Origin of the sequence: Pseudomonas sp. MH9.3, from assembly GCF_034354675.1 — a bacterium.
Taxonomy (GTDB): Bacteria; Pseudomonadota; Gammaproteobacteria; order Pseudomonadales; family Pseudomonadaceae; genus Aquipseudomonas.
In genome coordinates, this window is sequence record NZ_CP133785.1 from 4183531 (window position 1) to 4241201 (window position 57671).

The 57671-nt window shown below is 62.3% G+C and carries 48 protein-coding genes and 2 pseudogenes (2 of these 50 only partly in view); 16 read left to right on the plus strand and 34 right to left on the minus strand.

Going from position 1 to position 57671, the window contains the following annotated elements:
* The 5 genes from aroB to hemE form a co-directional block, all read left to right on the plus strand.
* Window positions 1-77, plus strand: partial view of a 3-dehydroquinate synthase gene (gene aroB / locus RHM60_RS18590; protein ID WP_003237313.1) — the final stretch only. It extends 1024 nt beyond the left edge of the window; only the last 77 of its 1101 coding nucleotides appear in the window; the start codon falls outside the window, past its left edge; the stop codon is at window positions 75-77.
* Between the two features lie 10 nt (window positions 78-87).
* A complete protein-coding gene (locus RHM60_RS18595; RefSeq protein ID WP_322212437.1) occupies window positions 88-1656 on the plus strand; it encodes an SPOR domain-containing protein in 1569 nt (522 codons plus the stop codon).
* Between the two features lie 350 nt (window positions 1657-2006).
* Complete coding sequence (gene gltB / locus RHM60_RS18600; protein ID WP_322212438.1) at window positions 2007-6452, plus strand: glutamate synthase large subunit; 4446 nt, start codon at window positions 2007-2009, stop codon at window positions 6450-6452.
* A 32-nt stretch (window positions 6453-6484) separates the two neighbouring features.
* Window positions 6485-7903, plus strand: a complete 1419-nt coding sequence (locus tag RHM60_RS18605) for an FAD-dependent oxidoreductase (protein WP_209987626.1) — start codon at window positions 6485-6487, stop codon at window positions 7901-7903.
* Window positions 7904-8147: 244 nt separating this feature from the next.
* The gene (gene hemE / locus RHM60_RS18610; RefSeq protein WP_322212439.1) at window positions 8148-9215 is read left to right on the plus strand and encodes a uroporphyrinogen decarboxylase; all 1068 of its coding nucleotides are present in this window, start codon (window positions 8148-8150) and stop codon (window positions 9213-9215) included.
* 51 nt (window positions 9216-9266) lie between these two features.
* Here hemE and RHM60_RS18615 read toward each other — a convergent pair whose 3' ends face one another.
* The 3 genes from RHM60_RS18615 to RHM60_RS18625 form a co-directional block, all read right to left on the minus strand.
* Complete coding sequence (locus RHM60_RS18615) at window positions 9267-9908, minus strand: retron system putative HNH endonuclease (RefSeq protein ID WP_322212440.1); 642 nt, start codon at window positions 9906-9908, stop codon at window positions 9267-9269.
* Window positions 9905-11173: an AAA family ATPase gene (locus RHM60_RS18620; protein ID WP_322212441.1), complete on the minus strand. Its 1269-nt coding sequence runs from the start codon at window positions 11171-11173 to the stop codon at window positions 9905-9907. The genes RHM60_RS18615 and RHM60_RS18620 overlap by 4 nt, the downstream gene beginning before the upstream one ends.
* Window positions 11174-11248: 75 nt before the next feature.
* The gene (locus RHM60_RS18625) at window positions 11249-12469 is read right to left on the minus strand and encodes an MFS transporter (RefSeq protein ID WP_416195187.1); all 1221 of its coding nucleotides are present in this window, start codon (window positions 12467-12469) and stop codon (window positions 11249-11251) included.
* A 180-nt stretch (window positions 12470-12649) separates the two neighbouring features.
* Between RHM60_RS18625 and RHM60_RS18630 the strand changes: the two genes are divergently transcribed.
* Together RHM60_RS18630 and RHM60_RS18635 are read left to right on the plus strand one after the other, a co-directional pair.
* Entirely contained in the window at window positions 12650-13543 is an 894-nt protein-coding gene (locus RHM60_RS18630) for a LysR family transcriptional regulator (protein ID WP_322212443.1), read from the plus strand.
* Between the two features lie 87 nt (window positions 13544-13630).
* Window positions 13631-14017, plus strand: coding sequence for a type II toxin-antitoxin system PemK/MazF family toxin (locus RHM60_RS18635; RefSeq protein WP_322212444.1), 387 nt, complete (start codon window positions 13631-13633; stop codon window positions 14015-14017).
* 201 nt (window positions 14018-14218) lie between these two features.
* Here the strand turns inward: RHM60_RS18635 and RHM60_RS18640 are convergent, their stop codons facing one another.
* From RHM60_RS18640 to RHM60_RS18735, 20 genes are all read right to left on the minus strand, one after another.
* Window positions 14219-14614, minus strand: a complete 396-nt coding sequence (locus RHM60_RS18640; protein ID WP_322212445.1) for a hypothetical protein — start codon at window positions 14612-14614, stop codon at window positions 14219-14221.
* Window positions 14615-14640: 26 nt separating this feature from the next.
* On the minus strand, window positions 14641-15867 hold the full coding sequence (locus tag RHM60_RS18645) for a beta-ketoacyl-ACP synthase (RefSeq protein WP_322212446.1): 1227 nt from the start codon (window positions 15865-15867) through the stop codon (window positions 14641-14643).
* Window positions 15867-16595, minus strand: a complete 729-nt coding sequence (locus RHM60_RS18650; RefSeq protein ID WP_209987641.1) for a 3-ketoacyl-ACP reductase FabG2 — start codon at window positions 16593-16595, stop codon at window positions 15867-15869. The genes RHM60_RS18645 and RHM60_RS18650 overlap by 1 nt, the downstream gene beginning before the upstream one ends.
* Window positions 16592-17053: a hotdog family protein gene (locus RHM60_RS18655; RefSeq protein WP_209987644.1), complete on the minus strand. Its 462-nt coding sequence runs from the start codon at window positions 17051-17053 to the stop codon at window positions 16592-16594. The genes RHM60_RS18650 and RHM60_RS18655 overlap by 4 nt, the downstream gene beginning before the upstream one ends.
* On the minus strand, window positions 17050-18216 hold the full coding sequence (locus RHM60_RS18660) for a beta-ketoacyl-[acyl-carrier-protein] synthase family protein (RefSeq protein WP_209987647.1): 1167 nt from the start codon (window positions 18214-18216) through the stop codon (window positions 17050-17052). Before RHM60_RS18660 ends, RHM60_RS18655 begins: the two co-directional genes overlap by 4 nt.
* Entirely contained in the window at window positions 18213-18695 is a 483-nt protein-coding gene (locus tag RHM60_RS18665) for a hypothetical protein (RefSeq protein ID WP_322212448.1), read from the minus strand. The genes RHM60_RS18660 and RHM60_RS18665 overlap by 4 nt, the downstream gene beginning before the upstream one ends.
* Window positions 18692-19426 (minus strand): class I SAM-dependent methyltransferase, encoded by a 735-nt coding sequence (locus tag RHM60_RS18670; protein WP_209987652.1) that lies wholly within the window; start codon window positions 19424-19426, stop codon window positions 18692-18694. Before RHM60_RS18670 ends, RHM60_RS18665 begins: the two co-directional genes overlap by 4 nt.
* On the minus strand, window positions 19423-20670 hold the full coding sequence (locus tag RHM60_RS18675; RefSeq protein WP_209987655.1) for an NAD(P)/FAD-dependent oxidoreductase: 1248 nt from the start codon (window positions 20668-20670) through the stop codon (window positions 19423-19425). Before RHM60_RS18675 ends, RHM60_RS18670 begins: the two co-directional genes overlap by 4 nt.
* A gap of 33 nt (window positions 20671-20703) precedes the next feature.
* Entirely contained in the window at window positions 20704-23022 is a 2319-nt protein-coding gene (locus tag RHM60_RS18680) for an MMPL family transporter (RefSeq protein ID WP_322212449.1), read from the minus strand.
* Window positions 23006-23689: an outer membrane lipoprotein carrier protein LolA gene (locus RHM60_RS18685; RefSeq protein WP_209987659.1), complete on the minus strand. Its 684-nt coding sequence runs from the start codon at window positions 23687-23689 to the stop codon at window positions 23006-23008. The genes RHM60_RS18680 and RHM60_RS18685 overlap by 17 nt, the downstream gene beginning before the upstream one ends.
* Entirely contained in the window at window positions 23686-24111 is a 426-nt protein-coding gene (locus RHM60_RS18690; protein WP_209987661.1) for an acyl-CoA thioesterase, read from the minus strand. Before RHM60_RS18690 ends, RHM60_RS18685 begins: the two co-directional genes overlap by 4 nt.
* The gene (locus tag RHM60_RS18695; RefSeq protein WP_322212450.1) at window positions 24104-25645 is read right to left on the minus strand and encodes an aromatic amino acid ammonia-lyase; all 1542 of its coding nucleotides are present in this window, start codon (window positions 25643-25645) and stop codon (window positions 24104-24106) included. Before RHM60_RS18695 ends, RHM60_RS18690 begins: the two co-directional genes overlap by 8 nt.
* Window positions 25629-26564, minus strand: a complete 936-nt coding sequence (locus tag RHM60_RS18700; RefSeq protein WP_322212451.1) for a glycosyl transferase — start codon at window positions 26562-26564, stop codon at window positions 25629-25631. Before RHM60_RS18700 ends, RHM60_RS18695 begins: the two co-directional genes overlap by 17 nt.
* Window positions 26561-27295: a glycosyltransferase family 2 protein gene (locus RHM60_RS18705; protein WP_322212452.1), complete on the minus strand. Its 735-nt coding sequence runs from the start codon at window positions 27293-27295 to the stop codon at window positions 26561-26563. Before RHM60_RS18705 ends, RHM60_RS18700 begins: the two co-directional genes overlap by 4 nt.
* A 194-nt stretch (window positions 27296-27489) precedes the next feature.
* The gene (locus RHM60_RS18710) at window positions 27490-29160 is read right to left on the minus strand and encodes an AMP-binding protein (RefSeq protein ID WP_322212453.1); all 1671 of its coding nucleotides are present in this window, start codon (window positions 29158-29160) and stop codon (window positions 27490-27492) included.
* Window positions 29157-29702 (minus strand): hypothetical protein, encoded by a 546-nt coding sequence (locus RHM60_RS18715; RefSeq protein ID WP_322212454.1) that lies wholly within the window; start codon window positions 29700-29702, stop codon window positions 29157-29159. The genes RHM60_RS18710 and RHM60_RS18715 overlap by 4 nt, the downstream gene beginning before the upstream one ends.
* Window positions 29699-29953: an acyl carrier protein gene (locus tag RHM60_RS18720; RefSeq protein ID WP_209987676.1), complete on the minus strand. Its 255-nt coding sequence runs from the start codon at window positions 29951-29953 to the stop codon at window positions 29699-29701. Before RHM60_RS18720 ends, RHM60_RS18715 begins: the two co-directional genes overlap by 4 nt.
* A gap of 9 nt (window positions 29954-29962) precedes the next feature.
* Window positions 29963-30232: a phosphopantetheine-binding protein gene (locus RHM60_RS18725; RefSeq protein WP_057008480.1), complete on the minus strand. Its 270-nt coding sequence runs from the start codon at window positions 30230-30232 to the stop codon at window positions 29963-29965.
* On the minus strand, window positions 30210-31022 hold the full coding sequence (locus tag RHM60_RS18730) for a lysophospholipid acyltransferase family protein (protein ID WP_231422345.1): 813 nt from the start codon (window positions 31020-31022) through the stop codon (window positions 30210-30212). Before RHM60_RS18730 ends, RHM60_RS18725 begins: the two co-directional genes overlap by 23 nt.
* A complete protein-coding gene (locus RHM60_RS18735) occupies window positions 30998-31720 on the minus strand; it encodes a beta-ketoacyl synthase chain length factor (protein WP_209987682.1) in 723 nt (240 codons plus the stop codon). Before RHM60_RS18735 ends, RHM60_RS18730 begins: the two co-directional genes overlap by 25 nt.
* A 316-nt stretch (window positions 31721-32036) precedes the next feature.
* Here RHM60_RS18735 and RHM60_RS18740 point away from each other — a divergent pair, with 316 nt between their 5' ends.
* Window positions 32037-32807 (plus strand): ParA family protein, encoded by a 771-nt coding sequence (locus RHM60_RS18740; RefSeq protein WP_003237260.1) that lies wholly within the window; start codon window positions 32037-32039, stop codon window positions 32805-32807.
* Between the two features lie 143 nt (window positions 32808-32950).
* Here the strand turns inward: RHM60_RS18740 and trxC are convergent, their stop codons facing one another.
* Window positions 32951-33385: a thioredoxin TrxC gene (gene trxC / locus RHM60_RS18745; protein WP_015373594.1), complete on the minus strand. Its 435-nt coding sequence runs from the start codon at window positions 33383-33385 to the stop codon at window positions 32951-32953.
* A 234-nt stretch (window positions 33386-33619) separates the two neighbouring features.
* On the opposite strand from trxC, the pseudogene RHM60_RS18750 reads away from it, so the two are divergent.
* Window positions 33620-33915, plus strand: a pseudogene (locus RHM60_RS18750) (type II toxin-antitoxin system HigB family toxin).
* Window positions 33912-34313 (plus strand): helix-turn-helix domain-containing protein, encoded by a 402-nt coding sequence (locus tag RHM60_RS18755; RefSeq protein ID WP_209987689.1) that lies wholly within the window; start codon window positions 33912-33914, stop codon window positions 34311-34313. The pseudogene RHM60_RS18750 and the gene RHM60_RS18755 overlap by 4 nt, the downstream one beginning before the upstream one ends.
* Here the strand turns inward: RHM60_RS18755 and RHM60_RS18760 are convergent.
* The 6 genes and pseudogenes from RHM60_RS18760 to RHM60_RS25730 form a co-directional block, all read right to left on the minus strand.
* The gene (locus RHM60_RS18760; protein ID WP_322212456.1) at window positions 34306-34551 is read right to left on the minus strand and encodes a GNAT family protein; all 246 of its coding nucleotides are present in this window, start codon (window positions 34549-34551) and stop codon (window positions 34306-34308) included. The two genes, RHM60_RS18755 and RHM60_RS18760, sit on opposite strands and share 8 nt — an antisense overlap.
* 8 nt (window positions 34552-34559) lie before the next feature.
* Window positions 34560-36023, minus strand: coding sequence for a protein adenylyltransferase SelO (gene selO, locus RHM60_RS18765; RefSeq protein ID WP_322212457.1), 1464 nt, complete (start codon window positions 36021-36023; stop codon window positions 34560-34562).
* A gap of 48 nt (window positions 36024-36071) precedes the next feature.
* A complete protein-coding gene (gene mscK / locus RHM60_RS18770) occupies window positions 36072-39455 on the minus strand; it encodes a mechanosensitive channel MscK (RefSeq protein WP_209987698.1) in 3384 nt (1127 codons plus the stop codon).
* A 51-nt stretch (window positions 39456-39506) separates the two neighbouring features.
* The gene (locus RHM60_RS18775; protein ID WP_322212458.1) at window positions 39507-41249 is read right to left on the minus strand and encodes a potassium/proton antiporter; all 1743 of its coding nucleotides are present in this window, start codon (window positions 41247-41249) and stop codon (window positions 39507-39509) included.
* A gap of 432 nt (window positions 41250-41681) precedes the next feature.
* A complete protein-coding gene (locus RHM60_RS25725; protein ID WP_373460638.1) occupies window positions 41682-42554 on the minus strand; it encodes a methyl-accepting chemotaxis protein in 873 nt (290 codons plus the stop codon).
* Window positions 42555-42584: 30 nt separating this feature from the next.
* Window positions 42585-43361, minus strand: a pseudogene (locus RHM60_RS25730) (MCP four helix bundle domain-containing protein); the annotation flags it as partial.
* 224 nt (window positions 43362-43585) lie between these two features.
* Between RHM60_RS25730 and RHM60_RS18785 the strand changes: the two are divergent.
* The gene (locus tag RHM60_RS18785; RefSeq protein WP_209987708.1) at window positions 43586-43816 is read left to right on the plus strand and encodes a hypothetical protein; all 231 of its coding nucleotides are present in this window, start codon (window positions 43586-43588) and stop codon (window positions 43814-43816) included.
* A complete protein-coding gene (locus RHM60_RS18790; RefSeq protein WP_057008469.1) occupies window positions 43813-44103 on the plus strand; it encodes a cell division protein ZapA in 291 nt (96 codons plus the stop codon). Before RHM60_RS18785 ends, RHM60_RS18790 begins: the two co-directional genes overlap by 4 nt.
* On the opposite strand, the gene RHM60_RS18795 is transcribed toward RHM60_RS18790, so the two are convergent.
* A complete protein-coding gene (locus RHM60_RS18795; RefSeq protein ID WP_322212463.1) occupies window positions 44100-45902 on the minus strand; it encodes an acyl-CoA dehydrogenase in 1803 nt (600 codons plus the stop codon). The genes RHM60_RS18790 and RHM60_RS18795 overlap by 4 nt on opposite strands.
* Window positions 45903-46110: 208 nt before the next feature.
* Window positions 46111-50064: a trifunctional transcriptional regulator/proline dehydrogenase/L-glutamate gamma-semialdehyde dehydrogenase gene (gene putA / locus RHM60_RS18800; RefSeq protein ID WP_322212464.1), complete on the minus strand. Its 3954-nt coding sequence runs from the start codon at window positions 50062-50064 to the stop codon at window positions 46111-46113.
* A gap of 450 nt (window positions 50065-50514) precedes the next feature.
* Here putA and putP point away from each other — a divergent pair, with 450 nt between their 5' ends.
* From putP to RHM60_RS18820, 4 genes are all read left to right on the plus strand, one after another.
* Entirely contained in the window at window positions 50515-51999 is a 1485-nt protein-coding gene (gene putP / locus RHM60_RS18805; protein ID WP_322212465.1) for a sodium/proline symporter PutP, read from the plus strand.
* A gap of 203 nt (window positions 52000-52202) precedes the next feature.
* Complete coding sequence (locus RHM60_RS18810) at window positions 52203-54230, plus strand: type VI secretion system tip protein VgrG (RefSeq protein ID WP_322212466.1); 2028 nt, start codon at window positions 52203-52205, stop codon at window positions 54228-54230.
* The gene (locus RHM60_RS18815; protein ID WP_322212467.1) at window positions 54230-54958 is read left to right on the plus strand and encodes a DUF4123 domain-containing protein; all 729 of its coding nucleotides are present in this window, start codon (window positions 54230-54232) and stop codon (window positions 54956-54958) included. Before RHM60_RS18810 ends, RHM60_RS18815 begins: the two co-directional genes overlap by 1 nt.
* 73 nt (window positions 54959-55031) lie before the next feature.
* A complete protein-coding gene (locus RHM60_RS18820; protein WP_322212468.1) occupies window positions 55032-55868 on the plus strand; it encodes a 23S rRNA (adenine(2030)-N(6))-methyltransferase RlmJ in 837 nt (278 codons plus the stop codon).
* A 937-nt stretch (window positions 55869-56805) separates the two neighbouring features.
* On the opposite strand, the gene msrA is transcribed toward RHM60_RS18820, so the two are convergent.
* Complete coding sequence (gene msrA, locus RHM60_RS18825; protein ID WP_322212469.1) at window positions 56806-57453, minus strand: peptide-methionine (S)-S-oxide reductase MsrA; 648 nt, start codon at window positions 57451-57453, stop codon at window positions 56806-56808.
* Window positions 57454-57524: 71 nt separating this feature from the next.
* Window positions 57525-57671 carry the final stretch of a putative bifunctional diguanylate cyclase/phosphodiesterase gene (locus RHM60_RS18830; RefSeq protein WP_231422356.1) on the minus strand. 2547 nt of this gene lie beyond the right edge of the window, so the window shows 147 of its 2694 coding nt (coding positions 2548-2694); its start codon lies beyond the right edge, outside the window; the stop codon is at window positions 57525-57527.

A 57671-nucleotide genomic window follows, 5' to 3' on the forward strand; every position in this document is an offset into this window, starting at 1 on the left:
CCGACGATTATCCGAAAGAGATTTTACAGGCCACGCTGGGAGCGGATTACCGCGCCCTGGCCCAGCTTAAAGGTTAATAAGATCGCGATGACTAGTTTGCATGCCGACGAGGCGTTCCTCGGCCACTACCAGTTGAGCCACGACCCCTTCGCTCCACGGGTGCCTGGTTTCAAATTCTTCCCGGCCCAGCGCAAGCCGGTGCTGGGTCAGTTGCATCACCTTGCGCGCTACAGCCAGCTACTGCTGGTGGTGACGGGCCCGCTGGGCAGCGGCAAGACCTTGCTGCGCCAGGCGCTGGTTGCCAGCACCAACAAACAGTCGGTGCAGAGTGTGGTGGTGTCGGCCCGTGGTGCCGGCGATGCGGCGGGTGTGTTGCGTCAGGTCGCCCAGGCGCTGGACGTGGCAAACGCCGAGCCCAATGCCATTCTCAAGCAGGTGGTGCAGTTGGGCCTGACCGGTCAGGAAGTCTACCTGCTGGTGGACGACGCCGAGCAGCTCGACGAATCCGCCCTTGAGGCGCTGCTGGCGCTGGCCGCCGGTACGCCGGAAGGCCGCCCGCATGTGTTCCTGTTTGGTGAGTCGTCGTTGATCGCCGATCTGGAGCAGATCAGCGGCGAACAGGAGCTGTTCCACGTTATCGAGTTGCAGCCCTACGAAGAAGAAGAAACCCGCGAATACCTGGCCCAGCGCCTCGAAGGCGCCGGGGCGGGTATCGAACTTTTCACGGCAAATCAGATCTCTGATATTCACGAAAGCTCCGATGGCTGGCCTGGAAACATCAATCAGGTTGCCCGCGATGCGATGATCGAAGCCATGATTGCCAGCCGCTCCGCGGTCAAGCGTCCAAAGATGGGGTTCACTATGCCTAAGAAGCACGTATTGGCCATTTCCGCTGTTGTCGTGGTCGCCGTTGCCGCCGCCTGGTTGATCCCGGGCCGCAGCAAGGCGCCGACCACGGCCGGCGCGCCAACGGAACAGGCGCAGTTGCCACTGGGCAAGCCCACACCGAACGTCGAGTTCGCCAACTCCGGTCAACCGACCAACCTGCCGATGGTCGGCCAGCCGGTGATGCGCGGTCCGCTCGCCGAAGAAGCCGGTGGCATCTCAGAAGGTGACGACGGCGTGCCGGTGGAAGGCTCCAGCGCCACTCCGCCGACCGTCACCACCACCGCACCGCCAGCCGGCGTACCGGCGGGCAAGCCTGCACCGGCACCTGCCGCAACCCCGACTCCGGCACCGACGGTCGCCACCGCCAAGCCCGCGCCGGTGACCAAGCCGGTCACGCCTGCACCTGCCGCCAAGCCCGCGCCGACCACCGCCGCCAAGCCGGCCGAGAAGCCAGCCACTGTCGCCAAGGCCAGCGCCGCCGGCAGCGGCTGGTACGCCAGCCAGCCTACCGGCAATTTCGTGGTGCAGATCCTGGGCACCAGCTCCGAAGCCAATGCCCAGGCGTTCGTGAAAGAGCAGGGCGGCGAGTACCGTTATTTCAAGAAAGTGCTCAACGGCAAGCCTCTCTACGTGATCACTTACGGCAACTTCACCAGCCGTGCCGCGGCTGATTCCGCGATCAAAACCTTGCCAGCGAAGGTTCAGGCTGGTAAACCTTGGCCTCGCACCGTTGCCAGCGTTCAACAAGAACTGGCAACTGCTCGCTGAAGATCCGGCGGCCTTACCCAGGCCGCCCTCCCGGCACCTCAAAAAAACTACAACAGCGTGCAGCCCTGAAGGCCGCGCGCTTTGTGGTGTCTGCGTCACGGTAGCTTTTGAGTCGTGGCAGTCAAAATTAAAAAAGTTTTGACTAGCACAGCATATCGCTTTAAACCTTTCATAAATGCGACATAGATTTGCGACATTTCGTCGCTAAATTTGTGAGCGTTCGTGTCGGTGTGTACAATGACCTCCCTTTTGCCCCCGCTAAGCCGGCGTACGTTCGGCGTGGAAGGTAACCGGTTGAATTGAAAAGAAATTTGCCTCGGTATAAGAGGCAGCCTGGTGAGAAAGTGTCTATGAAAGCAGGTCTGTACCAACCCGATGAATTCAAGGATAACTGCGGTTTCGGCCTGATAGCCCACATGCAGGGCGAGCCCAGTCATACCCTTTTGCAAACGGCCATCGAGGCCCTGACCTGCATGACCCACCGCGGTGGGATCAACGCCGACGGCAAGACCGGTGACGGTTGCGGCTTGCTGATTCAAAAGCCCGACCTGTTCCTGCGCGCTGTGGCCAAACAGCATTTTTCGGTCGACCTGCCCAAGCAATACGCGGTGGGCATGGTGTTTTTCAACCAGGACCCGGTCAAAGCCGAAGCCGCTCGCGAAAACATGAACCGCGAGATCGTCGCCGCCGGCCTGCAACTGATCGGCTGGCGCAAAGTGCCGATCGACACCAGCGTGCTCGGCCGCCTGGCCAACGAGCGCCTGCCGCAGATCGAACAGGTGTTCATCGCAGGCGACGGTCTGAGCGACCAGGACATGGCGATCAAGCTGTTCACCTCGCGTCGTCGTTCGTCGGTGCTCAACGCCGCCGACACTGATCACTACATCTGCAGCTTTTCCCACAAGACCATCATTTACAAAGGCCTGATGATGCCGGCGGACCTCGCCGCCTTCTATCCGGACCTGAGCGATGAGCGCCTGCAAACCGCAATCTGCGTGTTCCACCAGCGCTTCTCCACCAACACCCTGCCGAAATGGCCGCTGGCTCAGCCATTCCGCTTCCTCGCCCACAACGGCGAGATCAACACCATCACCGGCAACCGCAACTGGGCCGTGGCCCGTCGCACCAAGTTCGCCAACGATCTGATGGACCTCGAAGAGCTCGGCCCGCTGGTCAACCGCGTGGGTTCCGACTCTTCCAGCATGGACAACATGCTCGAACTGATGGTCACCGGCGGCATCGACCTGTTCCGTGGCGTGCGCATGATCATTCCGCCTGCGTGGCAGAACGTCGAAACCATGGACCCGGACCTTCGTGCATTCTACGAGTACAACTCGATGCACATGGAACCGTGGGACGGCCCGGCCGGCGTGGTCATGACCGACGGCCGCTACGCGGTGTGCCTGCTCGACCGTAACGGTCTGCGCCCGGCGCGTTGGGTCACCACCACCAACGGCTTTATCACCCTGGCCTCGGAAATCGGCGTGTGGGACTACAAGCCTGAAGACGTCATCGCCAAAGGCCGCGTGGGCCCTGGCCAGATCCTGGCCGTGGACACCGAAACCGGGCAGATCCTCGACACTGACGCCATCGACAACCGCTTGAAGTCGCGTCACCCCTACAAGCAATGGCTGCGCAAGAACGCCCTGCGCATCCAGGCGACCATGGAAGACAACGACCACGGCTCGGCTTTCTACGACGTAGACCAACTCAAGCAATACATGAAGATGTATCAGGTCACGTTCGAGGAGCGCGATCAGGTGCTGCGCCCGCTCGGCGAGCAAGGCTATGAGGCAGTCGGTTCCATGGGCGATGACACGCCAATGGCCGTGCTGTCCCAGCGCGTGCGCACGCCGTACGACTATTTCCGTCAGCAGTTCGCCCAGGTGACCAACCCGCCGATCGACCCGCTGCGCGAAGCCATCGTGATGTCCCTGGAAGTGTGCCTCGGTGCCGAGCGCAACATCTTCCAGGAATCGCCTGAGCACGCCTCCCGCGTGATCCTCAGCTCGCCGGTGATTTCCCCGGCCAAGTGGCGCTCGCTGATGACCCTGGAGCGTCCGGGCTTCGACCGCCAGATCATCGACCTGAACTACGACGAGAGTGTTGGCCTGGAAGCCGCCGTGCGCAACGTCGCCGATCAGGCCGAAGAAGCCGTGCGTGCCGGACGTACCCAGATCGTGCTGACCGACCGTCATATCGCGCCGGGCAAGCTGCCGATCCACGCCTCGCTCGCCACCGGCGCTGTGCATCACCGCCTGACCGAAAAAGGCCTGCGTTGCGACTCCAACATCCTCGTCGAAACCGCCACCGCCCGTGACCCGCATCACTTTGCGGTGCTGATCGGCTTCGGCGCTTCGGCGGTGTACCCGTTCCTGGCCTACGAAGTGCTGGGCGACCTGATCCGTACCGGTGAAGTGCTGGGCGACCTCTATGAGGTGTTCAAGAACTACCGTAAAGGCATCACCAAAGGCCTGCTGAAGATCCTGTCGAAGATGGGCATCTCCACCGTCACGTCCTATCGCGGCGCGCAGTTGTTCGAAGCCATTGGCCTGTCCGAAGAAGTCTGCGAGTTGAGCTTCCGTGGTGTGCCGAGCCGCATCAAGGGTGCACGCTTCGTCGACATCGAAGCTGAACAGAAAGCCCTGGCAGCTGAAGCCTGGAGCGCGCGCAAGCCGATCCAGCAAGGCGGCCTGCTCAAGTTCGTGCACGGTGGTGAATACCACGCCTACAACCCGGACGTGGTCAGCACCCTGCAAGCCGCCGTGCAGCAGGGCGACTACGCCAAGTTCAAGCAGTACACGAGCCTGGTTGATAACCGCCCGGTGTCGATGATCCGCGACCTGTTCAAGGTGAAGACCCTGGACACGCCGATGGACATCAGTGAAGTCGAACCGCTGGAATCGATCCTCAAGCGCTTCGACTCCGCCGGTATTTCCCTGGGCGCCCTGTCGCCCGAGGCCCACGAAGCCCTGGCCGAAGCCATGAACCGCCTGGGTGCGCGTTCCAACTCCGGCGAAGGCGGCGAAGACCCGGCGCGCTACGGCACGCTGAAAAGCTCGAAGATCAAGCAGGTGGCGACCGGCCGATTCGGCGTTACCCCGGAATACCTGGTCAACGCCGAAGTGCTGCAGATCAAGGTGGCCCAGGGCGCCAAGCCGGGTGAGGGCGGGCAACTGCCGGGCGGCAAGGTCAACGGCCTGATCGCCAAGCTGCGCTACGCAGTGCCCGGCGTGACGCTGATTTCGCCGCCGCCGCACCACGACATCTATTCGATCGAAGACTTGTCGCAGCTGATTTTCGACCTCAAGCAAGTCAACCCGCAGGCGCTGGTCTCGGTGAAACTGGTGGCGGAAGCCGGCGTGGGTACCATTGCCGCCGGCGTGGCCAAGGCCTATGCCGACCTGATCACCATCTCCGGCTACGACGGCGGCACTGGCGCATCGCCGCTGACCTCCATCAAGTACGCCGGTGCACCGTGGGAGCTGGGCCTGGCTGAAACCCACCAGACCCTGCGCGGCAACGACCTGCGCGGCAAGGTGCGGGTACAGACCGACGGCGGCCTGAAAACCGGCCTCGACGTGATCAAGGCCGCGATCCTCGGCGCCGAGAGCTTCGGCTTCGGCACCGCGCCGATGATCGCCCTGGGCTGCAAATACCTGCGCATCTGCCACCTGAACAACTGCGCCACCGGCGTCGCCACGCAGAACGAAAAACTGCGCAAGGACCACTACATCGGCACCGTCGACATGGTGGTGAATTTCTTCACCTACGTCGCCGAAGAGACCCGTGAGTGGCTGGCCAAGCTGGGCGTGCGCTCGCTGGAAGAACTGATCGGGCGCACCGATCTGCTGGAAATCCTTCAGGGTCAGACCGCCAAGCAACAGCACCTGGACCTCACGCCGCTGTTGGGCAGCGATCACATCCCGGCCGACAAACCGCAGTTCTGCGGCGTGGAGCGTAACCCGCCGTTCGACAAGGGCCTGTTGGCCGAGAAGATGGTCGATATGGCCGGCTCCTCGATCAATGACGCCAGCGGTGGCGAATTCGCTCTGGACATTTGTAACTGCGACCGTTCCATCGGCGCCCGCGTCTCCGGCGAAATCGCGCGCAGGCACGGCAATCAGGGCATGGCGAAAGCGCCGATCACCTTCCGCTTCAAGGGCACCGCAGGCCAGAGCTTCGGCGTGTGGAATGCCGGCGGTTTGCACATGTACCTCGAAGGCGACGCCAACGATTACGTGGGCAAGGGCATGACCGGCGGCAAGCTGGTGATCGTTCCGCCTGCGGGCAGCGTGTACAAGAGCCAGGACAGTGCAATCATCGGCAACACCTGCCTGTACGGCGCTACCGGTGGCAAGCTGTTCGCCGCCGGTACTGCGGGTGAGCGTTTCGCCGTGCGTAACTCCGGTGCCCACACCGTGGTGGAAGGCACTGGCGATCACTGCTGCGAATACATGACCGGGGGCTTTGTCGCGGTACTGGGCAAGACCGGTTACAACTTCGGTTCGGGCATGACCGGCGGTTTCGCCTACGTGCTCGACCAGGACAACACCTTCGTTGACAAGGTCAACCACGAGTTGGTCGAGATCCAGCGCATCAGCGGCGAAGCCATGGAGTCCTACCGTAACCACTTGCAGCATGTGCTGGACGAGTACGTCGAAGAGACCGGCAGCGAATGGGGGCGTAACCTCGCCGAAAACCTCGATGATTTCCTGCGTCGTTTCTGGCTGGTCAAGCCCAAGGCTGCCAACTTGAAATCGTTGCTTTCCAGCATCCGTGCCAACCCGCAGTGATATGCGCCTGAAGAGTTTGATGAGGTTTTAACATGGCTGAACGTCTGAATAACGACTTCCAGTTCATCGATGTCGGGCGCAAGGATCCGAAGAAGAAACTGTTGCGTCAACGCAAGAAAGAGTTCGTGGAAATCTACGAACCCTTCAAGCCCCAGCACTCGGCCGACCAGGCCCACCGCTGCCTGGGCTGCGGTAACCCGTATTGCGAATGGAAGTGCCCGGTGCACAACTTCATTCCCAACTGGCTGAAATTGGTGGCCGAGGGCAACATCCTTGCCGCCGCCGAGCTGTCGCACCAGACCAACACCCTGCCGGAAGTCTGCGGCCGGGTGTGCCCGCAGGACCGTCTGTGTGAAGGTGCCTGCACCCTCAACGACGGCTTCGGTGCGGTGACCATCGGTTCTGTCGAGAAGTACATCACCGACACCGCGTTCGCCATGGGCTGGCGCCCGGACATGTCCAAGGTCAAGCCCACCGGCAAGCGCGTTGCGATCATCGGTGCAGGCCCAGCTGGCCTGGGCTGTGCCGACGTGCTGGTGCGTGGTGGCGTGACCCCGGTGGTGTTCGACAAGAACCCGGAAATCGGCGGGCTGCTGACGTTCGGCATTCCCGAATTCAAGCTGGAAAAGACCGTACTGAGCCACCGTCGTGAAGTGTTCACCGGCATGGGTATCGAGTTCCGTCTCAATACCGAGATCGGCAAGGACATCACCATGGAGCAGTTGCTCGCCGAATACGACGCTGTGTTCATGGGCATGGGCACCTACACCTACATGAAGGGCGGTTTTGCCGGTGAGGACCTGCCGGGCGTGTATGACGCGCTCGACTTCCTGATCGCCAACGTCAACCGCAACCTGGGCTTTGAAAAGGCGCCGGAAGATTTCGTCGACATGAAGGGCAAGAAGGTCGTGGTACTCGGCGGTGGCGACACCGCGATGGACTGCAACCGCACCTCGATCCGCCAGGGCGCCAAGTCGGTGACCTGCGCCTATCGCCGTGACGAAGCCAACATGCCGGGCTCGCGCAAAGAGGTGAAGAACGCCAAGGAAGAAGGCGTGAAATTCCTCTACAACCGCCAGCCGATTGCCATCGTCGGTGAAGACCGTGTCGAAGGCGTGAAGGTGGTCGAGACCCGTCTCGGCGAACCGGACGCCCGTGGCCGTCGCAGCCCCGAGCCGATCCCGGGTTCCGAAGAGATCATCCCGGCCGACGCCGTGGTCATCGCCTTCGGTTTCCGCCCAAGCCCGGCGCCGTGGTTCGAGCAGTTCACCATCCAGACCGACAGCCAGGGCCGCGTGGTGGCCCCGGAACAAGGTCAATACAAGCACCAGACCAGCAACCCGAAAATCTTTGCCGGTGGTGACATGGTGCGCGGCTCTGACCTGGTGGTGACGGCGATCTTCGAAGGTCGCAACGCCGCCGAAGGGATCCTGGACTACCTGCAGGTCTGACTCCTGATCCCAAATTGAAACGGGATCAAAATGTGGGAGGGGCTTGCTCCCGATGACAGTGTGTCAGCCAATGAGTTTGGTGACTGATACACCGCAATCGGGAGCAAGCCCCCTCCCACATTTGTCTTGCGGTGTATTCAAGCTACCGCGACAAATTGACCCGATAGACAAAAGGCACGGTGCATTCCGTGCCTTTTGCGTCGTGCTCTGAGAAAATGCCCGCACTTTTTTTGCGGATGCCGACATGACTGCCCTCAAGAACGACCGTTTCCTTCGTGCCCTGCTCAAGCAGCCCGTAGACGTCACGCCTGTGTGGATGATGCGTCAAGCCGGTCGTTACCTGCCGGAATACCGGGCCAGTCGCGCCCATGCCGGCGACTTCATGAGCCTGTGCATGAACCCGCAATTCGCCTGCGAAGTCACGATGCAGCCGCTGGATCGCTACCCGCAACTGGACGCGGCCATCCTTTTCTCCGACATCCTCACCATCCCCGACGCCATGGGCCAGGGCCTGTATTTCGAGACCGGCGAAGGCCCGCGCTTCAGGAAAGTCGTCAGCACCCTGGCCGACATCGAGGCCCTGCCGATTCCCGATCCGCACAAGGATCTCGGCTATGTGATGGATGCCGTCAGCACCATCCGCCGCGAACTCAATGGTCGCGTGCCGCTGATCGGCTTCTCCGGCAGCCCTTGGACCCTGGCTACCTACATGGTCGAAGGTGGTTCGTCGAAAGACTTCCGCAAGACCAAGGCCATGCTCTACGACAATCCGCAGGCCATGCACCTGCTGCTGGACAAGCTGGCGCAGTCGGTCACGGCGTACCTCAACGGCCAGATCATGGCCGGTGCCCAGGCCGTACAGATTTTCGACACCTGGGGCGGCAACCTGTCGGCGGCGGCGTACCAGGAATTCTCCCTGGCCTACATGCGCAAGATCGTCAGCGGCCTGATTCGCGAACACGAAGGCCGCAAAGTGCCGGTCATCCTGTTCACCAAGGGCGGCGGCCTGTGGCTGGAAAGCATCGCCGACGCGGGTGCCGACGCCCTGGGCCTGGACTGGACCTGCGATATCGGCGAAGCGCGCCAGCGCGTGGGTAACCGCGTGGCGCTGCAAGGCAACATGGACCCGACCGTGCTGTACGCCAAGCCGGAAGCGATCCGCACCGAAGTCGGCCGCATCCTTGCCAGCTACGGCAAGGGCACCGGCCACGTATTCAACCTCGGCCATGGCATCACCCCGGAAGTGAACCCGGAGCACGCGGGTGCCTTCCTGCGCGCGGTGCATGAACTGTCGGCACAATACCACGATTGATTGTTGCTCAATAAAAAACGCCCGGCTTATGCCGGGCGTTTTTGTTGGTCATTAATGTCCGAGTAACTGCTCTGCGTAGCGGGCAACGACATGATCGAAAGCTTCGTGTTGACCGCTGAGGGGCTGACGGGATCGCTGGATGATTTTCTGAAGTTCATCAGTCGTGAAATCAGCTAGAAAGTCGTTGTCGAAAACACCTTCCAGCTTTTCCTTGCGGCGGCTATTCAAGAACTCAATGTCGAGTGCGAGCAGTTCGATCATAGCTCCGGCAGGAGCATCGTCGTTACTGCCTTTGATTTCACCCAGTAAGGTAAATCTGAAACGGCTTTCGCAGTTCTCCTCTAGCGGAGATACATGAGAATCTTCGCAGAAGTCACTCCCCTTGCTATGGCCGCAATGGGCCGGCTTGGGCGTTTCTGTTTCACCTTGGCAGGATGCGTGGAGATTGGTGTATTCCAAGTCCAAATGACCATAGTTTTTCTGGGGGCGAAAGTGTTCGATATGGCTAGAGTCCAGAGTGATTTTGTCTCCGCAATAACAACAGGCATAACCTTGTTCGTTCAGCAGGCTGGCGTGTAGCTCTTGTTTTTGTGGATGTCGTAGCTCTGAGTAGGTCGGGGACCACTCTTCATTCGCCATCGCCTTCCACTCAGTAAATGATGCGGGTTCAGTTCGTTTGATAACTCGCTTCATCGACCAATCATCTCCTTACGCTTGAGAAGGGCCTCAGCTCTTAAAAACTCGGGAAGGCCGGGAGCTTTTTTCTTGAGCGCTTGGAGCTGAGCTTTAGCTTTTTGAAAGTCATTGTCTTCGAGGGTACTGAAGAGTTCGCTGAGGAGCGTCTCAATTTCTGGTTCGCGTTCGGATACTCCCATGATTTCCTCCAGAACTCTGCTGGAGTCAAGCCCGTAGGAAACGCGGGGATGTGATGCATCCCTTTTATTCAGGAGCATGATTTCACCCGGCTTCAAACCACCGATTATTTGCGGTGAGTGACTGGCAGCAATAAATTGGATCTTCGGGAATGCGTTTTTCAGTGCTGAAACAATACTGCGCTGCCATCCGGGATGCAGGTGGATGTCGAGTTCATCAATAATAACGATGCCATAGGTGTTTTCTAAAACTTGACTCCCCATATGAGGGTTTAGAAGGCACATGCGTCTGGCAATATCTGAAACCAGAGCGATCATGCCGCGTTGCCCATCGCTTAAGCTGCTAAAAGGCAAACTAATTTGTTCGTCGAAGTGCACCAACAATGTACGAAGCGCCAAGTCGTACTCAATGCCTTTCGAGTCAGGTAATGCAAATTTTAGCGCTGTATTTACCCAATGAAGTTCGTCGTCAAAATCCCGTGAAGAGTCTGATCGGGAAATACGTTGTAGGCGCTCCAAAGTTTTTCCTATGAACCAACTTTCAAAATTTTGTAAATTTACAGCCGCATCAAACCAATCTACATAAGCATCGAGTCTTGAAGATTTCTGCGTTGCTGCAAATTCAGGAGACACCTGAGCAGAGGTCCATCGGCGGTTCGCCCGGTAAAAAGTAAACAATGGAAGATCGAAGATGTGCTCTGAATCCAAGTGGTCGATTTTTTTGGAAACGGTCGTATGAATTTCATAGCTTTGGCTTTGTGACTGATCTTTACGATCTTTGGAAATCTTCCAATCGGTGAGGCCAAATGCAGAACCTGTAGCACTCAATACCAGTGGGTAGATGTGCTCATACCTGAAACGTTCATTGAATTGGTGAACGGTAAACCGTACATCTTGATCCGATATTTGGGCCTCGTGTCTGCCCATGGCATTTGAGAAGTTGCAAAGGCTTGATGCCACCGCTTGCAACAACGAAGTCTTGCCGCTCCCGTTAACCCCCACGACCAGATTAAACCCGGGCTGGAAGTCAAAAGTAGCCTCATCGTAGCAACGAAAATTCTGAATATGGAGCTGGTCCAGGCGCATCTGGCTTTCCTTTACCAAGACTGACGAATGCCGTCAGTGTACCTTGGCTCGGCAGAACCGCTAGAGGCGCAGGTGTTACGCGCTTTTAGCTCCATGCAACGGCGGCAACTTCGCCAGCTTCAACGCCACCAGCAACGCGCCAATCAGCAGCGCGACGATAAACCCGCCAATCCCGTTCCATCCGCCCAAGTGCCAGAAGAACCCGCCCGCCGTCCCGGCAATGCTTGACCCTGCGTAATAGCAAAACAGATACAGCGACGACGCCTGTCCCTTGGCCTTCACCGCACGCCGCCCGATCCAGCTGCTGGCCACCGAATGTGCGCCGAAGAAGCCGAAGGTAAAGATCAGCATGCCCGGCACCACCAGCCATAGCGGGGTGAACAGCGTCAGGGCCATGCCGGCGAGCATCAGCACAATGGTGGCCCACAGCACGCGTCGGCGGCCCAGGCGGTCGGCCAGAGAGCCGATTTTCGCCGAGCTGTAGATGCCTGACAGATACACCAGCGACAGCAGGCCGACCACGGCCTGGCTGAGGTCATACGGGTCGGCCAGCAGGCGATAGCCGATGTAGTTGAACAGCGTCACAAACGCGCCCATCAGCAGGAACGCTACTAGGAACAACCACGGCAGGCCCGCGTCCTTGAAGTGCATCACGAAGCCATCGAGCAGGTTGCGCGGCTTGAGGCTGCTGGCGCGGAAGTTGCGCGATGGCGGGAGTATCTTCCAGAACACCGTCGCGGCGATCAGCGCCAGGCCGCCGATGATCAGCATGGCGGTGTGCCAACTGACGAAGTCAATCAATACCCCGATGATCAACCGCCCGCTCATGCCACCAATCGCATTGCCACCGATGTACAGGCCCATTGCCAGGCCGATGTGCTGCGGGTGGATCTCTTCGCTCAGGTAGGTCATGGCCACGGCGGCCAGGCCACTTAAGGACAAGCCCACCAGCGCACGCATGAGCAGGATGCCCTCCCAGCTCGGCATCAAGCCGCTGGCGATGGTAGCCAGCGCTGCACAGAATAGCGCGGCGACCATCACCGGTTTGCGCCCCAGCCTGTCGGAAATCGGCCCGGTGATCAGCAGGCCGAAGGCAAGCATCGCCGTGGCGACCGACAGGATCAGACTGCTTTGCGCGGCATTGATGGAAAATTCGTGGGACAGCGCCGGCATCATCGGCTGTACGCAATACAACAGGGCAAAGGTGGCAAACCCGCCGGAGAACAGCGCCAGCACCGTGCGCATGAACATCGGCGTGCCTTTTTCGATGTACTCGTCATTGAGCTGCGCCACCACGTCATCGAGGGCTGAAGGCGGGGTGTGTTGGGCAAGCGGAGCAACAGCAGGATTCACGGGGACCTCGGGGAGGAAAATCTGCCAGGACTGACAATACGAAAAAGAATATAGCTGACTAATGATTCTTTCCAATATATTGTTCGACCTGTTTGATAGGTTCTACGACCTAATGAGGTGTGCATGGAATTACGTCATCTGCGGTACTTCATCGCCGTCGCCGAAGAACTGCATTTTGGCCGCGCCGCGCAGGTGCTGGGCATTTCGCAACCGCCACTGAGCCAACAGATCCAGGCATTGGAGCAAGAGGTGGGGGCGCGGTTGTTTGAGCGGACCAATCGTCGGGTCGAGCTGAGCGAAGCGGGACGCCTGTTTCTGCACGAGGCGCGCCTGGTGCTGGCGCAAGTGGATAAAGCGGCGGACGTCGCGCGGCGGGCGCAGATGGGAGAGCTGGGAGAGCTGAAAATCGGATTCACCTCGTCGGCGCCATTCAACGCCAGCATCCCGCAGGCGATCTTTGCGTTTCGCCAAGCCTTTCCAGCCGTGCACTTGAGCCTGCAGGAAATGAGCAGCACCGAGGTGGCCGAGTCGCTGGTGGATGAGTCGATCCAGGTCGGGCTGATGCGGCCTTTGCCGTTGCCCGACTCACTGTGTGTGGTCGAGTTGATGCGCGAGCCCCTGGTGGCGGTAATGAACTCCGGGCACCCGTTGGCGCAGGGCAGCGAGCGCGGCTTGCACCTGGCGCAATTGGCAGAAGAACCGTTCGTGTTTTTCCCGCGCACCTACGGCAGCGGTCTCTATGCGCAACTGCTCAGCCTGTGCCGTGACGCCGGCTTCAGCCCGCATTTCGCCCAGGAGGCTGGGGAGGCGATGACCATCATCGGTCTGGTGGCGGCGGGATTGGGCGTATCGGTGCTGCCGGCGTCCTATCAACGGATACGGATCGACGGCGTGGTGTATCGCACGGTGCTGGACCCGGAAGCGGTGACGGCGGTATGGCTGGTGCAGCGCAAGGGCGCGCAGACGCCGATGGCGAGGGCGTTTGTGGAATTGTTGACGCGTAGGGCGGTGGCGTAGGTATGTTCACATATCAGGTAACGCAACCAGCTTAGTGATTGGCCGGAAATGTGCGCAGAATCACTTTTTCTCAACCGAGTGATATGGATGGCACTTCTCTACCAGCCCAAGGAGGGCAGCGTGTTGATTTGTGATTTTCGCGGTTATGAGGTTCCGGAAATCATCAAGATTCGGCCCGTTATTGTGATACGCAAACACCGAACCAATAAGCTGCTCGTAACGGTGGTGCCGCTAAGCACTACGGCTCCACAGCAGGTGTTGGAGCATCATTTGCAGCTTGATAGTCACCTTCAAGGCGCGAGTCCGACATGCTGGGCTAAATGCGACATTGTCGCGACAGTGAGCCTGGGTCGATTGGATCGAATAAAAACTAAAGATCGTCATGGCAAACGAACTTACAAAATTGCAGAGCTTACCCATGACCAGTTTGTGGCGATAAAAGCGGCGGTGCGCAATGCGCTCGGCTTGCGATAAAGCAGCATCTGGATGGACGGCGTTTTGCCACTGATTGCAGGCAACCTGTTTTCAGGCATACTGGCCGAGTTCCCGAAAGGGGCTTGTGAGACTCTGAGGATCCTGGGCAACTGGCCATCGCAGAGCCAGGCAGGAAGCGGCGATGACAAGCCAACCTGTTTGTGAAGAGGGCGCCGAAAGGCGCCCTTTGTCGTTTCTGGCTTACTGCATCCCCGCCGCGCGCAACCCCGCCAGAATATCCCGATCCAGCATGCTCACCCAACGGTTGTAGTTGCGATGGATCTTGCCGTCCTTGTAGCCCAGTTCGCGGCTGTCGCGGTAGCTGATGGCGTAGCTGTTGCGGGTGTAGCGGATGTCGATGGCGGCATAGAACTTGCCGCGCACGGTGATGTCGGCCTGCACCAACTGCGGGCTCAGGCGTTGTACCGTCCACTCGCGTTTTTGCAGGGCGGCGACGATTACCTGTTTCATTTTTTCTTCGCTGAGCTGGGGCGTGGCCGGCAGCTCGTGCTGGGTGTTGAGCACCGGTTTGCTGGTGCAACCGGCGGTGGTCAACAGGGCCAGGGCGATCAGGGTGGCGCGTAGCAGGGAGGACATTCCGTTTTCTCCAATCGATTAAAAAGTCAGCACCAGCGCCGAAAGATCAGCGAGGTGTTCACCCCGCCGAAGGCAAAGTTGTTGTTCATCACGTAGTCGTGGTGCATCTCGCGAAAGCCTCCTTGCAGGTAATCCAACTCGCCGCATTGCGGGTCGACGGTGTCCAGGTTGAAGGTGTGCACGTACTGGTCGCGGTTCATCATCTCGATGCTGAACCATGATTCCAGCGCGCCGCACGCGCCCAGGGTATGGCCGAGGAAACTCTTCTGTGAGCTGATGGGCATGCGGCTGCCGAACAGGCTGCTGGTGGCCAGGGTTTCGGCGATGTCGCCCTGGTCGGTGGCGGTGCCGTGACCATTCACGTAGCCGATGGCGGACGGCGCGAGCCCTGCGTCTTCCAGGGCCAGTTCCATGGCGCGGCGCATGGTTTTCTGCTCCGGGCGGGTGGTGTGCTGACCGTCGGCATTGCTGCCGAAGCCGACCAGTTCGGCATGGATATGCGCACCGCGCGCCAGGGCGTGTTCCAGCTCCTCCAGCACCAGCATGCCGCCGCCTTCGCCGATCACCAGGCCGTCACGGCTGCTGTCGTAGGGGCGTGGGCTGGTCTGTGGGGCGTCATTCTTCAAGCTGGTGGCGTAGAGGGCGTCGAACACCATGGCCTCGGTGGGGCACAGCTCTTCGGCGCCCCCGGCGAGCATCAACGGCAGGCGGCCGAACTTGATTGCCTCGTAGGCATACCCGATGCCCTGGCTGCCGCTGGTGCAGGCGCTGGAGGTGGGGATCAGCCGCCCGGTGAGGCCAAAGAAGATGCTGATATTCGCCGCCGTGGTGTGCGGCATCATGCGCACGTAGGAGTTGGCGTTGAGCCCCTCGGCCACCGAGTTCAGCAGCATATTGCCGAACGCCTTGATCTCATCGGTGCTGCCGGTGGACGAGCCGCAGGCCACGCCCATGCGCCCGTCCTTGATGGAGGGATCGCCCAGCAGCCCGGCGTCCTGCAGCGCCTGCTCCGCCGCCCACACCGCCAGGCGCGAGACGCGGCCCATGCTGCGCAATTGCTTGCGCGTCCAGTGCGCGGGCACTACGAAATCATCGATCGGCCCGGCCAGGCGCGTGTTCAGCTCTATAAAACGGTCCCACTCATCCATGCGCCGGATGCCGCTGCGGTTGGCGCGAAAGTTGGCCGCGATGGTCTCCCAGTCGCAACCCAGGGAGGTCATGCCAGCCATGCCGGTGACAACGACGCGCTTCATCAGCACAGGCCTCCGTTCACGGCCAATACCTGGCGCGTGATGTAGCCGGCTTCGGCCGACATCAGAAAGTTCACGGCGCCGGCGACTTCCTCCGGGGTGCCCATGCGCTGCGCCGGGATCATCTTCATCAGTTCTTCCACCGGCACGTTTTCATCGAGCATGGCGGTGTCGATCAAACCGGGGGCGACGCAGTTGACGGTGATCTTGCGCTTGCCCAGCTCGATGGCCAGCGCCTTGGCCGCACCGATCAGCCCGGCCTTGGACGCGCTGTAATTAACCTGCCCACGGTTGCCGATCAGTCCTGAAACGGAAGTGATGCAGACGATACGCCCGGGCGCGCGACGACGAATCATCGGCATCATCACCGGGTGCAGCACGTTGTAGAAACCGTCGAGGTTGGTGCGCAGCACCACGTCCCAATCGTCTTCCGAGAGGGCCGGGAACGCACCGTCGCGGGTCAGTCCGGCGTTGAGCACCACGCCGTAATAGGCGCCGTGTTGCTCTACGTCGGCTTCGAGTATTTCGCGGCACGCGGCGCGGTCGGCGACGTCGAATTGCAGCACGCGGGCACTGCGTCCCAACGCCTGGATTTCGACCTGCACCGCATCGGCTTCGGCGCGCCCGCTGCGGCAGTGCAGCACGATGTCATGCCCGGCCTGGGCCAGGCGCAGGGCGATGGCGCGGCCGATGCCTCGGCTGGAGCCGGTGACCAGTACGGATTGAGTCATGACGTTGCGTCCTTCGATTCAGCTAAATAATTGGCCGCCTGGGGCGGTCGAAATACGTTCAGGCGCGCGCTGGCCTGGATGCCGTCGCCGGTCAGGTGGCATTCGAACACGCCCATGCCGTTGTCGTCTTCCAGCGAGCGCCGGCCGTGGATGGTCAGCTCGGCGCCGGCCGGGAAGCCATCCACGTTGCACTCGAACTTGCGTGTGCCGAGCAGGAAGCCCAGTTCCACCGCTTCGCCGTTCTTGCGTGCGCGGCAACCGGCATAGGCGGCGACGCTCTGCGCCATCAGTTCGATGCCTACCCACGCCGGCAGGCTGCCGTCCGCGCGGTTGAACAGGCCGCCGGGCTTTACGGTGAGACAGGTATGAATCTGCTCTTCATCGAACGACAGCACCTGGTCGATCAGGATCATGTCGCCCGCGTGGGGCAGCAGTTCGGCGAGTGGCCAATCAATCATGGGGCCTCTCCGATAATCAGGCTGACATTGTTGCCGCCGAAGGCAAACGAGTTGCTCATCAGGCGGGGGTGTTGCAGGGCGTCACCGCCGCGTGCCCACTGCAACGCGGGCAGTGCCGGGTCGGCCTGGCCGTCCCACACGTGCGGCGGCACCACACCGTGAGCCAGGCTCAGCCAGCAGAACGCCGCCTCCAATGCACCGGCTGCACCGAGGGTGTGACCGCTCATGGGCTTGGTCGACGAACACGCCACGCCGTGCGGGAACAGTTGAGCGACGGCCAGGCTTTCCATGGCATCGTTATGCTGGGTGGCGGTGCCGTGCAGGTTCAGGTAACCGATCTGTTCGGGGTTCAATGCGGCACTGCTCAAGGCCTTGCGCATGGCTTGCAACGCGCCTTTGCCGGTGGGTTCCGGCGCGGAAATATGGTGCGCGTCGCTGCTCGCGCCGCTGCCCAGCAGGGCAATGGGCCCTCGCTCGCGCGTCATCAGGAACAGCACCGCCGCTTCGCCGATATTGATGCCGTTGCGGTTCACCGAAAACGGATTGCAGCGCTCGCCCGACACCGCTTCCAGCGAGGTAAAGCCATTGAGGGTCAGCTTGCACAGGCTGTCGACGCCACCGCAGATCACCGCATCGCACACGCCCAGGTCGAGCAGGCGCCGGGCGCTCATCAGCGCCCGGGCACTCGAGGTGCACGCGGTGGAAATCACATAGGCGGGGCCGCTCAGGTGCAGCCAGTCGGCGAGAAAGTTGGCCGGCGCGCTGAGTTCCTGTTGCTGGTAGTCGTAATTGCCGGGGAACTGCCGGTCGCGCAGGTACTGGGCAATGCCACGGCTGGCTTCGTCGATGCCCGAGGTGCTGGTGCCCAGCACAACCCCCACCCGCGAGGCGCCATAGGTCTGGATCGCCTGGCGCATCTCGTTCTCTATTTGCAGTGCAGCCTCCAGCAGCAGCTGATTGTTACGGCTGCTTTGCTGGCCCAGTTGCAGCGGGATCGGCGCCAGTTCACCGTGCACGGCGCCCACCGGCAGTACACGCTCCGGCACCCAGCCGCTCTCGGCGCGCATGCCGGCGCAGTCGCCTGCAAACAGGCTGCGCGCGACCTCGGCCTGCCCACGGCCGAGGGCACAGATCACGCCCAGGGCATTGAGATAGGCGGTCATCGCTCAACCCCAAGCGGCGTGATGCGATAGCTCAGCGGCTGGCCCGTCATGTTCACGCTGAACACCTCGGAGGACTGATAAACGATTTGCCAATGCCCTGGCAGGGTGCGCGTCAGGTCCCTGGCCTGGGCGCCCGGGTACAGGGCGCGCAGGTCGTCCGCCGAGGCCAGCGCAAACAGCAGGGCGGCGAACAGCTCGCGTGCCTGCGGATTGGGCGGCAGCAAGCCGTCGGCCTGCCACGCGCCATCGAGCAACTTTTGCCGCGCCTGGGGAATGCCCAGCGGGTCCATCATCGACCAGCGAATGGCAGCGCCCTCGCGCTGAATCACCAGCAGCCAGTCCTGGCGCTGATTGCCTTCCATGCGCTGCACATGCAATTGCAGCGGCAAATTCAGGGCCGGGATTTTTTCCGGCAACGGCGCCTGGCTGGCGCACGCGCTCAGCAGCAACAGACAGCCGATCAGCAGCAGGCGCATCATGGTGCACTGCTCGCCAGCGGCTTGCGCGCCACGCAGTTGACCAGGGTTTCTTCACGCTGGCCCACCGGCGGCGCCTTGCGCAGGCCCAGACGCTCCAGCAGGCCGAAATCCGTGGCACGGCTCCACCACAGATAGGGGTAGGAAACGTTCTGCGGGCCAAATTCAAAGCCCTGCTCGCGGATCATCGCCAGGTACGCCTCGGCGCTTTTCTGCACTTGCATGGGGTGGCGGAACAGCCAGCGAATCACCCAGGTGTCGATATAGGCTTCGGTGGACTCGGCAAACAGCAGATAGCCGCCGGGCTTGAGCACGCGATAGAACTCTGCAAGGGCGCGATGCTGCTCCACCAGATGGTGGAACGTCTGGTGGCAGAACAGAATATCGACACTGTCGTCCGGCACTTGCAGGGTGGCGCAGTCGCTGCCGATCAGCTCGATGGCCAGGCCCTGGCGCGCCGCTTCGGCCTGGCTCTGGTCGAGGCTGTGGGGGTCGGCATCCAGGCCGATCAGCCGTTCCGGGGCGAACACCTGTTGCAGGTACGCAAAGGATTTGCCCTGGCCGCAGCCGGCGTCCAGCAACACCGGCGCGTGCGGCACAGGCTCGCTGAACAGGCTGCGCAGGTCGTCGATGGCCACGCGCAACACATAGTGTTGCCAGGTGCGGCTGCGCAGAAACCAAAGGCCGAAGCGGGTTTCTTCGACGTAATGTTTACTCAGGTACTGGCTGCTCATACCGGATCACTCGCACAGATTTCCGACAACATCCGCAAGCGTCGCTTGGGCTCGCTGACAAACGGGTTGCGCTCGTCCCAGGCATAACCGGCGAGGATCGCGCTGATCATGCGGCGAATCTCCGGCGAACTGCCCGGGTGGAAAATGACATCCTGGAAGGTCCCGGCGTACCAGCCCTCCACGTAGCAGCGAAAGGTGTCGACGCCGCGCTTGAGCGGTTCGGCGAATTCGGTTTGCCAGTCGACGGGTTCGCCCGTGAGCTGACGATGCAGCACGCCGGCGGCCATGCTCGCCGAACGCATGGCGATGGTCACGCCGGACGAAAACACCGGGTCGAGAAATTCCGCCGCATTGCCCAGCAATGCAAAACCGGGGCCGTGCAGGGTTTTGACGTTGGCCGAGTAGCCGCCGATGCTGCGCGCCGGGGTATCCCACACCGCGTTTTGCAGCACGCCGGACAGGCTTGGGGTTTCAGCGATAAAACCGCGCAGGCAGGCATCGAGGTCGCTGTCGCGGCCGTCGAAATGCGTCTGCGCCGCCACCACGCCCACCGAACAGCGGCCGTTGCTGAACGGGATGGTCCAGAACCAGATGTCGCGCTTTACAGGGTGGGTGGTAATGAGGATTTTGCTACGGTCGAAACCTGGGTGTTCGATGCGATCTTCAACATGGGTGAACACCGCCCGGCGCAGCGGGAAATTCGACGGCGCCTCCAGGTCGAGCAGGCGCGACAGCACGCGGCCGTAACCGCTGGCGTCGAGCACGAATCTGGCCTTGAGGTGATACTCGCTGCCGTTTTGCCGGCGCACATGCAGGTAACGGCATTCGCCGCTGAAATCCGCGCCGACGATGGTTTGGCCATAGCGAATGTCTACGCCCTGCAGCGCCGCCTGATCGGCCAGCAGCTTGTCGAACTCGCCGCGCTGCACCTGGTAGGTGGTCGGCTTGCCGTTGCTGAACGTGTCGCCAAAATCGAACGCGCTGTAGCGCTCGCCCCAGGCGAACGCGGCGCCGGTCTTCACCTGGAAGCCGGCTGCCTGCACCGCCTCGAGCATGCCCGCTTCTTCGATAAAATCGATGCAGTGCGACAGCAGGCTTTCGCCAATCGAGAAGCGCGGGAAATGCTCGCGCTCGATGATCACGACGTCATGGCCCTTGCGCTTGAGCAACGCGGCGGCGATGGCACCGGACGGACCGGCACCGATCACCACCACCTGGCGACGTTCCATTTCAACTGTGGGCACTGAGGCTCCTTGCCGCATGGGCGATAATCACATTCATAGGGCGGGTTTGCGCGGCCCGGCCCAGGGCGCCAGCATAAAGCTGAATGCCAGGCCGAGGCTGACCGACAGGCCGAAATTACTCACCGCTGGCGTACTCGATACCGCCAGCAGACCGAACGACAGCCAGGTCGTCAACGCCGCCAGCAACGTGCCCAGCAGGCTGACCGCCGGCCCGCCGATCTGCTCGCGCATCAGGATCGCATAGTCGACGCTGATGGCCGTGACCAGCAGCAGGCCGAACAGGCTGAACAGGGTCAGCGGCTGGCCCAGCCAGCCCAGGCTGGCCAGGCTGCACAGCGCGGCCAGCAACGGCAGGGCGACGATGCGCAAGGCCCCGCCGAAGCCGAACGGCACCATCAGCAGCAACACGATCAGCACACACGACAGTAACTTGAGTTCGGCGGCGCTGATCTGTGTGGCGGCGAACACGCGGTTCAGGTCGCCCAGGCGATCCACCAGTTGCACACCAGGCAAGTCCACGGCCTGCACCCGCAGCAGCGCCGGATTGTTCAGGCCCTGCAGGCTGACCATTGCCGCCACGCCGCCGTTGACCGGGCCCAGCCACAGCGTGCGCCAGGGTTCGGCCAGCGGACCTTTGAGGGCGGCGTCGATATCTTCGGTGGGCAGCGCCTGCAACTGCGCCACTTCGGCTTGCAGGGCGCTGGCCGGCACACCGAGGTCCACCAGCGGCTGCCAGTGTTGCGCCAGGTTGCCCAGCGCATCGCGCAGTTGCTGTTGCGCGGCCGGCAAGCTGACCAGTTGGTTGAGCGCCAGGTAACCCTGCAGCTTGTCCATATTCACCAGTTGCTCCAGGCGCTGGCCCAGCGCGGCCTGACGCTCCAGCAACTGTTGCTGGTTGTCTGCGCGCACCAGGAAGAACTGGCTGGTGGGCTGAAAGCCGGTAATCCGCGCCACGGCCTGGGCTTCCAGCAGCAAGTGGGGCGGTGCGCCGATCCACTGGCGAATGTCGTTTTTGCTGTTCAGGTGCCATACACCGCCGGCGCAGAACAGCAGCACCAGCGCCAGCAACAGCGGGCTCGGTACGCGCTGCAGCAACGATTCGCGCAGCCGCCACAGGCCCTCGGCAATCCGCAGCGGCCACTGCGCCGGGCGCAATTCAATGCCCTTGAGCAGCGCCGGCAGCAGGCACACGGCGCACAGGTAGGCGCCCACCAGCCCAGCGGCGGAAAACACGGCAATCTGCGTCAGCGCCGGAAACGGTGTCCAGGCCAGCGCCAGATAACCGATGCAACTGGTCGCCAGGCTCAGGCTCAGCCCCGGCAAGGTCAGGCGCAACGCCGGCCAGCTTTGCCACGGCTTCAGGCTCCAGCTTTTGGACAGGTAATGCAGCGGGTAATCCACCGCCACGCCGATCAGGCTGGAGCCCAGCACCAGGGTCATCACATGCACATGGCCGAACAGCGCCACACAAGCCACCGCACCGAACAGCATGCCTGTGACCACCGGCACGAAGGCGAGCAATACGCGCCAGCGGCGGAAGGCCAGAAGCAGCAACAGCAGAATGCCGACGGTCGCGCCGCCGCCGACCCAGGTGATTTCCCGCGTGGCTTGCTGCTGCCCATTGGCCGCGTAGAGCAGGCCGCTGGCCGCGAGCAGTTGCGCGCCGTGCTCGGCGGCCTCTGCGCGGCTGGCCTGGAGCAGGTCCGCCACTTGCAGCGGCAGGTGCATATCAAAGGCATTGCCGGTGGTGCGCGCGCGCAGCAGCACCCAGCTTTTGCCGTCGGCATCGGCGATCAGCGCGCCGCTGCCGATATCCAGTTGCACCGAGCCATGCTGTGGCTGGCTGTTCTGAATGCGCCCGGTGAGGCCCAGCCAGTCATCCTGGCTCGGCACCAGACTGAAGCCGGTAAAGGGGTCGAACAGCGATTGCACGCGCTGCTGGATAAACGCCTCGGGATGCTCGATGAGTTGCTCGCGGTCCTTGGCCGCGAGCATCGCCAGTCGCCCGCGCAGCAGTTGCTCGCGCAGTGCCGGCAGGTCGGCCTGCAGGTTCCACTGCACCGTTTCAAACAGCCCGCTGGCCTGCCAGCGCGCGCCCAGCTGTTGCGCCACGGCCACCGCCTGCTGGCGGTCGGCATGCCCCACCAGCACCAGCATCTCGCGGTTGAGCGGCTCCTGCATGCGTTGTTCGGCTTGCTGTTCCAGCGCATCCGGCGCACTGCCCGGCACCAGCTCCATCAGGTTGGCCGACAGCGGCGCACCCTGGCGCCATTGCCAGCCGGCCAAGGCCAGCACGGCCACCAGCAGGATCAGGAACAGGCGCGGCAGCAGGCGCTCACTGGGCAAAGTCATGTTGCTCCGCGTCGGTCAGGGGCAGGCTCGCGGTGCTGTCCTGCATGCGCAGCACGGTGCTGTCGCCCTGGGTCTCCTGCAGTTCGATGGTGTGCACCAGCGCGCCGCCGTCGATGTTGATTTGGTTGAACACCTGCTTGAGCAGCAGCGAACGCGGAATCAGGGTCAGCTTCCACTGCGTGGACTCACCTTGCAGGTGCAGCTCGAAATCACGCTGCAAGCCGCTGCTGTCGCCCTGCAGCACGGCGAGAAACAGACGGTTCTGCTCAGCTCCGGCACTCTTGTTCGGCAGCCATTGCCAGCCATTGCCTTCACGCCGGGCGATGCCCTGGGCGCTGATGCGGTAGTCCTGTTGCAACGGGGTTTTCAGCAACCAGAGCAGGCCGTGGTCCTTGGCAAGCACGAAGGTGCCCTTGCTGACCAGGGGCTGGGGCAGGGCGCGCAGGTGTTTTTCCTGGGTGAAGCTGCCGTGGATCACGGAGGGTTTGGCCAGTTGATCGCTGAGTTGTTGCAGGTCGAAAGCGTGGGCGCTGAAGCTCAGCAACAGCCCGATCAATGTGGGAGCGGGTTTGCCCACGAAAAACCTGAGGACGCTGCGCAGTGCATGGCGGATCGCATTAACGTTGGCGATTTTCGCGGGCAGGCCCGCTCCCACAGGACATCTCATTTCAAGGCCCTCTCGACGGCGTCGGTGAAGATTGTGGGGGAGGCCAGTTGCATCTCGCGGCTGGCGATTTCCACCGCCACCTGCACGGTGCTGGCGCGGGTCAGGCGCTCGCCGCTGGCGAGGTCGGTGATCAGGTAGTTGATCTTCAAGCGGTTCTCCCACTCCACCAGGCTGGCGCGCACGTTGATCGTCTGGCCGAACACCGCGCCGCGCACGTAGCGCAATTGCATGTCGATCACCGGCCAGGCGTAGCCCGCCTCGCGCATGGCGCTGTAGTTGTGGCCGATCCTGTCGAGCAAGGCGCAGCGTGCGACTTCCAGGTATTTGACGTAATGGCCGTGCCACACCACATGCATAGTGTCGACGTCGAAAAACGGCACGAGGATTTCAGTGTTGCAGTGCAACACGCCGGGGCTACGCATGCAGCCTCCAGTGCTGCGCGGCGATGCGTTGCAGGCACAGGCGCAATTCGCCTTCCAGGGCACGGTCTTCGATCACGGGCGGAAAGTCTTTGCCCAGCTCGACGTGCATGGCGGCCAGGGCCGGTGGCAGCGGGCGCGCATCCTCGGCCCGGGCGCGCAGCCACACCCCTTGATTGGCGGCCAGCAGGGCGGCGGCGGCCACTTGTTCGGTCAGCTCCAGCACGCGGATCGCATCGCGGGCGGCGATGGTGCCCATGCTCACCTTGTCCTGGTTATGGCACTCGGTGGAACGTGAGAACACGCTGGCCGGCATGGTGTTTTTCAGGGCTTCGGCGGTCCAGGCACTGGTGCCGATCTGCACGGCCTTGAAGCCATGGTTGATCATCGCGCGGTCGGCCGGTGCGCCGGACAGGTTGCTCGGCAGGCCGTGGTTGTAACGCACGTCCACCAGCAACGCGAGCTGCCGGTCGAGCAGGTCGGCGACGTTGGCCACCAGGGTCTTGAGGCTGTCCATGGCGAAGGCGATATGCCCGCCGTAGAAGTGCCCGCCGTGCAGCACGCGTTCCTGCTCGGCGTCGATGATCGGGTTGTCGTTGGCGCTGTTCAGCTCGATCTCGATGAATGAGCGCAGCCAGTTCAGGCTGTCGGCCAATACGCCGAGAACGTGGGGCGCGCAGCGCAGCGAGTAACGGTCCTGCAGGCGGTGCAGCGGCGCGGTGGGCGCGTCGATCGCCAAATCCTTGCGCAGCCACGCGGCGACCTGCATCTGCCCCGGGTGTGGCTTGGCGGCAAACAGGCGTTCGTCGAAGTGTTCCGGGTTGCCTTGCAGGGCCACCACATTGAGTGCGGTGATGCGCGTGGCCAGTTGCAGCAGGTAATCGGCGCGGGCGAAGGCCAGGCAGGCGAGGCCGGTCATCACCGCAGTGCCGTTCATCAAGGCCAGGGCTTCCTTGGGACGCAACACCAGTGGCGCCCAACCCAGCTCGCGGTGCACGTCGGCGGCCGGGCGCCGTTCGCCGTGGAACAACACGTCGCGCTCACCGGACAAGGTGGCCGCCACGTAGGACAGCGGCGTCAGGTCACCGCTGGCGCCCACCGAGCCTTCCTCGGGGATCAGCGGCAGCACATCGTGTTCGAGGAAGGCATGCAGGCGCTCGAGCAACTCCACGCGTACCCCGGACACGCCGTGACACAACGATTGCAACCTGGCCGCCAGCACCGCGCGCGTGGCCTGGGCGTCGAGCAGCTTGCCCAGGCCGCAACCGTGGAAGGTGTACAGGTGACGCGGCAGCGCTTCGACGTGCTGCAACGGCACCGCCACCACGCAGGAGTCGCCGTAGCCGGTGGTCACGCCGTAGATCACGCCTTCCTTGTCCAGCAGCGAGTCGAGGAACTGCGCGCCCCTGGCAATGCGCTGGCGATAGGCTGCGTCTTCCTGCAACTGCGTGGGCACCTGACGGTTGGCCAGGGCCAGCACGTCTTCGATGCGCAGGGGGCGTTCGCCAAAGGTGACCGGCTCAGGATGCGGGATCATGGGTCTTCCAGAAGGGGTAAAAGTTGAACCATTGTTGGGGCGCCTGCAGGCAGAACTCGCCCAGGCGTGCGGCGTAACGCGCGGTCCACAGGGCGATTACCTGTTCGCGGGTGCTGCGCTTCCATTCGATCAGTTGCGCGAAGGGCTCGATGGTCAGGCGGTAGCGGCCCTGGTGCTTGAGGCACATCAGCAGGTTGACCCGGCATTGGAGCAGGCCGGCCAGCAGCCACGGGCCTTGGGGGAACGCGGCGGCATGCCCGAGAAAGTCCACGCGCACCGTGCGCCCGCCATGCAGCGGTACACGGTCGCCGGCAATCGCCAGCCATTCGCCATCGTCCAGGCGCTGGCTGAGCAGCAGCATGTTGGCCGGGTCCAGCTCGCTGACCTGGATCAGGCGCAGGTGGGTGGCACCGGCCTCGCCCAGCAGGCGGTTGAAGCGCTCGGCGTGCTTGGTGTGCACCAGCACGTTCATGGTCACCTGTTCGCCGATCTCCGCCAGCGCGCGGCACACCTCGAGGTTGCCCAGGTGTGCGCCCACCAGCATCTGCCCGCGCTCGCCGCGCAATTGCCCGCGCAGTTGCGCCGGGTCGTTGATTTCGATCTGTTCCAGACGCAGTTTGCCGTTCCACACGTCGAGCTTGTCGAGCAGGGAGTCGGCGAAGGCCATGAACTGGCCGAATACCTTGCGCCGGGTGGGGCGCAGCTCATCGCGCCCGCTCCACTGCGCCAGGCGCTGCTGGTATTGCCAGGCGCTCTGGCGCGCGGTGCGGCCGAACAGAAAAAAGTAGAACACGATGCTGTACAGCAATGGGCTCAGCAGGCGTCGGCCGAGCACCCGGGCGGCGACGGCGGTGAATTTCATCAGCCAGAAGCTGCCGCGTTCTTCGCGGTCGGCCCAGTGTTTGGTGTTGTCGGTCATGCCTGCCACCGTCGCCACAAGATCATCGGCGCGCGCACCAGCATGCCGAAAAACAGCCGGGTGTGCATGGCGCTGATGCGCAGGTTGTCGTGGAACAGGCGAAAGTGCGACAGGCCGTCGGCGGGGTAATGCACCTGGGTCGGCAGCCAGCGCATCGGCTGGTTGCGCCAGGCCAGGCGTACGAGGATGTCCGAATCGAAATCCATGCGCGTGCCGATGTAGGCCGAGTCCATCAGCGCCAGCACCGGTGCCAGCGGGTACACGCGAAAACCGCACATCGAATCGCGGATCTGCAGCGAGAGGGTGTTGATCCATACCCATACGTGGGTGAGGTAGCGCGCGTAGAGGCGGCCCTTGGGCACGCTGTCGTCGTATTCGGGGTAGCCGCAGATGATTGCGTCGGGGTGCCGGCGCGAGGTGTCGATAAAGGTCTCGACTTCACGCAGATCATGCTGGCCGTCGGCGTCGACTTGCAGCGCATGGCTGTAGCCCAGGCGTGCGGCCTCGCGGAAGCCGGCCATGACGGCGCCGCCCTTGCCGAGGTTGTGGGGCAGGGTGATCAGGGTGACGTGTTCCAGGGTCGCCAATTGCACCAGCACCGCCGCGCAGGCCGGGCTGCTGCCGTCGTCCACCAGCAGGCAGGGCAGGCCGCTGGCGAGCAGGCTGCGCACCACGGCGGGCACGGTGGCTTCATGGTTGTAGACGGGGATCAGGGCGCAAGGGTTATGCATGGGGCTCCCACCGTGCGGGCAAATGCCCTGTGGCGAGCGGGCTTGCCCCGCGTTGGGCTGCGTAGCAGCCCCCATAAGGCTGCCGAGGTGTATCAGGCAGAGCTCCGTCGCCTGTTTTGGGGCTGCTGCGCAGCCCAACGCGGGGCAAGCCCGCTCGCCACAACAAGCCCTTTAGCCATAACAGCTGCGACAGGTTAATCATTCGCCATCTCCAGCTGGATCCTGCCGCTGGAGCAGGCGGTGTCGGCATTGCGATAGGCGAAATACAGCTTGCTGCGTTGCGCGTCAAAGCGCAGGTGCAGTTCGATGGAATCGCCAGGGCGCACCAGTTGCTGGAACTTGAGCACTTCCATGCCGGCAAACCGGGTCGGCACGTCCATCAGTTGTTGGCTCAGGTTGAATGCCCACTCTACCTGCACCACGCCCGGCAACACCGGTGTGACCGGGAAGTGACCGCTGAAATAGGCGAGGTCCGGCGGGATGCTCAGTTGCAGGGTCCATTCGCCGTCGGCGTCGACCTGCTCCAGTACGTCGGGCGCTTTGGGCCGGGGCGCCAGTAACAGCGCGTCTATCTCGGCCTGGGGCAGCTTGCCCTGGCTGTTGAGCGGCAGCTGACGCAGCAGGCGCCAACGGCGTGGCAAGGCGAGGGCTTCGCAATGCAGGCTTAAATGCTGGCGCAGGGTTTGAGTCACCGCGCGTCGGCCCTGATTGCGCAGGGCATGCAGGCCCTCGGCGCTCAGTACCACCAGGGCGCCCAGGGAAGCACGGTTTTCCTGGACCACGCCCAAGCGGTTTTCGCTGACCCAGGGGTGAGCCATCAGGGCCTGTTCGAGCATCGGCAGGGAGATGCGTTTTTCTTCCAGCTTGACGATGCGGTCCAGTCGCCCCAGCAGTTCGAAACGGCCATCGGCATGGATGCGTGCGGCGTCGGCGGTGTGTTCGATATGCCCGGCAGGCAAATAAGGCGAGGCGATACGCAGCGCGCCGTCGGCATCCTGGCTCAGCTCAACGCCTGCAAAGGGCTGCCAGGGTTGTGCGCCCTGGCGCCAGGCGATGCCGCCGGTTTCCGAACTGCCGAGGATTTCCGTCGGCCATTGCCCCAGGCGATCGTACAGGCTGCCGGCGGCCTCGACGGGCAATGCGCCGCCGGAGGAAAACACCCGCGACACTTGGCTCAGCGCCGGCCAGTCGAGGTTGTCGCCCATGCGCTTGAGCAGCGCGGGGCTGGCGACCCAGGCGAACCGGGGATGTTCGCGGCTGGCGCGCTGCAGGTCTTCGGAAAACGCCAGTTGGGTGCGACCAAAGCAGCGCCCGGCGCACAGCGGCCACAGCACGCGGAACAGCAAGCCGTAAATATGTTGAGTGGCAACGCTGCCGATGATGCAGGCGTCCTTGAGGTCGGCGCCCCACAGGGCTTCCAGCGCGTCGACTTCGTTGGCCAACTGGCGCAGGGTCTTGTCGATGCGCTTGGGTTCACCGCTGGAGCCGGACGTGCACAGGCTCAGTTGGCAGGCGTCCAGGTCGAGGGCGCCGCCGGGCAGGGGCGCCTGGTACAACGCGTCGAGGTCCGAAGCCTGGGTCAGCCAGGCATCAACGGATGCGTCCCAGCGTTGGCGCGTGTGCGGTTGCAGGTCGGCGGGCAGCAGCACGCTCACGCCGGCGCGCCAGGCGCCCAGCAGGGCAATCGCCAGCACGCCGGCGTCTTCCAGGTGCACCGCCAGGCGGCGGATACCGCGCGCCTGCAGGCCTGCCGCCAGGCTCAAGGCGTGCGCCCGCAGTTGGGCATGGTGCATCGCAGGCTCGGTGGTGACCAGGCGTTGCTCCAGTGGCTCAAGCAGCAGGTGCTCAAGTTTCAAACCTTTCATAAGCGGCCTCGAACCCTTTGTCGTATCAGCCATTCCACGGCAAACAACAGTCCCATCAGCCCGTAGGCGATGAGGCCGTTGTACAACGTCCACCAGCTCAGCGGCGCCCACAGGGTGAGCGCAGCGGCGAGCAAGCCATTACACAGAAAAAACACGCTCCACACCACGGTGACCTGGCGCGTGTACGCAACCACTTTGGGCGCCAGCACAGGCTCGGTGATGCGCGCAATGCGCTCGACCATCGGCGGGCCGTATTTGAGGCTCAGGCCGAACAGCGCCAGCATGAACGCGCTGACCAGGCTTGGGTACCAGCGCAGCAGGTACGGATTGTCGAACCACGCCAGCAACACACAGAACAGGATCACCGCTACTGCCATCCAGCGGCTGCCGGGGCGTCGCGCACCGGTAACGGCGCGCAACAGCCACAGGCTGCCCAGCAGCAGGCCGAACTGCCACGGGGCAAAGTGCTCGGTGCCGTAGTACACCGCAAACGGGTACAGCAGCCCCGCCAGCAACAGGCCAAGGCCGATCAACCGGCTCATGCGGCGGGCTGGACCAGGCGGTGCACCGCCTCAACCACGTCGTTGACGGTGCGCACCGCCTTGAATTCCTCGGCGGCGATCTTCTTGCCGGTCTGGCGCTTGATATGGTCGATCAGGTCCACGGCATCGATGCTGTCGATTTCCAGGTCCTGATACAGGTTGGCGTCGAGGGTGACGCGCTCCGGCGGCAGTTCAAACAGCTCCACCAGGGCATCGCGCAGGGTGTTGAAAATATCGTCACGAGTTTGCATGGTCCGGTCTCAAGCTGCCTGTCTGGCTGTGACGAACGCCGCAAGGCAGGCCACATTGGTGAAGTGGTTACGGGTGTCCTTGGCGTCGGCATCGATCTTGATGCCGTACTTTTTCTGGATCGCCAGGCCCAGTTCCAGGGCGTCGACCGAATCCAGGCCCAGGCCTTCGCCGAACAGGGTCTGTTCGCTGCCAATGTCGTCGACGCTGATGTCTTCCAGGCCCAGGGCCTCGATGATCAGCATCTTTATGTCGCGCTCAAGGCGTTGTTGGTCGCTCATCTTCGGCGAGCTCCTTAATGAAATAGTGGTGCAGGTAATCGTTGAGCTTGCGCGAGGCCTGGGGCGCGGGCCCCAGTGAGGCGAACGCCTGTGGTTCTATATCGGCACCCACGCGCAAACTGAAGTGAAATCGACGTTTGGGAATGCGATACCAGGGTTCGGCCTTGGTCAGGGTGGTGGGGCTGACCTTGATCACCACGGGAGTGATGACCGATGCGCCCCGCAGCGCGATGGCGGCGGCGCCGCGATGAAAGGCCGGCGGCGCGCCCGGCGTGGTGCGGGTGCCTTCGGGAAAGATGATCAGGGTCTGGCCGGCGCGCAGGGCGTCGGCGGCGGCATCGAGCATGTCGGCGCTGCCGTCGTTGCTCAGGTAGCCGGCATCGCGCACCGGGCCGCGGGTGAACGGATTTTGAAACAGGCTGCGTTTGATCACGCAGTTGGTCTGGCGCATCAGGCCAATCAGGAACACCACATCAATCAGCGACGGGTGGTTGGCGACGATCATCTGGCCGGGGCGCCCGAGTTTTTCTGCGCCTTCGACGCTGTAGGTCAGCACCCCGACGCGCTGCATCAGGCGAATGAAGAACCAGAACAGCCGGCTGATGGTGTGGCGGGCTCGGCGTTGATGCTTCGTCGCGCCGCCGGGCAGGCAGCTGAGCAGCGGAAACACCAGCAGGCGCAGGCACAGGCCGCCCAGGCCGAACAGAAAAAAGCTCGCGGCGGTGGCGAACAGGCGCCAGTAGTAGGCGTCCCGGGGTTTGTCGGTCACAGCTTGCGTTGCCAATTCCATACTCGGTTCTTCCAGGCATGTTGGCAGGCCCCCTGTTCGGTGAGCAGGGTGCGCAGCAGGTTCAGCGCGTGGGGCCACTGGGCGGCGGTCGAGGGTTGGACAGTGCTGTCGGTGAGTTCCAGCTGCCACTCGTCGCCCGGGGTCAGCAGCAGGCCGAGCGCATAGGGGAACGGTACGTCGTGGATCCAGCCGGCGTAGGCGGCTGGCGGCTGTTCTTCGGTGATCACCAGCAACACCGCCGGCGCGCCTTCGTTGAGCAGTGCGGCGGCTTCGAGCACACCGTGTTCGAGACCGTCGCCGGCGGCGGCGAGGGCGGTCATTTCGCTGGTCTCATTGCGCAGGATCGACCACAGCCCCACCACCGCGTTGTGCACCGACAGGCTGAACTGGGTGGGCGACAGGGGTTCGTCATTGGCCAGGTCGCTGAGGATGTCGAGGGTGCGCGGGGTTTCGCCATGCCGGGAAATGAACACCAGCGGCAGGTCCTGCAGGCCCTCTGCCAGCGGCCAACCCACGCTGAACGCCATGCGCGCCAGGCGGCTGAGGCGCCGGCGCTGCATGGCCGGTAAAAATGACACGTCAGGGCAAGCTTCGCTGGCGGGCAGCAACACCGGGGCCCGGCACCAGGCGTGCCAGTCGTCCGCGCTGTCGAGGCCCGGAGCCCAGGCGCGCCATTGGGCGATGCTGAAGTTGATCACTGAGAAGTTATCCCGCCCCTGCGGGCTTCCATGTGCCACCGATGCCCCGGTTTTCCGGGACAGCGCAGGGCCGAATGGCGCGCATTATCCCGGTGCTGCGGGGTTCTAGCAAACATTGGTAAATAATTGTTCACGGTTGATTGAATTTTGCCTGGGAAGGGTTACGGATTGTGCTTGAGCGCAGACGGAATTGGATTGTCGGACCTTTCTTATTTGCTCATATGGAGCCGGCTTGCACTGCATTGATCAGCGAGGTAGCTAACAGGCGCTTTTGCCCTCTACACTCGGGCATTCATTGATACCCGGAGGTTTCCCCATGCGGCGTGTGGTGTTCAATCAAAAAGGTGGGGTCGGCAAGTCCAGCATCGCCTGCAACCTGGCGGCGGTCAGCGCCAGCGAAGGCTATCGAACCCTGTTGGTGGACCTCGATGCACAAGCCAACTCCACCCAGTACCTCACCGGGCTGACCGGCAACGATATCCCCATGGGAATCGCCGATTTTTTCAAGCAAACCCTGTCTTCCGGACCGTTTTCCAAGAAGAACAAGGTGGATATCTACGAAACGCCGTTCGACAACCTGCATGTGATTACCGCAACGCCGGAGCTGGCCGACCTGCAACCCAAGCTCGAAGCCAAGCACAAGATCAACAAACTGCGAAAGTTGCTGGACGAACTGAGCGAAGATTACGACCGCATTTACCTCGACACGCCGCCGGCCCTGAACTTCTATGCGGTCTCGGCGCTGATCGCTGCCGACCGTGTGTTGATCCCCTTCGACTGCGACAGCTTTTCGCGCCAGGCCCTCTACGGCCTGCTGGCGGAAATCGAAGAATTGAAGGAGGACCACAATGAAAGCCTCGAAGTGGAAGGCATCGTGGTCAACCAGTTCCAGGCCCGGGCGAGCCTGCCGCAGCAGATGCTGGACGAGTTGATTGCCGAAGGGTTGCCGGTGTTGCCCGTGTACCTGGCCAGCTCGGTGCGCATGCGCGAGTCGCACCAGGAGAGCAAGCCGCTGATTCACCTGGACCCACGGCACAAGCTGACGCAGCAGTTTGTGCAGTTGCATAACTTGCTTGAGAGCACTTGAGGCAAGGTTCAGACACAACGCAAAAAACTGTGGGAGGGGGCTTGCTCCCGATGGCGGTGGATCAGCTACCGGTGTGCTGACTGACCCACCGTCATCGGGAGCAAGCCCCTCCCACATTGGCCTGCGCCGGTTTCAAGGGCGGGTTACACCCCTTGGCTTCGCAGCCAGCTCATCAACTGCGGCAATGGAAACGCTCCACTCTGGCGCGCCACTTCCCGGCCATTCCTGAACAGGATCAAACTCGGAATCGACCGAATCCCCAACTGCGCCGACAACTGCTGGTTCGCTTCACTGTCCAGCTTGGCCAGCCGGCATTTGCCCTCGAGCTGCCCGGCCGCCTGCTCGAACACCGGCGCAAACGACTTGCACGGCCCACACCACTCGGCCCACACATCCACCAGCAACGGCAAGTCGCCCTTGATCTGGCTGGCGTAATCGCCCTGTTTCAGCTCAAAGGGCTTTTTCAGCAACACCGGCTGTTTGCAGCGCCCGCATTTTGGGGCATCGCTCAGGCGTTCACCGGGGATGCGGTTGAGGCCATTGCAATGAGGGCAGGGGATTACAAGCGGTTCGGACATGGTGGGCTCCTTGAGTGTGGCCAATCCTTCTATTTGGCGTCAGGCGTGGACTTTATCAAGCACGGCTGCGGTGAAGCATATGCTCACAGAATCGTCCGTGTTGATCCTCGCTGGCCTATCTAGGCTAGGAGTGCTTGTTCGAAACAGCACCATTGGCCCGTTTGGCGTTATCGCAAATTGCGATAGTCTGCGTTCGGGCTTAATCTCCATAGCAAGATGCGATAGGGATGTTGCATGCGAGTGATCAGCGAGAAAAGGATCTGGGAAGCAAAGGAACAGTGGCCCCGTTCAGCAACAGCTTTGGATCAGTGGTATCGGGTTATGAAGCGAAACCACCCCAAGGACTTTGCAGCAATGAAGACCATGTTTCCCGCCACTGACAAGGTCGGCGATTTTCATGTGTTTGATATTGGGGCAACAAGCTGAGATTGATTGCTTGTGTGGACTATCGGGTGCAACGCGTTTACATCAAGCACCTGCTTGATCATCGCGATTATGAGAAAGATAAATGGAAGGAAAAAATCAGATGAGTGCGCTTATGCGGGTCGCTGCCGACCACTGGCAATTTGTCTCACCCGTGCTGCGAAAGCCGGAAAACGAGGCGGACTACGACGCTCTGGTGTGCGGATTAGACGAGTTATTGAGTCTGATCGGCGAGGATGGGGACAGTCCGCTGATGAGCCTGGTGGACATCCTCAGCGATTGGATCGAGGCCTACGATCAAGAGCATCGTCCTATGCCTGTGGCCAGTGGCGTCGATGTTCTGCGCTATATGATGCGCGAGCACAACCTCACTCAGAGCGACTTGCCGGGTGTTGGCGCCCAATCAGTGGTCTCTGAAGTACTGAGCGGCAAACGCCAGCTCAACCTGCGGCAGATCCGCTGGCTGGCGGATCGTTTTGGCGTGTCGGTGGAAACTTTTATCTAGACGCGCCTTTGAACACATACACACAGGTGTCGTCCACCACCCCTGCATTGTCGATCCGCGCATTGGACAGCACCGCCTCGCATTCGAACCCGCATCGCTCTGCCACGTTGATGCTGCGGGTATTGCGGCGGGCGGTGGTGAGGTCGATTCGTTTGGCTGCTTTGGCGATTGTCGGCGCGGCAAGCTGTAAATGGGTGCTGCGTAACAGTGCTGCTGGTATGTCGGAAAATCTCACCATCCGTCTCCTTACGACGAACAACTAATCTCCAAATGCTTACCCCAATCCGGCGGGCGCTGTGCGTATTGCTCCATCCCGGCCTGCTCTTCAAAAGGCCGGCTCAACACGTCATGCAGCCTGCGCACCTCGCTGTAATCGCCTGACTCGGCGGCGGCGATGGCGTTCTGGGCCAAATAGTTGCGCAAGATATACAGCGGGTTGACCGCGTGCATCCGCTCACGGCGTTGCGCCTGGCTGTACTCGCCATCGCGCGCAACGCGTGCCTTGTACAGCTCGGCCCAGGCATCAAAGCCGGCCAGGTCGACAAAATCATCGCGCAACCGCGCCACGGCCAGTGCGGCCGACTCATCGCCCAAGCGGCGGAAGAACAGCGTGTAATCCACGCCGCTGTTCTGCATCAGCGCGAGCAGCCGCTCTACCAGTTTCTGATCATCCTCTTCGGCGGTCGTGAGCCCCAGTCGGCGGCGCATCAGGTCCAGATAGTGGGCCTGGTACAGCGGCAGGTACAGGCCCAGCGCCTCTTTCAAGGCATCCACGCTGATAAATGGCGTGAGTGCCTGGGCCAGTGCGCTGAGGTTCCATTGGCCGATGGGCACCTGATTGCTGAAGGAGTAGCGCCCTTCGTGATCGGAGTGGTTGCAGATGAAGTGCGCATCAAAGTCGTCAAGAAACGCGAACGGGCCAAAGTCGAAGGTGATGCCGAGGATCGACATGTTGTCGGTGTTCATTACGCCATGGCAGAAGCCGTAGGCCTGCCACTTGGCGATCATCTCGGCGTTGCGTTCGACGATTTCGCGGAACATGGCCAGGTACGGCTCGGGCTGCTCGCGGCATTCGGGGTAGTGCAGGTTGAGCACATGTTCGGCCAGTTCGGCCTGCTGCTCGGGCTTTTTGGTGTAGTAGAAGTATTCGAAATGGCCGAAGCGGATATGGCTCGGGGCCAGGCGCAGGACCATCGCGCCGCGTTCCTGTTTTTCGCGCCACACCGGCGTGCTGGAGCCGATCACGCACAGCGCGCGGCTGCTGGGGATGCCCAGGGCATGCAGGGCTTCGGAGGCAAGGAATTCGCGAATCGAGGAGCGCAGCACGGCGCGACCATCGCCCATGCGTGAGTAAGGCGTCATGCCGGCGCCCTTCAAGTGCAGGTCCCAGTGCTCGCCCGCCGCGTTATACACCTCGCCCAGCAGCAGTCCGCGCCCATCGCCCAGTTGCGGGCTGTAGCCGCCGAACTGATGCCCGGAATAAACCATCGCCCGCGGTTCTGCGGCCTCCCACAATTTATGGCCGCTGAACAGTTCGGCAAATACCAGCGTTTGGGCCACGGCCGGGTCGAGGTCGAGCAACGCCATGGCGGCATCGCTCGCCACCACGAGGCGCGGTTCGTCGAGGGGTTCTGGCAGCACGTGGGTTGAGAACGCATCGCCCAGGCGTGCGAAGCGGTTGTCGAAGGTCAGTTCGTCGAGGGCTTTCACCGGCCATCTCCAGCAGAATGTCCGAGCATTCTGCTGGGGAAGGGCGGTTTAGTCGAGTTTGCTCGGCGGCGGTTCCGGTGCGTCCACCACGTTGGCGGCAGGCGGCTCGGGTACTTCAGGCTCCGGAACCGGGCCGACAAGGGTCTTGCGCTCGTCTTCCACGGGCACCAGTTTGTATTCCTGACCGTGCATGTTTTTCAGGTACACCTCCATCTGGCGGAACGAGATGTTGATGTGCTGCTTTTTGAATTCGCTGTTGATGTAGCGGTTGACCTCGTCCAGCACCGGGTTGCGGTCGCCCAGGTCGCGCACGTGCATGCGCAGCTCGTGGTCGAGGGTGCTTTCGCCGAAGTTGAGGAAGTACACGTGGGGTTCCGGGTCTTTCAACACCCGTGGGTTTTCCCGCGCGGCCTTGAGCAGCAATTCCTTCACCAGGTCCAGATCGGAGCCGTAGTCCACGCCCAGCTTCAAGGTGACGCGGGTGATGGTGTCGGTCAGCGACCAGTTGATCAGTTGCCCGGTGATGAAGGTTTTGTTCGGGACGATGATGTCCTTGCGGTCGAAGTCGGTGATGGTGGTGGCGCGGATGCGGATCTTGCTCACCGTGCCCGACAGGTTGCCGATGGTGATGGTGTCGCCAATGCGCACCGGACGCTCGAACAGGATCATGATGCCGGAGATGAAGTTGGCGAAGATTTCCTGCATCCCGAAACCGATACCCAGTGACAGCGCCGCGACCAGCCACTGCAACTTGTCCCAGCTCACGCCGAGGGTGGCGAGGGTGGACACAATACCGAAGCCGGCAATCACGTAGGACAGCAACGTGGTGATGGCGTAGGCGCTGCCCTGGGCCAGCTCCAGCTTGGACAGCACCAGCACTTCCAGCAGGCCGGGCAGGTTGCGCGCCAGGGCGAAGGTGATGCCGACGATGATCAGCGCGCCGAGCAGGTCGCCGATGCTGATGGGCACCATGCTGATGTTGGCGCCGGTGCCGCTGGTGTATTCGTAGAGCGTGACGTTGTCCAGGTAGGAAAATACCGAGATCAGGTCCGACCACACCCAGTACAGCGCGGCGATAAAGCCACCCAGCAGGGCCAGGCGGATCAGGCGCAAGGATTGTTCGTTGACCTTCTCGATGTCCAGGGTCGGCTCTTCAACCACCGCTTCGCCTTCACCGGCTTCCTTGGCGGCCTGGCGTTTGGCCAGGGCCCGCGCGTAGGCAAGGCGCCGCGCGGCCACGCTGAGCCAGCGCACGAACGTGGCTTCGATCACCAGCCACAACATCAGCAGGTACAGGGTGTTGATCAGGCGGTCGCTGAGCTTGAGCGCGGTGTAGTAATAGCCGAAGCACACCGCGACAAACAGCGCGACGGGCAGGGCGGTAAACAGAATGCCCGCGACCTTGCGAAACAGAGAGGCTTTTTCGTGGGTCGGGCTGTTGAGCAGCAGGCGGCTCAGCAGCCAGGCCATCAAGGCGTAGCAGGTGAGCACCACGCCGATGCCCAGCACATCGTCGGCCAGCGCCGCCGGTTGGTGTTCGGCAATCGCCACCACCGCCACCAGCGCCAGCACCACCAGCCCGAGCTTGCGTACCCAGCCTTGCAGGAATTGAACCTGGGGTTTCTCCCAACGAAAGTGCAGTTCGGCCACGCCGCCCGGCGCGAGGATGCGATAGGCGGTGTAGAACACCAGCCACGCCTGGGCGAGCTGCAGCAGGGCCGAGCCGAGGTTGGCGTTTTGCCCACGGGCGTCGATCTGCAGCGCATAGCCGCACAGCGCCAGGCCCAGGGACACCGGCATCGCCAGCAGGATATTGATCAGGATGGCCTGCGGCGTGTGCCACTGGCTGTCGCGCTTGAAGTGGCCGATGTCCAGGTGGACCCGGTTCAAGCGGTGGTACAGCGCCTTGCGCCGCCACAACAGCGCGCCGATCAACAGCAGCAATGGCAGAAACAGCAGCGGGCGCTGGGTCAGGCCGTCGTACAGTTCGCTGACGCTGGAGGCCCATGGCAGCGTGGTGACCTGCTTGCTCAGGTGTGCCGGCACGGTTTCCAGCCACTCGGCGTCCAGCGGCTTGTTGCTGGGGATCCAGAACATCTGCTCATCGAGGGTGGCACGCAGGGTGGTGGCGGTGCTCAGCAGTTGTTTCTGGTTCAGTTGCAGGGTGATGGATTCATTGAGCAGGGCGCTCAGCTCGCGGCTCAGGCGTTCGAGCAGGTCGCTACGGGTCACCGCCAGTTCCAGCAGGGTGCGCCGCAGTTGCGGGGTGACATCATCCGGTGGCTGGTTGGCCAGCAGGTTATCCACATAGGCAGTGGGCGAACTGATCAGCTCGCGCTGCTGGTTGACCTCAAACTGGTACAGGCGAATGTTGGCGATGTCGTCGGCCAGGTCGCGGTCCACGGTGAGGTGGGGCAGGGCCTGCTTCTGTTTATAGAGAATCTTGGAGAGCAGCAGGCTGCCCTTGAGCACGTTGATCTGCTCGTCCAGCGCCGAATCGCTTTGGGTGACGGTGTCCAGTTGCTGCTTGGTCTGCAGGTTTTTCTGGGTCAGGTCGTTGAGGCGGTCGGTACTTTTGAGCAGGTAGTCGGAGAGCTTCAGGTTCTCGGCGCTTTCGGTCGCGAGGATGCTGCTGCCACCGGCTTTCTGCGCTTCGATGGACTGTTGGGTCACCGTCTGCTGCGACTGGGCCAGGCGTTTCTGGTTGATCAGGGTTTGCAGGTCCTGGATTTCCTGCTCCAGGCGTGCGGTTTTTTCCTGGATCAGGTCGTGCCGGCTGTTGCCCAGGTCCTGCAGTTGGCTGTTGCCGGCCAGCTCCTGGCGGCGCAGGGGGATCAGCGCATTCAGCGCGGCGAGTTCGGCGTTCAGCTGGTTGCGCTGGTCGGCGTTGATCGCCTTGCCGTTGTCCTTGCCGGTCTTGAGGATCGAATTGATCTGCAGGATGCGCGTCTGGCTGCTGCTGATCTCGGTCTGGGCGCGTTCCGGGCGGGTCTGGGCGGCGATGGTCAGGCTGTTGGCGTCGGCCAGGGCCTTTTGCAGATCGCCTTGCTGCGTGGTGCGTTGCACCAGCAGTTGCTCCAGCTGCGACACGGGCTGGTTGGCGTAGCGTTGGGCCACGGGGATCGGCTTGGTGGCCTTGAGGCGCGCCAGCTCGCGCTGATTGTCGATGGTCTCGCGCGGCGCTTCGGCCAGCTGGCGCTTGAGGTCGGCGAGGCGCTGCTCGTAATCCTGTTGGTTGCCCAGGTAGGTCAGGGTCTGTTGCAGGATGCCCTGCAACGCCTTCATGTCGGCGTCGGGCAGCTTGCGGTCGGGCAGCTTGTCCAGGGTTTGCTGGATGGCGTCGGCGCTGGGCGGTTCGGCAGCGTTGACGGTGCCGACACAAAGGGTCAGGCCGAGCAGGGCAGAGGCAAAAAAAGTGCGCAGGGTTGGCATAGAGACCGGTCGTGCTAGGTGAAAAATCGGGGGGCGTCGTGGCCCCGCAGTTTAGAGGAAGAGTCCGGGACCCGGGCGACTTCCTTCGGGGAATTTGACGCCGACTTTTCCGATTCTGTTCCCGTCCATGGCCGCGACTGTCCACAGGGTGTTGTTCCACTCCACCTGGTCGCCCACTACCGGCGCGCCGCCGACCTTTTGCGTGATGAAGCGGCTGAGCGGCATGTCCGGGTCGATGCCGTCGAGCTTGAGCCCGTACAGCGCCGAGACCGCGCCCAGCTGGGCGTCGCCTTCGAGGACGAAGTCGCCGAAGAAGCGCAGGTCGAGGCCCCGTTGCGGCGCCTGGCTGAACAGCTTGCCGAGGGCCGGCAGGTTGTGCTCATGGCCGATTACGCAGAGCAGATCGCCGACTTCCAGCACCGTACTACCCGACGGATGGAGCAGTTGCTGGCCTCGGAACAGCGCGGCAATCCGCGTGCCCTCGGGCATTTTCAGCTCGCGCAGGGCTGCGCCGATGCACCATTTTTCTGCGCCCAGGCGGTAGACGAACAGCTCCCACTCGCTGGTGACGTGTACTTCCAGGGCGGCACGGGAGATAGGCGCGGGGTCTGGCGGAACGGTGACTTTGAGCAGCTTGGCCACCCACGGCAGGCTGGTGCCCTGCACCAGCAGCGACACCAGCACGATAAAGAACGCCAGGTTGAAATACAGCTGCGCATGGGGCAAGCCGGCCATCAGCGGGAACACCGCGAGGATGATGGGCACCGCGCCACGCAGGCCGACCCAGGCGATAAAGGCTTTTTCGCGGCCGTGGAAGGCCTTGAACGGCAGCAGGCCGACGATCACTGACAGCGGCCGCGCAAACAGGATCATCCACAGCGCCAGGCCGAGGGCGGGCAGGGCGATCGGTAGCAGGTCGTGGGGTGTGACCAGCAGGCCCAGCACCAGGAACATGCCGATCTGCGCCAGCCAGGCCATGCCGTCGAGCATATGCAAAATGCCATGACGGCTGCGCACCGGCCGGTTGCCGATCACCAGGCCGCACAGGTACACCGCGAGGAAGCCGCTGCCGTGCAGGGCGTTGGTCAGGGCGAACACGAACAGGCCGCCGGCGATTACCAGGATCGGGTACAGGGCCGCCGCCAGGTTGATGCGGTTGACCATCTGCAGCATCAACCAGCCGCCGCCCAGGCCGATGATGCCGCCGATGCCGAACTCGCGCACCAGGTGTGTCAGCAGGCTCCAGTGCAGGCCGGTCTGGCCGCTGGCGAGCATGTCGATCAGGGTGACGGTGAGAAACACCGCCATCGGGTCGTTGCTGCCGGATTCGATTTCCAGGCTGGCGGTGACCCGCTCGTTCAGGCCCTTGCCGCCCAGCAGCGAAAACACCGCGGCGGCGTCGGTGGAGCCGACAATCGCGCCGATCAGCAAGCCTTGAATGATATTGAGGTCGAACAGCCAGGCCGCCGCCATGCCGGTAAGGCCCGTGGTGATCAGCACCCCCACCGTGGCCAGCGACAATGCCGGCCACAGCGCCACGCGAAAGCTCGCCACCCGCGTGCGCAGGCCGCCGTCGAGGAGGATCACGGCGAGGGCGAGGTTGCCCACCAGGTAGGCGGTCGGGTAGTTATCGAAGATGATGCCGCCGCCGTCGACGCCGGCGACCATGCCCACGGCCAGGATGATCACCAGGATCGGGATGCCCAGGCGGGACGAAAGAGAACTCACCAGAATGCTCGCACTCACCAGCAACGCGCCGATCAAGAACAGGCTGTTGATGGTTGTCGCATTCAAAGGCAGTTACTCCGTGAGCAAAAAGGACAAGGCGCAAACTGACCATGCAGTCTGCGTGCCAGGGATTCTAACCTGTTGAATTGCTGCGCTGTCAAAAAGCTTTTTCTGATTTGCACAGATCAAATATGGGAGGGGGCTTGCGCCTGATAGCGGTGTGTCGGTATCAAATGTATCGACTAACTATTTCAGGAAACCCATATCCCTGTGGCGAGCAGGCTTGCCCTGCGTTGGGGTGCGAAGCGCCCCCATCGAGCAAAACGCGGTGTACCTGATACGGCTCAGCGTCTGGTTTTGGGGCTGCTGCGCAGCCCAACGCAGGACAAGCCTGCTCGCCACAGGGAATCTGCGCTTGACTGAACGGCATTAGGGCAAGCCTGCTCGCCACCGTTCGAAGATTTTGAGGGGCCCGCATTTTTGAACCGGTGCAGTCAGTCAGAGGCGGAAGCGGCCGACCATCCCGTTCAAGTCCACCGCCAGGCGCGACAGCTCGCTGCTTGCCGCGCTGGTCTGGCTGGCGCCGGTCGCCGATTGCACCGACAGGTCACGGATATTCACCAGGTTGCGGTCCACTTCCCGCGCCACCTGCGCCTGTTCTTCGGCGGCGCTGGCGATCACCAGGTTGCGTTCGTTGATTTCCACAATCGCCGTGTTGATGGTATCGAGCGACAGCCCCGCGCCCTTGGCGATGCTCAAGGTCGATTCGGCGCGTTCGGTGCTGTTGCGCATCGAATCCACCGCGTGCTCGGTGCCGGCCTGAATGCTGCCGATCATGCGTTCGATTTCGCTGGTCGATTGCTGGGTGCGGTGGGCCAGCGCGCGCACCTCGTCGGCCACCACGGCAAAGCCACGCCCGGCTTCGCCGGCACGCGCCGCTTCAATCGCCGCGTTCAGCGCCAGCAGGTTGGTCTGGTCGGCCAGGCCACGGATCACGTCGAGCACCTTGCCGATATCGCGCGATTCATTGGCCAGCTCGCCGATCAAGGTGGCGGTGGCTTGCACATCACCGCTCATGCGCTCGATGGCGCTGACGGTTTCCTGCACCAGATCACGGCCGTCACCGGCGGAGGCGGTCGCGTTGCGCGACGCTTCGGAGGTGCTGACGGCATTGCGCGCGACTTCCTCCACGGCGCTGGTCATCTCGTTGACGGCGGTGGCGGCCTGTTCGATTTCGTTGTTCTGCCGGGTCAGGCCACGGGCGCTTTCGTCGGTCACGACGTTCAGCTCCTCGGCTGCCGACGCAAGCTGGGTGGCGGAGCCGGAAATGCGTTGCAGCGTGTCGCGCAGTTTTTCCTGCATTTTGGCCATGGCCGCCAGCAGGCGACCGGCTTCGTCGTTGCCGTCGACCTTGATTGGACGCGTGAGGTTGCCTTCGGCGATTTCTTCGGCGGCATCCAGGGCCTGGGAGATCGGCGAGGTGATGCTGCGGGTCAGCAGCCAGGCGAACAACACGGTCATCAGGGTGGTGATCGCCAGCAGGCCCACCACCAGATTGAAGGCCGAGCTGTACTGGTCCGCAGCCTCCTGATTGGTGGCCAGGGCCATCTTGTTATTGAGGTCGAGCAAGCGCGCCAATACCGCGTTGACCTGCTCGGAGTTGCTCAGCAGCTCGGTGTTGAGCAGCACGCGCAGCTCATCGGTCTGGTTGGCCCGGGACAGGCTCTTCATGCGTTCTTCGATCTGGCGGTACTGGCCGAGCAAGCGCACGTATTCGTCGTAGGCGGCACGTTCTTCCTGGCCTTCGATCAGTTTTTCATAAATGCCCTGGGCCGAGCGGATCTGCTGGTTACGCAGTTCGAAGGCTTCCAGGGTTTTCTGCTGCACGTCCGGCTCGCGGTTGGTCAGCAGGCGGTACGACAGCACCCGCAGGCGCAGGGTCAATTGGGTGAAGTCATCCAGGGCGCGAATGCTGGGCACGCTGGCCAGGGTGATGTCTTCGGTGGCCGCGCGGATCTTGCTCATCTGGTTCAGGGCGAACACGCCGAGAAACAACATGAGTGCACCAATCAGCGCAAAGCCCAAAAAGGCGCGCGGCGCGATATTCATATTACGAAGAGACATGCTGGAGTCCTGGGGTGAAGCGCGATCCATGCGGCCATGAGACGGGGTGTGCATGCGCTATCGGCGCAGTGGCCGAAGTCTGAAGCGGGCGTGCGCTTTTGTCGCAGCTGGTCAGGGCGTTGACCGATTCAGGAACCAGATGGGGTAATTGCAGTCACTAAGGCTCGAAAGCGCAGCCCGGCCCCGGAATATCGGGCTGCGCGCCGGGGGATAACCCTGGCATCCGAGGTGAATTTTCTTTATCGTCACCGCCCTTTTAAAAAGCTCGAGAAATCAAAATGTTAGAAGCATCCCTCAGCCAACTGGAACAACTGGTCAGCGACCTGGTACAGCACAATCAAGAGCTGCTGAGCAACAACGAATCCCTCAAGGCCGAACTGGCCAGCGCCAGGGATGAAAACGACAGCCTGCAACTGAGCCTGATGGAGCAGGAAGAAAAGCACGGCGCTACCGCCGCGCGCATCCAGGCACTCGTTGAGCGTGTAAGCGCAGGGCCTGTCAGCGCATGAACGATGGGATAAAGGTCGTTTCGATTCTCGGTGAGGATTACTCGATCAAGGCGCCGGCCGGGGAAGACCAGACCCTGTTGCACGCCGTGACGATGCTCAAGGCATCCCTGGCCACTACCAAGAAAAAGTACCCGACCCTGATCGGTGACAAGTTATTGGTACTGGCCGCGCTCAATCTGTGCGCCGAGCAGATCGAGATGCAGCAGCGTCACCAGCAGGAACTCGACCGTTACCAAGAGCAAGTCAGCGCCACGGTCGAGGTGATTTCCAAGGCGATCCAGTCCTAGAACCACTCATCCTGCATCCCCTGGCACGTGTCGTCGCGCGCCTCCAGAATGTCCAGTTCGTGATGGCAACCCGGTACTTCCCAGGTCAGGAAATACCGGGCGGCCTGAAGCTTGCCTTTATAGAAGGCTGCGTCCGCGGCATTGCCTTTGGCCAGCCCTTCCTCGGCGCGAATCGCCTGTTCCAGCCAGCGCCAGCCGATCACCGTGTGCCCGAACACTTTCAGGTACAGCGCCGAGTTCGCCAGGCTGCTGTTGACCTTGCCCTGGCCGAGGTCGGTGAGCAGTCCCAGCGTTACGCCTTGCAGACGGGTGACCAACTGCTCCAGCGGTTCACGCAGCGCGGTCAGTGACGAATGTTCCTGGGCCCGTGCGCCCGTCTCGGCGATCAATCGAATCAGCTGCTTGAGGCCTGCGCCGCCATTCTGCGCGAGCTTGCGCCCCAGCAAGTCCAGCGACTGAATACCGTGGGTGCCCTCGTGGATCGGGTTCAGGCGGTTGTCGCGGTAGTACTGCTCCACCGGGTATTCGCGGGTATAACCGTGGCCGCCGAGGATCTGGATCGCCAGTTCGTTGGCCTTGAGGCAAAACTCCGACGGCCAGGATTTGACGATGGGGGTGAGCAGGTCCAGCAGCTCATGGGCCTGTTTGCGCTCGGTGTCGGTGGCCAGCGTGGTGGTGTCATCGAACAGCCGCGCAGCGTACAGGCCCAGGTCGAAGGCGCCTTCGACGTAGGCTTTCTGGGTGAGCAGCATGCGCTTGATATCGGCGTGCTGGATGATCGACACCGGCGCGGTGCCCGGGTCTTTGCTGTCCGGCAGACGACCTTGCGGGCGCTCGCGCGCGTAGTCCAGGGAATACAGATAACCGGCGTAACCGAGCATCACGGCGCCCATGCCCACGCCGATCCGCGCTTCGTTCATCATCTGAAACATACAGCTCAGGCCCTGGTGCGGTTTGCCCACCAGATAACCGACGCAGTTCCCGTTATCGCCGAAGTTGAGCGCGGTTGATGTAGTGCCGCGCCAGCCCATCTTGTGAAACAGCCCGGCCAGCAGCACATCGTTGCGCTCGCCCAGGCTGCCGTCGTCGTTGACCAGGAATTTGGGCACGATAAACAGCGAAATGCCCTTCACCCCGGCCGGCGCATCCGGCAGCTTGGCCAGCACCATGTGCACGATGTTTTCCGACAGCGGGTGGTCGCCGCCGGAGATGAAGATCTTGTTGCCCTTGAGGCGGTAGCTGCCGTCAGCCGCAGGCTCGGCGCGCGTACGAATATCCGACAGGGACGAACCGGCGTGGGGTTCGGTGAGGGCCATGGTGCCGAAGAAACGCCCGTCGATCATCGGCTGCAGGAAGCGCTGCTTCTGCTCCTCAGTGCCGAAACTCTCGATCAGGTTGGCGGCGCCCATGGTCAGGAACGGGTAGGAGGTGGACGCAGCGTTGGCCGACTGGAAATGCGCGAAACAGGCTTGCGACAGCAGGGTGGGCAGTTGCATGCCGCCCGCTTCGAAACTGCGTGCTGCGTTGAGAAAGCCGGCTTCGAGGAACGCATCCACCGCCGGTTTCACTTCCGGAATCAGGATGGCCTTGCCGTCTTCGTAGCGCGGTTCGTTTTCGTCGTTTTTGCGGTTGTGCGGCGCGAAGTACTTTTCGGCGATGGAGCGCGCGGTGCTGATGGCCGCATCGAAGGTTTCGCGGTTGTGCTCGGCAAACCGCTCGCGCTGGGTCAGGCCCTCGGCATCGAGGACTTCATACAGCTCGAAAGCCAGATTGCGGGAACTGAGCAGCGTCTCGGACATGGCGGCTTACCTTCTAAGGGAATGGCCTGAGTCTAAGTGCGCCAATAGAGGCTGGATAGCAAGATTGATTTGCGTGATGGAAGGGCAGAACGCAGACCCAATGTGGGAGGGGCTTGCTCCCGATGGCGGTGTGTCAGTCTTACAAGGGTGACTGACACACTGCCATCGGGAGCAAGCCCCCTCCCACATTTTTAGCGCATTTCGTCAGTTAGCCGATGGTCATCAGGCTGGCGTTACCGCCTGCCGCGGCGGTGTTCACGCTCAACGCGCGCTCGATGACCAGGCGTTCCAGGGCAATCGACGTTTCGCCCTGTGACAAGCCATGCACTCCGACAATCGCCCCGCCACGCTGCGCCACTTGCTGGCAGACCGCGCGCAGTTGGTCGGAGTCGCCATGGTGCAGGACCGCGTCGAACACCACCTCGTCTTTGGTCCAGTCGGCCACGCGCTTGATCTTCGCCTGAATCTCCTTCGGCAGGCGTGGGAACAAGGCCTTGGTCAGGTCGGTTTCCGGCCATACCGCCGAGCCGCCTACCGCCAATACCGCCGCCAGTTGGGTCAACAGGTCGCCCTCTATTTGCGCCAGGCACAACACGTGCTCGCGGGGCAGGATGGCGTAGCTGTTGCGTTCGCCGGTCGGGCCGGCCAGCTGGCGGGTGATACCACTTTGTGATTGCGCGGCGAACTGGGTGCACAGGGCGCTCAGTTCGCTGAAGGTGTGGCTGTCAGCCCAGCTTTTCAGGGCGTTCAGTGGCTGGCTCATGGCATCGCGCAGGCGTACGTCCGGGGCGGCCAGGTTGTCGCAACGTACGAAGGACTGCTCGATGGCATCCGTAGGACGGGTCGACAGCAGGCGGTACAGGTACAGCGGTCCACCGGCTTTCGGACCAGTGCCCGACAAGCCTTCGCCGCCGAACGGCTGCACGCCGACCACGGCACCCACAATGTTGCGGTTGACGTAGACGTTACCGGCATTGACGTTGTCGATCACCTTGGCGATGGTCTCGTCGATGCGGGTGTGCACGCCCAGGGTCAGGCCATAGCCGGACGCATTGATCTGGCCGATGAGCTGGTCGATCTCCTTGCGCTTGTAGCGCACCACGTGCAGCACCGGGCCGAAGATCTCCCGTTGCAGTTCGTCGAAGCTTTCCAGCTCGATCAGGGTGGGCATCACGAAGGTGCCGCGCTTGATCTCTTCGCCGTCGGCAATCGCCACCTGATACACGTTGCGGCCTTTGTCACGCATGGCCTGGATGTGTTTCTCGATGCCGGCCTTGGCTTCGGCGTCGATCACCGGGCCGATGTCCACCGACAGGCGTTCCGGGTTGCCCAGGCGGCATTCAGCCATGGCGCCCTTGAGCATTTCGATGACACGGTCTGCCGAATCTTCCTGCAGGCACAGCACACGCAGGGCCGAGCAACGTTGGCCGGCGCTGTCGAAGGCCGAGGACACCACGTCGATCACCACTTGTTCGGTGAGCGCCGAAGAGTCAACGATCATCGCGTTCTGGCCGCCGGTTTCGGCGATCAGCGGGATCGGGCGGCCCTGGGCATCGAGGCGACCGGCGACATTGCGTTGCAGCAAGCGTGCGACCTCGGTGGAACCGGTGAACATCACCCCTTTGACGCGCTCATCGCCCACCAGACGGGCACCCACGCTTTCGCCCTGGCCCGGCAGCAGTTGCAGCACGCCTTCAGGTATGCCGGCTTCGAGCAGGATGCGCACGGCTTGGGCGGCGACCAGCGGCGTCTGCTCGGCTGGCTTGGCCAATACCGGGTTGCCGGCGGCCAGTGCGGCAGCGACTTGACCGCTGAAGATCGCCAGCGGGAAGTTCCACGGGCTGATGCACACCACCGGGCCAAGGGGGCGATGGGCGTCGTTGGTGAAATCGTTGCGCGCCTGCACCGCGTAATAACGCAGGAAGTCCACGGCTTCGCGCACTTCGGCAATGGCATTGGCGAAGGTCTTGCCGGCTTCGCGGGCCAGCAGCCCCATCAGGGGCTGGATTTCGCCTTCCATCAGGTCGGCGGCGCGTTCCAGGATCGCAGCACGTTCGGCGGGCGGGGTGGCCTGCCAGATCGGGCCGGCGCTGATGGCGCACTGGATTGCATTGTCGACGTCTTCGACGGTGGCTTCCTGCACATGGCCGACGATGTCACGCAGGTCGGACGGGTTGAGCACCGGCGCCGCCGCCTGATCGCTGGAGGCGCAACCGAGCATCGGCGCGGCTTTCCAGTCGTTGTGGGCCGTGGCGAGCAGGGCGCAGGACAGCGACGCCAGCCGGTGTTCGTTGGCCAGGTCGATACCGGCCGAGTTGGCGCGATCGCTGCCGTACAGGTCGCGCGGCAACGGGATACGCGGGTGCGGCAGGCCGAAGCCGCCTTCCAGCGTGGCCATTTGCTCGATGCTGGCCACCGGGTCGGCCACCAGCTCCTGAATGGAGATGGACTGGTCGGCAATGCGGTTGACGAACGAGGTGTTGGCGCCGTTTTCCAGCAGGCGGCGCACCAGGTAGGCCAGCAACGTTTCGTGGGTGCCGACCGGGGCGTACACGCGGCACGGACGGTTCAGCTTGCCCTCGGAAACCTTGCCCACCACTTGCTCGTACAAAGGCTCGCCCATGCCGTGCAGGCACTGGAACTCGTACTGGCCGGGGTAATAGTTCTGACCGGCGATATGGTAGATGGCCGACAGGGTGTGGGCGTTGTGCGTGGCGAACTGCGGGTAGATGGCTTCCGGTACCGACAGCAGTTTGCGGGCGCAGGCAATGTAGGACACGTCGGTGTACACCTTGCGGGTATACACCGGGTAGCCTTCGAGGCCTTCGACCTGGGCGCGCTTGATCTCGCTGTCCCAGTACGCACCTTTGACCAGGCGGATCATCAGGCGATGGCGGCTGCGGCGCGCCAGGTCGATGACGTAGTCGATCACGTACGGGCAACGCTTCTGATAGGCCTGGATCACAAAGCCGATGCCGTTCCAGCCGGTCAGTTGCGGCTCGAAGCACAGGCGTTCGAGCAGGTCCAGGGACAGCTCCAGACGGTCGGCTTCTTCGGCGTCGATGTTCAGGCCGATGTCGTACTGCTTGGCCAGCAGCGTCAGTGAGAGCAGGCGCGGGTACAACTCGTCCATCACGCGCTCGTACTGCGCACGGCTGTAGCGCGGGTGCAGGGCGGAGAGCTTGATGGAGATGCCCGGGCCTTCATAAATCCCACGGCCGTGAGACGCTTTGCCGATGGAGTGAATGGCTTGCTCGTACGACGCGAGGTACTTCTGAGCATCGTGTTCGGTGAGTGCGGCTTCACCGAGCATGTCGTAGGAATAGCGGAAGCCCTTGGCTTCGAACTTGCTGGCATTGGCCAGGGCTTCGGCGATGGTTTCGCCGGTGACGAACTGTTCGCCCATCAGGCGCATGGCCATGTCGACGCCCTTGCGGATCATCGGCTCGCCGCTCTTGCCGATGATGCGGCTCAGGGACGAGGTCAAACCCGCTTCGTTATGGGTGGCGACCAGCTTGCCGGTCAGCAGCAGGCCCCAGGTGGCAGCATTGACGAACAGCGACGGGCTGTTGCCCAGGTGCGGGTGCCAGTTTCCGGTGCTGATCTTGTCGCGGATCAGCGCGTCGCGGGTGCCCTTGTCCGGGATCCGCAACAACGCTTCGGCCAGGCACATCAGCGCCACGCCTTCCTGAGACGACAGGGAAAACTCCTGCAGCAGTCCCTGAACAATCCCGGCACGACCGCCGGCGCTTTTCTGATTGCGCAGCTTCTCGGCAATCGAAGCGGCCAGCTTATTGGTGGCCTCGGCCATCGACGCCGGCAGGCGTGCCTGTTCGATCAGCATCGGCACCACTTCCGGCTCCGGGCGGCGGTAAGCGGCGGTGATCGAGGCGCGCAGCACGGACTGTGGCAGGATGCTTTCGGCGAACTCGAGGAAGCACTGGTGCGCGTGGTCGGCCTGGACCTCGCCCGCTTCATCGGCGTCCTTACTGCTCAAACCGTTGAGTTCGGTCAGGGTTGCACCACCCTCCAGTTTCTCCAGGTAATTGAAAATCGCCTGCTTGATCAGCCAGTGCGGGGTCCGATCAATGGAGGTCGCGGCAGCCTTGAGGCGTTCGCGGGTCGGGTCGTCGAGTTTGACCCCAAGGGTGGTCGTAGCCATTTTCTTATCCTCATGGGTGCCACTAACCGAGTGGCATCTGCTGGCGGCAAGATTAGCGTTAGCGCAGGCGAAGGTGCAACCGGGTGCAACCCTTTTTATGCATGAAACATTCGACGGTTCATCTGAAAGGGGCACCGGTGTTTCTTGCTGGTGCATTTTGTTTCTGAGGTACGCATTGCTTGCTCCGAAAAGGAGCAAAAAAAGCGGATTTGAAGCTGAAACACATCGAGGTGCAACTTATTCTCAAGAAACTGGTTGCACCTTATTTACTTTGTTGAATAGCATTCGCGGCCAAGGTGCAACCACCTTCGAGGTTCGGTTCATCGGCTGGCGGCTTTCCTGGGGAAACGCCAGTCATAAATGCGCGGCACGCAGGTTCGTCTATCCGCTACACAGTGGGTAGCGTGCGCAACCGTCGCTACATAAAAACAATGCCAGGGCGTCACTCTTATGAGCGTTAGCAATCCTACCCTGATCACGTTCGTGATCTACATCGCAGCAATGGTGCTGATCGGCCTGATGGCCTATCGCTCCACCAACAACCTTTCCGATTACATCCTTGGCGGCCGCAGCCTCGGTAGCGTGGTAACCGCCTTGTCGGCCGGTGCTTCCGATATGAGCGGCTGGTTGTTGATGGGCCTGCCGGGCGCGATCTACATGTCCGGCCTGTCGGAAAGCTGGATCGCCATCGGCCTGATCGTCGGTGCCTACCTCAACTGGCTGTTCGTGGCCGGTCGCCTGCGGGTTCAGACCGAGCACAACGGCGATGCCCTGACCCTGCCGGACTACTTCTCCAGCCGCTTCGAAGACAACAGCGGCCTGCTGCGCATCATCTCTGCGGTGGTGATCCTGGTGTTCTTCACCATTTACTGCGCCTCCGGCATCGTGGCCGGTGCCCGGCTGTTCGAAAGCACCTTCGGCATGTCCTACGAGACGGCGTTGTGGGCCGGTGCGGCGGCGACGATTGCCTACACCTTTATCGGTGGTTTCCTGGCGGTGAGCTGGACCGATACCGTGCAGGCCACTCTGATGATCTTCGCGTTGATCCTCACACCGATCATCGTGCTGCTGGCCACCGGCGGTGTCGACACTACATTCCTGGCGATTGAAGCCCAGGACCCGACCAACTTCGACATGCTCAAAAACACCACCTTCATCGGCATCATCTCGCTGATGGGCTGGGGCCTGGGTTACTTCGGCCAACCGCATATCCTGGCGCGCTTCATGGCGGCGGATTCGGTGAAGTCGATCGCCAACGCACGTCGCATCTCCATGACCTGGATGATCCTGTGCCTGGGCGGCACTGTGGCGGTGGGCTTCTTCGGCATTGCCTATTTCTCGGCGCACCCGGAAGTGGCCGGTCCCGTGACCGAAAACCCTGAGCGTGTGTTCATCGAGCTGGCCAAGCTGCTGTTCAACCCGTGGATCGCCGGTGTCCTGCTGTCGGCCATCCTAGCCGCGGTGATGAGCACCCTGAGCTGCCAGCTGCTGGTGTGTTCCAGCGCCCTGACCGAAGACTTCTACAAGGCGTTCCTGCGCAAGGGCGCTTCCCAGCTTGAGCTGGTGTGGGTCGGCCGGATCATGGTGCTGGTGGTGGCGTTGATCGCCATCGCCATGGCCGCCAACCCGGAAAACCGTGTACTCGGGCTGGTGAGCTACGCCTGGGCCGGTTTCGGTGCTGCGTTCGGCCCGGTGGTGCTGATCTCGGTGATCTGGAAAGGCATGACCCGCAACGGCGCACTGGCCGGTATCCTGGTGGGCGCGATCACCGTGATCGTGTGGAAGCACTTCGAGTTGCTGGGGCTGTACGAAATCATCCCAGGCTTTATTTTCGCCAGCCTGGCGATCTACTTCGTGAGCAAGATGGGCGCGCCGACCGCTGCGATGGTCGAGCGTTTTGATGCTGCGGAAAAAGACTACAATCTCAACAAGTAATTCGCCGGGCGTTAAGCGTCCGTTGAGTTAGCACAAAGGCCCGCATCCTCTGGATGGCGGGCTTTTTTATGTGCGGTTTACCTGGGGTTGGCGAAAATTCACACGTGCCCACGTAGGCTTTTACTGATTTGCCTGGCACGTGTTCGGTGGGGCAGGGCAGTGGTGCAGAATCGCTCGCCTACTCCCTCGCAGAGAAACACCGGATGTTCGCTCTCGCCAATCAAAGTGCATTTACCCTGACCCTCGACGGAGAGCCCAGTGAACTCAAGGTTCAGGGGTTTTCGGGGGATGAATTTATCAGCCTGCCTTTTCGCTTCGACCTCGAACTGGTCTGCGAACAACCTGATCTGGACATTGAAAGCCTGCTGCACCGGCAGGCCTTCCTGGCGTTTGACCCCCAGGGCCGAGGCGTTCACGGCCAGGTATATCGAGTGGCACAAGGTGATTCGGGCAGGCGTATGACCCGCTATCAGATAGCCCTGGTGCCGCAGTTGGCTTATCTGGAGCACAGCACCCACCAGCGTATGTTCCACAAAAAAACCGTGCCGCAGATCATTGCGCTGGTGCTGGAGGCCCAGGCCATCCAGGCTGATAACTTCGTATTCCAGCTGAGCGGGAAGTATCCCGAGCGTGAGTACTGTGTTCAGTTCGATGAAACCGACCTGCAGTTCATCCAGCGCTTGTGCGTCGAGTCGGGTATCCACTATCACTTTCAGCACAGCCCCGAGCGCCATTTGTTGGTGTTTGGCGATGATCAAAGCGTGTTCGCCCAGCCGGATCAAACCACCCCGTACTCGCCGGGTTCCGGAATGGTGGCCGACACGCCTGCAATCAAGCGCTTCATCCTGCAGATGGAAACGCGCACCACGGGTGTGAACCTGCGGGACTACGATTTCCGGAAGCCGAGCCTGGTACTGGAAAGCGCAGCTTCGGGAGAGCAGCGCCCCGACCTGAACGAGCAGGCCTATCCTGGGCACTTCATGGATCGCGATCACGGCAACTACCTGGCGCGACGCCTGTTGGAGCGTCATCGCAGTGATTATCGCCAGGCCAGGGGGTTGAGCGACCAGCCGGCCTTGGTCTGCGGGCAGTTCCTGAAGATGGCCGGGCATCCGCGTGAGGAATGGAATGATCTGTGGCTGATCACCCAGTTGCACCATGAAGGGCATCAGCCGCAAGTGCTGGAGGAGGCTGCGCCTGATGACTATGGCGACGAATCCTCTCAGGGTTACCGTAACGACTTCGTTGTAACACCGTGGGAGGTGATGTTTCGAACACCGCTGATTATGTCGCGGCCGCACATATCCGGCTTCCAGAATGCAGTGGTCACCGGGCCCGTCGACAGCGAGATTCATTGCGATGAATACGGCCGGGTCAAGGTGCAGATGGCCTGGGATCGCGATGGCCAGCATAACGAGCATTCCAGTTGCTGGCTGAGGGTTGCCAGCGGCTGGGCCCATGATCGTTATGGGGCGGTGCTGATTCCTCGGGTTGGCATGGAAGTGCTGGTGGGCTTCGTCAATGGCGATAGTGATATGCCGGTCGTCATGGGCTGCCTGCCCAATGCCGCCACACCCGTGCCCCTCGACCTGCCGGCCGACAAGACCCGCAGCATTTTCCGCAGCCAGAGCAGCCCCGGGGGCGGTGGTTACAACGAACTGCGCATCGAGGACCGCAAGGGCGCCGAGGAAATCTACCTGCGTGCCCAGCGTGACTGGACCCAGCATGTGCTCAATGACCAGCAGGTGCAGGTCGACAATCATCGGCGGGTGAAGGTGGGCGGCGAGTCGCACCACGAGTTGCAGGGCGAAGAACAACGCATCACCCACGGCAACCGGCTCACCGAACTCAAGCAGGATGATCACCTGGTGGTCGGCGGTTCGCAGCAGATGCAGGCTGGGGGCACCATCCGCATTGGCGCAGGGCAAAGCGTGGTCATCGATGCCGGTGCCACGGTCACGATTCAGGCCGCAGGTCAGACGATCACGCTGTCTGCCGCCGGGATTTTCAGCAGTGTGCCGATTCAGATCGGTGGTGGACCTGCGCCAGGTGCGGCACCGTTACTGCCTGGCTTAAAGGAAAAACTGCAGGCCGTCATGCTGTTACCGCTAAGCCCCGTGCAAGTGGCGAGCCTGAAGCGCAGCGCGCCGTTTTGTGAAGAGTGCGAGCGCTGCAAAAACGGGCAGTGTGACATCGCCGAACATGCCAACGTCGACAGGAAACTCCCCTGATGCCTATCCCTTTGACGCCCAGTGCCTGGCTGGCGCAGTGGCCTTTGCAGGCTGGTGAAACCCTCTATGCGGTGCTGGGCAATGCCAGCGAGGCCAGGCCGCTTGCCGTCTGGCAAGCCAGGGCTGCCGGGCCTGCGCCTCATGCGGTATGGGCAGGGACGGCCTACGCGCAGTGGGGTGAGGTCATGCCTTACGTGGCTATTGTCGAGCCGGGCAGCGCCTTTCTCGATTGGATCGCCGCCAGCGAATCGACGGATTGGGGATGGCTGGCGGTGTCGTGCAGCCCGCTGGACGCCGTGATCGCCCATTTGCAGGGCCTGACCAAGGTGCTGCTGCCCGAGGGGCAGGCTGTGTTTCTGCGCTACTGGGACGGCGCCCGGTTTCTGCCGCTGCTGCAACACCTGGGCGATGGCGCCGCGAAGGTATTGCCGGTGTTTAAGCGTTACCTGATCAATGGCTGCCCGCTTACGGTGATGACGGGTGCGGTGACCGCCGCCAAAACCAGTCCCTGGTGGCAGCTACCGCCGGCGCTGCTTGAGCATCTGGCCGCGCAGTCACCCCAGACCCTGATCGACAACCTGCTGCAATGGCTGGAAGAACAGCGCCCGGACCTGTACGGCGCATTTACCCCGACGACCCTGCAACACAAGCTGTCGTACTTCGTGCGCGGGCCGCAGCTGGACGTTGCGGCACTGATCGACTACCTCAGTACGGAACTGACGCCCTGAGCACCGCCCGGCACACGGCCCTGCACCTTTGCCCGCGCAGAAGGTAAACTTCGCCCCCTGCGCAGGAGCAACCATGAATTATCGTCACGCCTTTCACGCCGGCAACCACGCCGATGTCTTCAAACACCTGACTCTGACCCGCCTCATCGCCCTGATGTCGCGCAAGGAGCAGCCGTTCGCCTACCTCGACACCCATGCCGGCATCGGCCTGTACGACCTGCAAGGTGATCAGGCCAACCGCACGGGTGAGTACCTCGAAGGCATCGCCCGCTTGTGGGGCGCCAGCGACCTGCCGCCACTGACCGCCGACTACATGCGCGTGCTGCATGAGATGAACCCCGATGGCCAGTTGCGCTACTACCCGGGCTCTCCCGAGCTGGCTCGCCGCCTCACACGTCCGCAGGACCGCGTATTGCTCAACGAAAAACACCCGGAAGACGGCGTGATGCTCAAGGACAACATGAAGGGCGATCGCCGGGTCAAAGTGCACCTGGGCGAAGGCTGGCATGTGCCGCGTGCCCTGCTGCCGGTACCGGAAAAACGTGCGTTGATGCTGATCGATCCGCCGTTTGAACAGCTCGATGAAATGCAGCGTTGCGCCGCATCCCTCAAGGAAGCAATCGGTCGCATGCGCCAGACGGTCGCGGCGATCTGGTACCCGGTGAAGGATCAGCGCATGTTGCGCCGCTTCTATCAGGACCTGGCCGGCACCGGCGCGCCGAAGTTGCTGCGCGTGGAATTGCTGGTGCATCCGCTGGACACGCCCAACACCCTGACCGGCTCGGGCCTGGCGATTGCCAACCCGCCGTGGGGTTTGGAAGAGGAGTTGCGTGAGCTGCTGCCGTGGCTGTCCAAAAAGCTCGGCCAGACCCAGGGTGGCTGGCAGATGGATTGGCTCATCGCTGAATAATTGGCGCTCAAGCCAGGCACCAAACCAAATGTGCGGCTCTGCCCAGTCTTCGACTTAGCGCTGTCGCGCAGCAAACTGGAGGCTCTGTGGCAAGCGGGCTTGCCCTAATGCCAGTCAGTTAAGCGCAGCTCCCTTGTGGGAGCGGCGGTGCGACGCTTCGACTTGCCCGCGAAAGCGGTGGGTCAGTCAACGTCAATGTTTGCTGGGCCGACGCCATCGGGAGCAAGCCCCCTCCCACATTTTGTACAGCGTTCGGCAGACCATTTCGGTCGGCTCTCAGGCCGCCACGCTTTTGCTTTTGCTTTTGATCTGGAGCGCCCCGTCAAACACGCTGGCCGAACGCAGGTTTTGGAGCGTGGGTAACCCGGCAGGACGCCGGGTTAGCCGCGCTGGGCCAAGGATGGCCCATCGCGGCGGCCCACGCTCCAAAGCCTGCGTGAGGGCACACCGAGCCCAGGCGAGGTGCCGAGTGTTGGGGCAAGAGCGTTTTGCTTACTTTTGCGCTTTTCAAAAGTGAGCCGCCGTAAGGGCGGAACCCTAAGTCGTCGTTACCGCAGAAACGGATAGGTACACCGAAAAATCGCACCGCTCGTTGCTTCGAGCATCACGTTGGCTTAACTGAACGGCATTAGAGCTTGCCCCGCGTTGGCGCGCGCAGCGCCCCCGGTCAAGGGAAATGCGGTGTACATGACACTGCCCGGAGCATGGTTTTGGGGCTGCTGCGCAGCCCAACGCAGGACAAGCCTGCTCGCCACAGGACAAGCCTGCTCGCCACAGGACTGTGGCTTCCTGAAATTTCAGTTTTTAAATCGAAAAGTTATTTTGTGTTTGATAAGCGCGGGCTTGCTCGCGAAAGCAGGGTGTCAGTTAACGGATAGGTCGACTGATACACCGCACTCGCGGGCAAGCCCGCTCCCACATTTGAGTTGCGCACGTCTTAGATCGGGCAAGTCACGCCAGTGCCGCCGATGCCGCAATAGCCCTGCGGATTCTTCGCCAGGTACTGCTGGTGATACGTCTCGGCGAAATACACCGTCGGCGCCTCTGCAATTTCCGTGGTGATCTCGCCCAGCCCGGCCTTGGTCAGTTCCTGCTGATACGCCTGCGCACTGGCGTGCGCCGCCGCCAGTTGTTCCGGTGTGGTGGCGTAGATGACCGAGCGATACTGGGTGCCGATGTCGTTGCCCTGGCGCATGCCCTGGGTTGGGTTGTGCAATTCCCAGAACATCTTCAGCAAATCTTCGTAGCTCACTTTGGCCTGGTCATACACCACCAGCACCACTTCGCTGTGGCCGGTGAGGCCCGAGCACACTTCTTCGTAGGTCGGGTTGGGCGTGTAGCCGCCGGCGTAACCCACCACGGTGCTGACCACGCCGTCGCGTTCCCAGAACTTGCGCTCGGCGCCCCAGAAACAACCGAGGCCGAAGATTGCAAAACCAACGTCGTCGACGAACGGGCCCAGCAGCGGGTTGCCGTTGACGAAGTGCGTTTCCGGCAGGGTCATTGGCGTTTCACGGCCAGGCAATGCTTGTTCTTGAGTCGGCAGCACGTTTTTGTTCACCAGAATTTCCGAGCGCAAGACCATGATCAGTCCTCTCAGTCAGATTGAGTTGGGTAAGAATCGGACCGCCAGTGTGCCCGAGTGTTACAGCGCTGTCAGGCGATTGGCCCGCGTGGGTAGCGCTTGAGCTTTTCGAGCAGCTCGGAGCCCGGGATCGGCCGGTCGAACAGGTAGCCCTGCCCCACATCGCAACGATGCCGGCGCAGGAACGCCAACTGCTCGGCGGTCTCGATGCCTTCGGC

What these genes read in the sequence shown, in the direction of transcription:
- RHM60_RS18740 (WP_003237260.1), top strand. Translation starts at nt 32,037, where the DNA reads ATGCGGCGTGTGGTGTTCAATCAAAAAGGTGGGGTCGGCAAGTCCAGC.
- RHM60_RS18730 (WP_231422345.1), bottom strand. Translation starts at nt 31,022, where the DNA reads ATGGAATTGGCAACGCAAGCTGTGACCGACAAACCCCGGGACGCCTAC.
- RHM60_RS18630 (WP_322212443.1), top strand. Translation starts at nt 12,650, where the DNA reads ATGGAATTACGTCATCTGCGGTACTTCATCGCCGTCGCCGAAGAACTG.
- RHM60_RS18720 (WP_209987676.1), bottom strand. Translation starts at nt 29,953, where the DNA reads ATGCAAACTCGTGACGATATTTTCAACACCCTGCGCGATGCCCTGGTG.
- msrA (WP_322212469.1), bottom strand. Translation starts at nt 57,453, where the DNA reads ATGGTCTTGCGCTCGGAAATTCTGGTGAACAAAAACGTGCTGCCGACT.
- trxC (WP_015373594.1), bottom strand. Translation starts at nt 33,385, where the DNA reads ATGTCCGAACCGCTTGTAATCCCCTGCCCTCATTGCAATGGCCTCAAC.
- RHM60_RS18725 (WP_057008480.1), bottom strand. Translation starts at nt 30,232, where the DNA reads ATGAGCGACCAACAACGCCTTGAGCGCGACATAAAGATGCTGATCATC.
- RHM60_RS18820 (WP_322212468.1), top strand. Translation starts at nt 55,032, where the DNA reads ATGAATTATCGTCACGCCTTTCACGCCGGCAACCACGCCGATGTCTTC.
- RHM60_RS18655 (WP_209987644.1), bottom strand. Translation starts at nt 17,053, where the DNA reads ATGATTGATTGGCCACTCGCCGAACTGCTGCCCCACGCGGGCGACATG.
- RHM60_RS18795 (WP_322212463.1), bottom strand. Translation starts at nt 45,902, where the DNA reads ATGTCCGAGACGCTGCTCAGTTCCCGCAATCTGGCTTTCGAGCTGTAT.
- RHM60_RS18670 (WP_209987652.1), bottom strand. Translation starts at nt 19,426, where the DNA reads ATGAGCAGCCAGTACCTGAGTAAACATTACGTCGAAGAAACCCGCTTC.
- RHM60_RS18615 (WP_322212440.1), bottom strand. Translation starts at nt 9,908, where the DNA reads ATGAAGCGAGTTATCAAACGAACTGAACCCGCATCATTTACTGAGTGG.
- RHM60_RS18705 (WP_322212452.1), bottom strand. Translation starts at nt 27,295, where the DNA reads ATGCATAACCCTTGCGCCCTGATCCCCGTCTACAACCATGAAGCCACC.
- RHM60_RS18700 (WP_322212451.1), bottom strand. Translation starts at nt 26,564, where the DNA reads ATGACCGACAACACCAAACACTGGGCCGACCGCGAAGAACGCGGCAGC.
- RHM60_RS18645 (WP_322212446.1), bottom strand. Translation starts at nt 15,867, where the DNA reads ATGAAGCGCGTCGTTGTCACCGGCATGGCTGGCATGACCTCCCTGGGT.
- RHM60_RS18760 (WP_322212456.1), bottom strand. Translation starts at nt 34,551, where the DNA reads ATGGTGAGATTTTCCGACATACCAGCAGCACTGTTACGCAGCACCCAT.
- hemE (WP_322212439.1), top strand. Translation starts at nt 8,148, where the DNA reads ATGACTGCCCTCAAGAACGACCGTTTCCTTCGTGCCCTGCTCAAGCAG.
- RHM60_RS18710 (WP_322212453.1), bottom strand. Translation starts at nt 29,160, where the DNA reads ATGAAAGGTTTGAAACTTGAGCACCTGCTGCTTGAGCCACTGGAGCAA.
- RHM60_RS18715 (WP_322212454.1), bottom strand. Translation starts at nt 29,702, where the DNA reads ATGAGCCGGTTGATCGGCCTTGGCCTGTTGCTGGCGGGGCTGCTGTAC.
- gltB (WP_322212438.1), top strand. Translation starts at nt 2,007, where the DNA reads ATGAAAGCAGGTCTGTACCAACCCGATGAATTCAAGGATAACTGCGGT.
- RHM60_RS18685 (WP_209987659.1), bottom strand. Translation starts at nt 23,689, where the DNA reads ATGAGATGTCCTGTGGGAGCGGGCCTGCCCGCGAAAATCGCCAACGTT.
- RHM60_RS18595 (WP_322212437.1), top strand. Translation starts at nt 88, where the DNA reads ATGACTAGTTTGCATGCCGACGAGGCGTTCCTCGGCCACTACCAGTTG.
- RHM60_RS18605 (WP_209987626.1), top strand. Translation starts at nt 6,485, where the DNA reads ATGGCTGAACGTCTGAATAACGACTTCCAGTTCATCGATGTCGGGCGC.
- RHM60_RS18660 (WP_209987647.1), bottom strand. Translation starts at nt 18,216, where the DNA reads ATGACCGCCTATCTCAATGCCCTGGGCGTGATCTGTGCCCTCGGCCGT.
- RHM60_RS18665 (WP_322212448.1), bottom strand. Translation starts at nt 18,695, where the DNA reads ATGATGCGCCTGCTGCTGATCGGCTGTCTGTTGCTGCTGAGCGCGTGC.
- RHM60_RS18815 (WP_322212467.1), top strand. Translation starts at nt 54,230, where the DNA reads ATGCCTATCCCTTTGACGCCCAGTGCCTGGCTGGCGCAGTGGCCTTTG.
- RHM60_RS18755 (WP_209987689.1), top strand. Translation starts at nt 33,912, where the DNA reads ATGAGTGCGCTTATGCGGGTCGCTGCCGACCACTGGCAATTTGTCTCA.
- RHM60_RS18690 (WP_209987661.1), bottom strand. Translation starts at nt 24,111, where the DNA reads ATGCGTAGCCCCGGCGTGTTGCACTGCAACACTGAAATCCTCGTGCCG.
- RHM60_RS18810 (WP_322212466.1), top strand. Translation starts at nt 52,203, where the DNA reads ATGTTCGCTCTCGCCAATCAAAGTGCATTTACCCTGACCCTCGACGGA.
- RHM60_RS18640 (WP_322212445.1), bottom strand. Translation starts at nt 14,614, where the DNA reads ATGTCCTCCCTGCTACGCGCCACCCTGATCGCCCTGGCCCTGTTGACC.
- RHM60_RS18650 (WP_209987641.1), bottom strand. Translation starts at nt 16,595, where the DNA reads ATGACTCAATCCGTACTGGTCACCGGCTCCAGCCGAGGCATCGGCCGC.
- RHM60_RS18785 (WP_209987708.1), top strand. Translation starts at nt 43,586, where the DNA reads ATGTTAGAAGCATCCCTCAGCCAACTGGAACAACTGGTCAGCGACCTG.
- RHM60_RS18695 (WP_322212450.1), bottom strand. Translation starts at nt 25,645, where the DNA reads ATGATCCCGCATCCTGAGCCGGTCACCTTTGGCGAACGCCCCCTGCGC.
- putP (WP_322212465.1), top strand. Translation starts at nt 50,515, where the DNA reads ATGAGCGTTAGCAATCCTACCCTGATCACGTTCGTGATCTACATCGCA.
- RHM60_RS18680 (WP_322212449.1), bottom strand. Translation starts at nt 23,022, where the DNA reads ATGACTTTGCCCAGTGAGCGCCTGCTGCCGCGCCTGTTCCTGATCCTG.
- mscK (WP_209987698.1), bottom strand. Translation starts at nt 39,455, where the DNA reads ATGCCAACCCTGCGCACTTTTTTTGCCTCTGCCCTGCTCGGCCTGACC.
- putA (WP_322212464.1), bottom strand. Translation starts at nt 50,064, where the DNA reads ATGGCTACGACCACCCTTGGGGTCAAACTCGACGACCCGACCCGCGAA.
- RHM60_RS18635 (WP_322212444.1), top strand. Translation starts at nt 13,631, where the DNA reads ATGGCACTTCTCTACCAGCCCAAGGAGGGCAGCGTGTTGATTTGTGAT.
- RHM60_RS18790 (WP_057008469.1), top strand. Translation starts at nt 43,813, where the DNA reads ATGAACGATGGGATAAAGGTCGTTTCGATTCTCGGTGAGGATTACTCG.
- RHM60_RS18620 (WP_322212441.1), bottom strand. Translation starts at nt 11,173, where the DNA reads ATGCGCCTGGACCAGCTCCATATTCAGAATTTTCGTTGCTACGATGAG.
- RHM60_RS25725 (WP_373460638.1), bottom strand. Translation starts at nt 42,554, where the DNA reads ATGGCCAAAATGCAGGAAAAACTGCGCGACACGCTGCAACGCATTTCC.